Source organism: Pseudomonas sp. HY2-MNA-CIBAN-0224, from assembly GCF_040310285.1.
Classification (GTDB): domain Bacteria; phylum Pseudomonadota; class Gammaproteobacteria; order Pseudomonadales; family Pseudomonadaceae; genus Aquipseudomonas; species Aquipseudomonas helleri.
Map to the genome: position 1 here is coordinate 1 of NZ_JBEOPQ010000050.1, position 43536 is coordinate 43536.

Annotated in this window: 40 protein-coding genes; 13 read left to right on the plus strand and 27 right to left on the minus strand. The window is 58.8% G+C overall.

The window, feature by feature from the left end:
• Nucleotides 1–140: 140 nt before the first annotated feature.
• Entirely contained in the window at nucleotides 141–1682 is a 1542-nt protein-coding gene (katB, locus tag AAEZ03_RS19380; RefSeq protein ID WP_278941556.1) for a catalase KatB, read from the minus strand.
• 268 nt (nucleotides 1683–1950) lie between these two features.
• Between katB and mscL the strand changes: the two genes are divergently transcribed.
• On the plus strand, nucleotides 1951–2364 hold the full coding sequence (gene mscL / locus AAEZ03_RS19385; RefSeq protein WP_123752080.1) for a large-conductance mechanosensitive channel protein MscL: 414 nt from the start codon (nucleotides 1951–1953) through the stop codon (nucleotides 2362–2364).
• 65 nt (nucleotides 2365–2429) lie between these two features.
• On the opposite strand, the gene AAEZ03_RS19390 is transcribed toward mscL, so the two are convergent.
• Nucleotides 2430–3206: a ferredoxin--NADP reductase gene (locus AAEZ03_RS19390; RefSeq protein ID WP_278941554.1), complete on the minus strand. Its 777-nt coding sequence runs from the start codon at nucleotides 3204–3206 to the stop codon at nucleotides 2430–2432.
• A gap of 374 nt (nucleotides 3207–3580) precedes the next feature.
• Here AAEZ03_RS19390 and AAEZ03_RS19395 point away from each other — a divergent pair, with 374 nt between their 5' ends.
• Complete coding sequence (locus AAEZ03_RS19395; protein ID WP_082158116.1) at nucleotides 3581–4294, plus strand: LuxR C-terminal-related transcriptional regulator; 714 nt, start codon at nucleotides 3581–3583, stop codon at nucleotides 4292–4294.
• 165 nt (nucleotides 4295–4459) lie between these two features.
• Nucleotides 4460–5584 carry a methyltransferase gene (locus AAEZ03_RS19400; RefSeq protein WP_350580824.1) on the plus strand — a complete coding sequence of 375 codons (1125 nt, stop codon included), beginning with the start codon at nucleotides 4460–4462 and terminating at the stop codon, nucleotides 5582–5584.
• Between the two features lie 116 nt (nucleotides 5585–5700).
• Here the strand turns inward: AAEZ03_RS19400 and AAEZ03_RS19405 are convergent, their stop codons facing one another.
• From AAEZ03_RS19405 to AAEZ03_RS19415, 3 genes are read right to left on the minus strand one after another with little or no spacing between them, the layout of a single operon-like run.
• Complete coding sequence (locus AAEZ03_RS19405; RefSeq protein ID WP_048367442.1) at nucleotides 5701–5868, minus strand: DUF2474 domain-containing protein; 168 nt, start codon at nucleotides 5866–5868, stop codon at nucleotides 5701–5703.
• 57 nt (nucleotides 5869–5925) lie between these two features.
• On the minus strand, nucleotides 5926–6933 hold the full coding sequence (cydB, locus tag AAEZ03_RS19410) for a cytochrome d ubiquinol oxidase subunit II (RefSeq protein WP_048389485.1): 1008 nt from the start codon (nucleotides 6931–6933) through the stop codon (nucleotides 5926–5928).
• 3 nt (nucleotides 6934–6936) lie between these two features.
• On the minus strand, nucleotides 6937–8376 hold the full coding sequence (locus tag AAEZ03_RS19415; RefSeq protein WP_350580828.1) for a cytochrome ubiquinol oxidase subunit I: 1440 nt from the start codon (nucleotides 8374–8376) through the stop codon (nucleotides 6937–6939).
• 403 nt (nucleotides 8377–8779) lie between these two features.
• Here AAEZ03_RS19415 and AAEZ03_RS19420 point away from each other — a divergent pair, with 403 nt between their 5' ends.
• A complete protein-coding gene (locus AAEZ03_RS19420; protein WP_048367447.1) occupies nucleotides 8780–9997 on the plus strand; it encodes an MFS transporter in 1218 nt (405 codons plus the stop codon).
• 117 nt (nucleotides 9998–10114) lie between these two features.
• Here AAEZ03_RS19420 and AAEZ03_RS19425 read toward each other — a convergent pair whose 3' ends face one another.
• Complete coding sequence (locus AAEZ03_RS19425; RefSeq protein ID WP_350580831.1) at nucleotides 10115–10552, minus strand: DUF4879 domain-containing protein; 438 nt, start codon at nucleotides 10550–10552, stop codon at nucleotides 10115–10117.
• Nucleotides 10553–10762: 210 nt separating this feature from the next.
• Between AAEZ03_RS19425 and AAEZ03_RS19430 the strand changes: the two genes are divergently transcribed.
• Complete coding sequence (locus AAEZ03_RS19430) at nucleotides 10763–12058, plus strand: NCS2 family permease (protein ID WP_048389482.1); 1296 nt, start codon at nucleotides 10763–10765, stop codon at nucleotides 12056–12058.
• Nucleotides 12055–13143 carry a tRNA (uridine(54)-C5)-methyltransferase TrmA gene (gene trmA, locus AAEZ03_RS19435; protein ID WP_350580834.1) on the plus strand — a complete coding sequence of 363 codons (1089 nt, stop codon included), beginning with the start codon at nucleotides 12055–12057 and terminating at the stop codon, nucleotides 13141–13143. Before AAEZ03_RS19430 ends, trmA begins: the two co-directional genes overlap by 4 nt.
• A 72-nt stretch (nucleotides 13144–13215) precedes the next feature.
• Here the strand turns inward: trmA and AAEZ03_RS19440 are convergent, their stop codons facing one another.
• The 7 genes from AAEZ03_RS19440 to AAEZ03_RS19470 form a co-directional block, all read right to left on the minus strand.
• On the minus strand, nucleotides 13216–14550 hold the full coding sequence (locus tag AAEZ03_RS19440; RefSeq protein WP_048367451.1) for a TolC family outer membrane protein: 1335 nt from the start codon (nucleotides 14548–14550) through the stop codon (nucleotides 13216–13218).
• A complete protein-coding gene (locus AAEZ03_RS19445; protein WP_350580837.1) occupies nucleotides 14547–15875 on the minus strand; it encodes an HlyD family type I secretion periplasmic adaptor subunit in 1329 nt (442 codons plus the stop codon). Before AAEZ03_RS19445 ends, AAEZ03_RS19440 begins: the two co-directional genes overlap by 4 nt.
• Nucleotides 15872–17617: a type I secretion system permease/ATPase gene (locus AAEZ03_RS19450; protein ID WP_350580840.1), complete on the minus strand. Its 1746-nt coding sequence runs from the start codon at nucleotides 17615–17617 to the stop codon at nucleotides 15872–15874. Before AAEZ03_RS19450 ends, AAEZ03_RS19445 begins: the two co-directional genes overlap by 4 nt.
• 113 nt (nucleotides 17618–17730) lie before the next feature.
• The gene (locus AAEZ03_RS19455; protein ID WP_123752072.1) at nucleotides 17731–18360 is read right to left on the minus strand and encodes a heme acquisition protein HasA; all 630 of its coding nucleotides are present in this window, start codon (nucleotides 18358–18360) and stop codon (nucleotides 17731–17733) included.
• A 97-nt stretch (nucleotides 18361–18457) separates the two neighbouring features.
• Nucleotides 18458–21232: a TonB-dependent receptor gene (locus AAEZ03_RS19460; RefSeq protein WP_123752071.1), complete on the minus strand. Its 2775-nt coding sequence runs from the start codon at nucleotides 21230–21232 to the stop codon at nucleotides 18458–18460.
• Between the two features lie 206 nt (nucleotides 21233–21438).
• A complete protein-coding gene (locus AAEZ03_RS19465; protein WP_350580844.1) occupies nucleotides 21439–22449 on the minus strand; it encodes a FecR family protein in 1011 nt (336 codons plus the stop codon).
• A gap of 86 nt (nucleotides 22450–22535) precedes the next feature.
• Entirely contained in the window at nucleotides 22536–23042 is a 507-nt protein-coding gene (locus AAEZ03_RS19470) for an RNA polymerase sigma factor (RefSeq protein ID WP_048390629.1), read from the minus strand.
• Between the two features lie 234 nt (nucleotides 23043–23276).
• On the opposite strand from AAEZ03_RS19470, the gene aroQ reads away from it, so the two are divergent.
• Together aroQ and AAEZ03_RS19480 are read left to right on the plus strand one after the other, a co-directional pair.
• Nucleotides 23277–23717 (plus strand): type II 3-dehydroquinate dehydratase, encoded by a 441-nt coding sequence (gene aroQ, locus AAEZ03_RS19475; protein ID WP_048367462.1) that lies wholly within the window; start codon nucleotides 23277–23279, stop codon nucleotides 23715–23717.
• 4 nt (nucleotides 23718–23721) lie between these two features.
• Nucleotides 23722–24582, plus strand: a complete 861-nt coding sequence (locus tag AAEZ03_RS19480) for a shikimate dehydrogenase (protein WP_350580849.1) — start codon at nucleotides 23722–23724, stop codon at nucleotides 24580–24582.
• Between the two features lie 13 nt (nucleotides 24583–24595).
• Here the strand turns inward: AAEZ03_RS19480 and AAEZ03_RS19485 are convergent, their stop codons facing one another.
• On the minus strand, nucleotides 24596–25273 hold the full coding sequence (locus tag AAEZ03_RS19485) for a TetR/AcrR family transcriptional regulator (RefSeq protein WP_048367465.1): 678 nt from the start codon (nucleotides 25271–25273) through the stop codon (nucleotides 24596–24598).
• Between the two features lie 87 nt (nucleotides 25274–25360).
• Nucleotides 25361–27271: a 3-dehydroshikimate dehydratase QuiC gene (quiC, locus tag AAEZ03_RS19490; protein WP_278939319.1), complete on the minus strand. Its 1911-nt coding sequence runs from the start codon at nucleotides 27269–27271 to the stop codon at nucleotides 25361–25363.
• A 328-nt stretch (nucleotides 27272–27599) separates the two neighbouring features.
• Between quiC and AAEZ03_RS19495 the strand changes: the two genes are divergently transcribed.
• Entirely contained in the window at nucleotides 27600–28931 is a 1332-nt protein-coding gene (locus AAEZ03_RS19495) for an MFS transporter (RefSeq protein ID WP_048367467.1), read from the plus strand.
• Between the two features lie 102 nt (nucleotides 28932–29033).
• Here AAEZ03_RS19495 and AAEZ03_RS19500 read toward each other — a convergent pair whose 3' ends face one another.
• The 4 genes from AAEZ03_RS19500 to AAEZ03_RS19515 form a co-directional block, all read right to left on the minus strand.
• The gene (locus tag AAEZ03_RS19500) at nucleotides 29034–29921 is read right to left on the minus strand and encodes a DMT family transporter (RefSeq protein ID WP_153336343.1); all 888 of its coding nucleotides are present in this window, start codon (nucleotides 29919–29921) and stop codon (nucleotides 29034–29036) included.
• Between the two features lie 64 nt (nucleotides 29922–29985).
• Nucleotides 29986–30801, minus strand: coding sequence for a sugar phosphate isomerase/epimerase family protein (locus AAEZ03_RS19505; protein ID WP_350580854.1), 816 nt, complete (start codon nucleotides 30799–30801; stop codon nucleotides 29986–29988).
• An 11-nt stretch (nucleotides 30802–30812) separates the two neighbouring features.
• Nucleotides 30813–31868, minus strand: a complete 1056-nt coding sequence (locus AAEZ03_RS19510; RefSeq protein WP_153375495.1) for a Gfo/Idh/MocA family protein — start codon at nucleotides 31866–31868, stop codon at nucleotides 30813–30815.
• 107 nt (nucleotides 31869–31975) lie between these two features.
• The gene (locus AAEZ03_RS19515) at nucleotides 31976–32755 is read right to left on the minus strand and encodes an IclR family transcriptional regulator (RefSeq protein WP_048367474.1); all 780 of its coding nucleotides are present in this window, start codon (nucleotides 32753–32755) and stop codon (nucleotides 31976–31978) included.
• 151 nt (nucleotides 32756–32906) lie between these two features.
• Here AAEZ03_RS19515 and AAEZ03_RS19520 point away from each other — a divergent pair, with 151 nt between their 5' ends.
• Nucleotides 32907–34625, plus strand: coding sequence for an FAD-dependent oxidoreductase (locus tag AAEZ03_RS19520; RefSeq protein ID WP_350580858.1), 1719 nt, complete (start codon nucleotides 32907–32909; stop codon nucleotides 34623–34625).
• Nucleotides 34626–34674: 49 nt separating this feature from the next.
• Here the strand turns inward: AAEZ03_RS19520 and pcaG are convergent, their stop codons facing one another.
• The 4 genes from pcaG to AAEZ03_RS19540 all read right to left on the minus strand — a co-directional run bounded on the left by pcaG (nucleotide 34675) and on the right by AAEZ03_RS19540 (nucleotide 38101).
• Nucleotides 34675–35280, minus strand: a complete 606-nt coding sequence (gene pcaG / locus AAEZ03_RS19525; protein WP_048367476.1) for a protocatechuate 3,4-dioxygenase subunit alpha — start codon at nucleotides 35278–35280, stop codon at nucleotides 34675–34677.
• Nucleotides 35281–35291: 11 nt separating this feature from the next.
• Nucleotides 35292–36011 (minus strand): protocatechuate 3,4-dioxygenase subunit beta, encoded by a 720-nt coding sequence (gene pcaH / locus AAEZ03_RS19530; RefSeq protein WP_048367478.1) that lies wholly within the window; start codon nucleotides 36009–36011, stop codon nucleotides 35292–35294.
• A 98-nt stretch (nucleotides 36012–36109) separates the two neighbouring features.
• Nucleotides 36110–37039 carry a pca operon transcription factor PcaQ gene (pcaQ, locus tag AAEZ03_RS19535; RefSeq protein ID WP_350580860.1) on the minus strand — a complete coding sequence of 310 codons (930 nt, stop codon included), beginning with the start codon at nucleotides 37037–37039 and terminating at the stop codon, nucleotides 36110–36112.
• Nucleotides 37040–37072: 33 nt separating this feature from the next.
• The gene (locus AAEZ03_RS19540; protein WP_048390633.1) at nucleotides 37073–38101 is read right to left on the minus strand and encodes a PDDEXK nuclease domain-containing protein; all 1029 of its coding nucleotides are present in this window, start codon (nucleotides 38099–38101) and stop codon (nucleotides 37073–37075) included.
• Nucleotides 38102–38330: 229 nt separating this feature from the next.
• On the opposite strand from AAEZ03_RS19540, the gene ypfJ reads away from it, so the two are divergent.
• Together ypfJ and AAEZ03_RS19550 are read left to right on the plus strand one after the other, a co-directional pair.
• Entirely contained in the window at nucleotides 38331–39224 is an 894-nt protein-coding gene (gene ypfJ, locus AAEZ03_RS19545) for a KPN_02809 family neutral zinc metallopeptidase (protein WP_048367481.1), read from the plus strand.
• Entirely contained in the window at nucleotides 39225–40208 is a 984-nt protein-coding gene (locus AAEZ03_RS19550) for an alpha/beta hydrolase (RefSeq protein WP_350580865.1), read from the plus strand.
• A 24-nt stretch (nucleotides 40209–40232) separates the two neighbouring features.
• Here the strand turns inward: AAEZ03_RS19550 and AAEZ03_RS19555 are convergent, their stop codons facing one another.
• The 3 genes from AAEZ03_RS19555 to AAEZ03_RS19565 form a co-directional block, all read right to left on the minus strand.
• On the minus strand, nucleotides 40233–40823 hold the full coding sequence (locus tag AAEZ03_RS19555; protein ID WP_048390604.1) for an HAD family hydrolase: 591 nt from the start codon (nucleotides 40821–40823) through the stop codon (nucleotides 40233–40235).
• Nucleotides 40820–41689, minus strand: a complete 870-nt coding sequence (tesB, locus tag AAEZ03_RS19560) for an acyl-CoA thioesterase II (RefSeq protein ID WP_123752060.1) — start codon at nucleotides 41687–41689, stop codon at nucleotides 40820–40822. The genes AAEZ03_RS19555 and tesB overlap by 4 nt, the downstream gene beginning before the upstream one ends.
• A gap of 84 nt (nucleotides 41690–41773) precedes the next feature.
• Nucleotides 41774–42343 carry a GNAT family N-acetyltransferase gene (locus AAEZ03_RS19565; RefSeq protein ID WP_350580868.1) on the minus strand — a complete coding sequence of 190 codons (570 nt, stop codon included), beginning with the start codon at nucleotides 42341–42343 and terminating at the stop codon, nucleotides 41774–41776.
• Nucleotides 42344–42433: 90 nt separating this feature from the next.
• On the opposite strand from AAEZ03_RS19565, the gene AAEZ03_RS19570 reads away from it, so the two are divergent.
• Nucleotides 42434–43354 (plus strand): histone deacetylase family protein, encoded by a 921-nt coding sequence (locus tag AAEZ03_RS19570; protein ID WP_350580871.1) that lies wholly within the window; start codon nucleotides 42434–42436, stop codon nucleotides 43352–43354.
• Here AAEZ03_RS19570 and AAEZ03_RS19575 read toward each other — a convergent pair.
• Nucleotides 43351–43536 (minus strand): hypothetical protein (locus AAEZ03_RS19575; protein ID WP_350580874.1); only part of this gene is annotated, 186 nt, incomplete at its 5' end. The genes AAEZ03_RS19570 and AAEZ03_RS19575 overlap by 4 nt on opposite strands.

Genomic DNA, 43536 nt, shown 5'->3' on the forward strand with positions numbered 1-43536 from the left:
GCACCGCGAGCTAGCAGCTTGCCGTCCACCCCTCTCACCTAACACCTTAACTCCAACGAAGACACAAGCGAGCTTGCTCGCGATCTTTTGATCTTTAAAAGATCGCGAGGCGAGCTCGCTCCTACAACGACCGGCGAAGGTTAATCCACCAGCTTGGCCGCCAATGCCTTGACCCGTGCCAGGTCGCCTTTGGCCACTTTGGTCACGCCGGTGCCGTACTCCGGGTCGGCCTTATAAAGGAACGACAGGATGATGTGCTTGCTGACGTCATCGGTGGTGGCCAACGAGCCGCCGAAGTTTTCAATCAGGTCCTGACGCTCTTTCTTGCTGTATGAACGGTAAAGATCGCCTGCCTGTTTGAAGTTCTGCTCACGCTGAATCTTCGCCTGCTGGGTCGTACCCGACAGCGGCATTTCGCTGTAACGCGCGGTTTGTGGCTCTTCACGCGGCTCCAGTCGGCTTGGCTGGTAGTTCACGCCCGAGGTGCTATGACCGGTGTTCATGGCGCCGTCCTGATTGCCGTTGTTGACCGTCACCCGTGGGGCGTTGATCGGCAATTGCAGGGCGTTGGCGCCCAAACGGTACATCTGCGTATCGGCGTAGGAGAACACCCGACCTTGCAGCAAACGGTCTTCAGACGGTTCGATGCCTGGCACCAGGTTGGCCGGCGCCATGGCCACTTGCTCGGTCTCCTGGAAGACGTTGGCCGGGTTACGGTTCAGCACCATTTGGCCGACTTTGCGCTCTGGCACGTTCGGCCAGATTTTGGTCGCGTCCAGCGGGTCAAAGTCGAACGACTTCAAGTCTTCAGGATTGAGCACTTGCACGTACAGATCCCACTTGGGGAAGTCGCCCTGGTTGATATGTGTCACCAGGTCGTGGGTCATGTGGCTGTAGTCACGGCCCTGCACCTGGGTGACTTCTTTAGGGTCGAGGTTGTGAATGCCTTGCAGGCTCTTCCAGTGGAACTTCACGTAGTGCACTTCGCCCTTGGCATTCACCAGTTTGTAGGCGTGCACACCATTACCGTCCATTTCGCGATAGCTGGCCGGGGTGCCCGAGTCGGAGTACAGCTCGGTCAGGGTGCGCGTGGCTTCAGGCACATGAGAGAAGAAATCAAAGCGCCGCGAGTCATCGTCAAGGTTGGTGCGCGGGTCGGGCTTAAACGCGTGCACCATGTCCGGGAACTTGATCGCATCACGAATAAAGAACGTCGGGAAGTTGTTGCCCACCAGGTCCCAGTTGCCGTCTGCGGTATAGAACTTGGTGGCAAAGCCACGCGGGTCACGCAGGGTTTCCGGGGAGTGGTTGCCATGAACCACCGCCGAGAAGCGCACAAACACAGGCGTGGTTTCGCCGGCTGCAAACACCCGGGCTTTGGTCAGGTCACTGAGGTCGTTGGTCACGGTGAAGCTGCCGTGGGCGCCGGTGCCGCGGGCATGCACCACACGTTCAGGGATACGCTCGCGGTCAAAGCGCTGCAGCTTTTGCAGCAGTTGTACGTCTTGCAGCAACACGGGGCCATTGGCGCCGGCCGTTTGTGAGTTTTGGTTATCACCCACCGCCGCGCCGTTATCGCGGGTCAAGGTAGCGGCGTGAACGGAAACCGATAGCAGGCTGATGCTCAACGCACTAAGCAGGCGTCGTTGGGTACGGGGCCCAAGGCCGAAAGGGGTGGTCATGCACGTGTCCTCTGGTTATTAGCTACGTAGTCACTACGTTGCGCAAAGGTTAGAGGCGCGGGTGGGGTTCTCTAAATTGAAAGGCCTGAACTGCCCCATTAAGAAAAAAGGCTGGCTTGAAGACGCTAAAGGCGTTAAGCGCTGAAACGTTTAAACTTATACGCCGCCTGCGGGTCAACCCATGAGATTGCAAGTGGCCTGGCAGGCGAGATGCGCAAGGCTGATTTACACTGCATCTACCAACCTCATCTGTAACAAGGAATAACCAATGAGCGTCTTAAGTGAGTTCAAGGCCTTCGCGGTCAAAGGGAACGTGGTCGATATGGCCGTGGGCATCATCATCGGCGCTGCGTTCGGCAAAATCGTTTCATCCTTCGTCGGCGATGTGGTCATGCCGCCTTTGGGGCTGTTGATTGGCGGCGTGGACTTCTCGGACCTGGCCATTACGCTCAAAGCGGCGGCCGGTGACGCCCCAGCGGTGGTATTGGCTTATGGAAAATTCATTCAGACCGTCATCGACTTTCTGATTGTGGCGTTTGCTATCTTTTTGGGTGTTAAGGCGATCAACCGCCTGCGCCGTCAAGAAGAAGTCGCCCCAAGCACCCCGCCACTGCCTTCTAAAGAAGAAGAACTGCTGGGTGAGATCCGCGACCTGCTCAAAGAACAAAAGAACCGGCCATAGAGGCCCGGGCTTAAACAACGGCGCTTAGAGGCGCCGTTGTTTATTAAAGACCTTGTTTAGTTGACCTACCAATAGTTCTCTACCGCAACTTGCCCGGGACGACGCGAAAGGCTTAGTTGCAGATTGCGTGCTTTCAATAACTTACGCGTGTCATCAATCATTTGTGGATTACCGCACAACATCACCCGCGAGTGCTCGGGTGTTAGTTCAATGCCCGCCGCACGCTCAAGCTCACCGTTTTCAATCAGCGTTGTTATACGCCCGTTTAACGCACCCGCCATTTGTTCACGGGTCACTATCGGTATGTAGGTCAGTTTGTGTGCGTATTCGACGAGATAATCACGCTTTCCCAGTTCAGCGATTAAATCCTGATACGCCAGTTCACGTGCTTCCCGGGCGCTGTAAACCAATACGATGCGTTCAAATTTTTCCCATACTTCAAAGTCTTGCAGGATCGAGACGAACGGTGCGATACCGGTTCCTGTTGCCAGCAACCACAGGTCCCGGCCATCGACAAAACGGTCCAGAGTCAGGTAACCAAAGGCCTGGCGGTCTACCAGCAAGGTATCGCCCACCTGTAAGCGGCTCAGCTCGCTGGTGAACTCCCCCCCCGGCACCACGATTGAAAAGAACTCCAAAAACTCGTCATACGGGGAAGACACCATGGAGTAGGCGCGCCACACCGTACTGCCGTCGGCCTTGGTCACGCCCAGCCTTGCAAACTGCCCTGCGCGAAAGCGAAACCCTTGGTCGCGGGTGGTGCGCAAGGTAAACAGGTTGGGGGTGAGGGGTTTAACATCGAGCAGCGTCTGGCGGGTGAATTTTTCTGCGCTGGCGGTCATGATGCGCTCCATTGGGCTGATGGCCCTAGTGTCGCGCAAACACGCAGGGAGGAACACCGACTGTTTGTGATGGCTTTGAATTCATAGGAGAAACAGGGAGGGTTTCGCACTCGTACAGAAATGTGTAACGAGTTGTTAATGATGTTTAGCACTGTCAACTTTAAACATTGCTTGCAACACTAAGCCTCAACCAAAAAATGGCGCCAAAAAGACAAATCGATAACAAGCGTAAAAAAAACGTTAAATCCTCAGAGACTTAAAACACTAGAGCAATTACTCTTAAAATAGATCGAGAAAATTCCTACATATTCTTGAGAATTATGAACTACTATTAAATTCCACATTGGATCCACCTTCTGGGAGCCCCACGCATTATGGGCACTGCCAATCGTTTTTATACAAAACAAGAACTTACCCAAAAGGGTGAATCCACTTTACTCACTTATGCACGCAATCGAATTGAACTATGCGGATTTGATAGCTTTTTGTTCAGAATGGCCCCACAACAAAGAAGCCTTCAAATAGATAGAAAAATACTGACTAATCACCCAACCGAATTTATAGATACTTTTGACGCGTGCTGTATTACCCATAAAAACCCAATTGAAAACCACTTCAAAAAGTCCATTGATCCACTGGTATGGGACCAGCATTTATTCAGTGAAACACCTGAACTCAAGGACGTATCGCAGTCATATGGGCTCAATTATGGTTGGTCGCTGTCGGCTCACGACGCCAAAGGGACGGTGAGCATTCTGAGCCTGACCCGACGGCACTCGCCTGTTTCAACCCAGGAGTTCGATGAAAAAGTGGGCGACTTGCTATGGCTATGCCACCAGTTGCACACCGCGATGTACGAAAAATTCTTTTTGAACATGCGCCTAAATGATCCCGGCAATCATCTGTCTACGCGCGAGTCAGAGATCCTGAAATGGACCGCCCAAGGCAAAACGGCGTCTGACATTGCCATGATCCTGAATCTGACGCCGCGAACCGTAAATTTTCACATCAGCAGCGCGATGCGAAAAATGGGCGCCACCAACAAGACGTCTGCCGTGGTGATCGCGGCCAAATGCGGTCTTCTTTGATGCACCGTCACACCTGAGCAACCGGCACCCCGACCAAAAGCGTCGGGCAATCTCCGGTAAAAAAACGTAAAATCGCCAGCACCTGAAAATGCCACGGCCTCCATGGCTGCTTGAATGCCTTTGAGCTCAATTCAAGCCGTTGTCGATGCCCCAGAGTTTGTATAGATGCCTGCGCTCGAAAGTCCTTTCGCCCAACTCCACTTGATCCGTCAGCCTGAACAACAGAATGAGCCACTTCAGGCCTTCGATGCTGCGGATGAGTATTTGCTCAACCACGTGGCCGAATTGGCGCTGCCGGCCAACAGCCGGATATTGGTGCTCAACGACAGTTTTGGGGCCTTGGCCGTCAGCCTGGTCAGTACGATGCAGGTTACCAGCAGCAGTGACTCGTTCCTGGCCATTCAAGGCCTGGAAAAGAATCTGGTGCGCAACGGCCACGCATTTGATGCGGTCTCGATCATCCCCGCCAGCCAGCCACTGGCAGGCCCCTTCGACTGCGTACTGGTGCGGGTGCCAAAAACCCTGGCGTTGCTGGAAGAACAACTGATTCGCCTGCAAGGCCAGTTGGCTCCAGGCGCACAGGTGATTGCCGGTGCGATGATCAAACACTTGCCACGTGCGGCAGGGGATCTGCTGGAGCGCTATATCGGCCCGGTGCAGGCCTCGCTGGCGGTCAAAAAAGCCCGCTTGCTGGTGGCGACGGCACAGGGCCTGGGGCCGTTTACCTCGCCCTACCCTTCACGTTACGCGCTGGACAAGCCTGCTATCGAGTTGCTCAACCACGCCAACGTGTTCTGCCGTGAAGGGCTGGATATTGGCACGCGAGCGTTTTTGCCACACCTGCCGACCAACCTGGGCTCGGCCCGTGTGGCCGACTTGGGCTGCGGGAATGGCGTGCTGGCCATCGCCAGCGCCCTGAGCAACCCACAGGCGCACTACACGCTGGTCGATGAATCGTTTATGGCGGTGCAATCGGCACAGGAGAACTGGCAGGCGGCGCTGGGCGATCGTGACGTGACGGTACGTGCAGGCGACGGCCTGGCGGGGCAGGCGCCGAACTCATTGGACGTGGTGTTGTGCAATCCGCCGTTTCACCAGCAACAAGTGGTCGGCGACTTTTTGGCCTGGCGCATGTTCCAGCAAGCCCGTGAGGCGCTGGTGGTCGGTGGCGCGCTGTACATCGTGGGCAATCGCCACTTGGGCTATCACAGCAAGCTGGCCAAGTTGTTTCGAGGGGTTGAGCAAGTGGCTGCCACGCCTAAATTCGTCATCCTCAAGGCGCGTAAATAACTGTAAACCTCCTGTAGCCGCTGCCGCAGGCTGCGAAGGGTTGCGCAGCGACCCACGCTTTTTGAAGGCCCTGCGGGCCTTATCGCAGCCTGCGGCAGCGGCTACAGATTTGGACGTCAATGGCTTTTCATGCCCGCTGCGGTCATGAACAGGCGGATCAGCATGGCAAATACGGCCAAGCTGGCCACGCTGGCGGTCCAGATCAACACCAACCAACCAATGCGTTGCCACAGCGGCTTTTTCTCACACGCTTGCACGTCGTTTAAATAATCTTTGCCAGCCATGTTCAGGCACTCCTCTGAGAAAAGGCTGCGCCCGGTGGGGCGCAGCGGCACTTGCAACTAGTGGTAACCGTCTTCGTGAGTGACTTTGCCGCGGAACACGTAGTAGCTCCAGTAGGTGTAACCCAGGATAAACGGCAGGATGAACAAGGTGCCCACCAGCATAAAGCCCTGGCTTTGCGGCGGTGCAGCGGCCTCCCAGATCGAAATCGACGGCGGGATGATGTTCGGCCACAAGCTGATGCCCAAACCGCTGTAACCCAGAAAGATCAGCAGCAGGGTCAGCAGGAACGGCGTGTAGTGGGCATTGCGCGCAATCGCCTTAAACAGCCCGTACATGGTCACCAGCACCAGAATCGGCACCGGCAAGAACCAGAACAGGTTCGGCAAGGTGAACCAGCGCGCGGCAATGTCTGTGTGCGCCAGCGGCGTCCACAGGCTGACAACGCCCATCACCACCAGCAGGGCAATTGCCAATGGCCGCCCCAGGTTGTGCATGCGCTCTTGCAGCGGGCCTTCGGTTTTCATGATCAACCAGGTGCAGCCGAGCAAGGCGTAGGCCACGATCAAGCCGAGGCCGCAGAACAGGCTGAACGGTGACAACCAGTCCAGCCCGCCACCGGCGTATTCACGGTTGACCACCGGGATCCCTTCAATAAAGGCCCCCAGCGCCACGCCCTGGAAGAAGGTCGCGATGATCGAACCCCAAATGAACGCCTTGTCCCAGATGTGGCGCTTGTCAGCCGTGGCCTTGAAGCGAAACTCAAAGGCCACACCGCGGAAGATCAAGCCGACCAGCATCAGGATCAGTGGCAGGTACAGCGCCGACAGCACCACCGAGTAAGCCAGCGGGAAGGCGCCAAACAGCGCCGCACCGCCCAGTACCAGCCAGGTTTCGTTACCGTCCCAGACGGGGGCAACGGTGTTCATCATCACATCACGGTCTTTCTCGCCTTTGATAAAGGGGAAGAGGATGCCGATCCCGAGATCGAAGCCATCCATGACCACGTACATCATGACGCCAAAGATGATGATGATTGCCCAGATAAGTGGCAGATCAATACCCATGACTCAGTTCCCCTTCTTCAGGCTGTCGCTGTAACCTTCTTCGGTGCCTTCAACGGCAGCCGACAAAGGACGGGCAGGCGTGCGTTGCTGACCTGGGCCACCTGAAGGCTGACCATCACCCTCGTGGGCAATCGGGCCTTTACGCACCAGACGCATCATGTAGCCAATACCGACGCCGAACAGCGAGAAGTACACCAGCACAAACATGATCAGGGTGATGCTCATTTGCGTCACGCTGTGGTTGGACGACGCATCGGCGGTGCGCATCAACCCGTAGACCACCCACGGCTGACGGCCGACTTCGGTGGTGAACCAACCTGCAAGGATGGCGATCAGACCCGACGGCCCCATCCACAGCACCAGCTTCAAGAACCAGCGGTTTTCATACAGCGTGCCGCGTTTGCGCAGCCACACGCTCCACAGGCCGATGACGATCATCAGCATGCCCAGCGCCACCATGATGCGGAACGTGAAGAACACGATGGTGGAGTTAGGACGGTCAGCCGCCGGGAAGTCCTTCATCGCCGGGATTTGTTTGTCCAGGCTATGGGTCAGGATCAAACTGCCCAGGTACGGCACTTCGATCTTGTAGTCGGTGGTTTCGGTTTTCATGTTCGGGATGCCGAACAGGATCAGCGGCGTAGGTTCACCGGGCTTGTTTTCCCAGTGCCCTTCGATCGCAGCGATTTTTACCGGCTGATATTTCAGCGTGTTCAACCCGTGGGCATCACCGATAAACGCCTGAATGGGGGCAACCACCAGGGCCATCCACATCGCCATCGAGAACATGCGGCGAATGGCCGGCGTACTACGCCCGCGCAACAGGTGCCAGGCAGCCGAGGCGCCGACAAAGAAGGCGGTGGCCACAAAGGCGGCCGTGGCCATGTGCGCCAGGCGGTAAGGGAACGACGGGTTGAAGATCACCGCCAGCCAATCCACCGGGATCACCCGGCCATCAATGATTTCGAAACCCTGCGGGGTTTGCATCCAGCTGTTGGAGGCCAGGATCCAGAAGGTCGAAATCAGCGTGCCGACCGCCACCATGATGGTGGAGAAGAAGTGCATGCCGCGACCCACGCGGTTCCAGCCAAACAGCATGACGCCCAGAAAACCGGCCTCAAGGAAGAAGGCGGTAAGCACTTCATAGGTCAGCAATGGCCCTGTAACGGCCCCTGCGAAGTCCGAGAACCGCGACCAGTTGGTCCCGAACTGGTACGCCATGACTAGGCCAGACACCACGCCCATGCCAAAGTTGACTGCAAAAATCTTCGACCAAAAGTGGTACAGGTCGCGGTACGTATCGTCACGGGTTTTCAGCCACATGCCTTCGAGCACCATGAGATAACTGGCGAGACCGATGGTGATGGCGGGAAATAGAATGTGGAACGATACGGTGAACGCGAACTGAATTCGGGCGAGATCGAGAGCCTCCAAACCGAACATAAGTCTTCCTCTATCAGGTATCAGGTTGTCAGGGCACCGACAGGACGCCGGTGTCCAACAGCCCCACGAGCAATGGCCTTTGCGAATCTGCGCTCGCACTGCTGACCACCACGCAAGGGAATCTGGCCGTCTGGCCATTCCAGTAAAACCCTTGCGGGCTTTGACCTGGATCAAACATTGCTGAAAGAGTAGTCCATTCTTGGCGTGTGGCTAATGTGGCTGGTTGTCGCGTGACAGGTTGTCCCAGGCCCTGAAATAGACAGTTGCAGGAAGTGCGTGTAATAGCCGCATGCGTTTTTTGGCATGACCGTTGGGCGGTTTTCGCAAAGCATCTGCGCGAGTCATTATTTGTTACAGAAAAATGATAATCTCGACGTCCCCTGCCCTCTGCCACGACCTTTCAATGACCAGCCAGCCGCTTCTGTTACGTCATCACCGGCCTTTTGTGGCCTTTTGGTTTGCCCGCATCTTCACCGCCAGCGCCTTCCAGATGCTGACGGTGGCCATTGGCTGGAACCTCTACCAGTTGACCGGCAATGTGATGGACCTGGGCTGGGTGGGGCTGATCGAGTTCGCGCCTCGCGTGCTGTTTATGTTGCACACCGGGCATGTGGCCGACCGCTATGACCGCCGCCGGGTGGCCGCGCTGTGCCAGTCGCTGCAAGCGATGATTGCCCTGACCCTGGCGATCAGCAGCCTGAGCGGCAGCATCACCCGTGAAATGATCTTTATCCTGGCGTTTTTACTCGGTGCTGCCCGCTCATTTGAGCTGCCCACCACCCAGGCTTTGCTGCCCTCCATTGTCCCCGTGGCATTGTTCCCCCGCGCCGTGGCCGCAGCACAGGCCGCCCAGCAATCGGCGACCATCGTGGCCCCGGCGTTTGGTGGCTTGCTCTATGCGTTTGGCAGCGTGTGGGTGTATGGCCCCAGCGTGGTGCTGTACCTGATTGCCGCACTGTTAATGAGCAACCTGCCGGCCCGCCAAGTGGCGCTGAACAAAGGCAAGGCGACGATGGACTCGCTGCTGGCCGGGATTCGTTTTATTCGCAGCCGCCCGGACATCCTCGGGGCCATCTCGCTGGACCTGTTCGCCGTGTTGCTGGGCGGTGCGACTGCGCTGTTGCCGGTGTTTGCCAAAGACATTCTGCTGACCGGGCCGTGGGGCCTGGGCATGCTGCGTTCGGCCCCGGCGGTGGGCGCCTTGTTGATGTCATTGTGGCTGGCGCGCTTCCCGTTTGAGCGCAAGGTAGGGCGCACCATGTTCACCGCCGTGGGGGTATTCGGGGTCGCGACCATCGCTTTCGGGCTGTCGACCTCGTTCTGGTTCTCGATGGCGGTGCTGGTGGTACTGGGTGCGGCCGACATGATCAGCATGGTTATCCGTGCCTCGTTCGTGCAATTGGAAACCCCGGATGAAATGCGCGGCCGGGTCAGCGCGGTCAACGGCCTGTTTATTGGCGCGTCCAACCAGCTTGGCGAGTTTGAGTCCGGCGCCACCGCCCACTGGCTGGGCACCGTACCGGCCGTGGTGCTGGGCGGCGTGGGCACGCTGTTTATCGCCGGGCTGTGGATAAAACTGTTCCCGGGTCTGGCCAAGCGTGACCGGCTGGTGGAAGACTAAAGCGGTGTAGTCGCTGCCGCAGGCTGCGATAAGGACCGAAGGGCCTTCGCTTTTGGAAAGCACGCCCCCTTCGGGCTCGATCGCAGCCTGCGGCAGCGACTACAGTTTTATAGTGGGTTAGCGAATATACAGCTGCGTTTGCAAGCGCTTGAACGGCGCCACCAGCGACGTGTTACTGAACTGGAACCAGCCGCCCTGGTTGTTACCCAAATCGAAGGTGTAGACGTAACCCACGGTGGTGCCCGCACCGTCGCAGGTCACCAAACCCTCGCCTTTATTGCACACCGGGGTGCGCACGCCATCGATGATCTGGCCGTCAAACGTCACCGTGGGCTGGCCGCCGTAGCCGCGTTCAAGCACGTACACTTTGATGTGCGGCCCACGGTGCTGCATTTTGGTCTGCTCGCGACCATCCGACACATCCTCCACAGCCCCTGATTTAGACGCCACCTTGAGAATTTCTACGGTGCTCAATGGCATCGCCGGCGCGGCGCTCGCCCCGGCGCTTATAAACAGACAACAACCGGCAATTAAAGCGTTGATGGTGTGCTTCATGGATCCCCCCGATAACTGGCACGCAGTATGCCTGTGCACTCGACGTTACAAAACATCGCGCCGTTGAGTCAGCAAAGCAGCCAGACGTCCGTGCTGCTGGTATGATGCGCGGCTTTTTCCGACAGACAGAAAAACCTCAGGCCTCAGGCGTCTGTGCTTTGCTGTTGAAAACGATTTAATCACGGCGCCGGTGGCGCCACGGGGACTGGCATGCTGGAAAGGCTGTTTCAACTCAAAGCACACAACACCACTGTGCGAACCGAGATTCTTGCGGGTATCACCACCTTCCTGGCGATGGCCTACATCCTCTTCGTGAACCCGAGCATCCTCGGCGAAACCGGGATGGACAAAGGCGCGGTGTTTGTCGCGACCTGCCTGGCAGCCGCCATCGGCTCGGCAATCATGGGCATCATCGCCAACTATCCGATCGCGCTGGCACCGGGCATGGGCCTGAACGCCTTCTTCACCTACACCGTGGTCCTGCACATGGGCCACACCTGGCAAGTGGCGCTGGGTGCGGTGTTTATTTCAGCGGTGCTGTTCTTCCTGCTGTCGATCTTCCGCATCCGCGAATGGATCATCAACAGCATCCCGTTGCCGCTGCGCTCGGCCATTGCTGCCGGTATCGGCCTGTTCCTGGCGCTGATCGCCCTGGGTAACGCCGGTATCGTGGTGGCCAACAAGGCTACCCTGGTGGGCATGGGCGACCTGTCTCAGCCAAAAGTGATCCTGGCCTCCCTGGGCTTTGCCCTGATCGTAGCCCTGGAAGCCCTGCGCGTGCGCGGTGCGGTGCTGATCGGCATTCTGGCGGTGACCGTTGCGTCCATCGCCCTCGGCGTGACCGACTTCGGTGGCGTGATGTCGATGCCGCCTTCGCTGGCCCCGACCTTCCTGCAATTGGACATCAAAGGCGCACTGGACATCGGTCTGGTCAGCGTGATTTTCGCCTTCCTGTTCGTTGACCTGTTCGACAACTCCGGCACCCTGATCGGTGTGGCCAAGCGCGCTGGCCTGATGGGCAAAGACGGCCACATGCCAAAAATGGGCCGCGCCCTGATCGCTGACAGCACCGCGGCCATGGCCGGTTCGTTGCTGGGCACCTCGACCACCACCAGCTACATCGAGTCGGCAGCGGGCGTGAGCGCCGGTGGCCGTACCGGCCTGACCGCCATCGTGGTCGGCATCATGTTCTTGCTGGCGCTGTTCTTCTCGCCACTGGCGGCCAGCGTTCCGGCGTTCGCCACCGCACCTGCGCTGATGTTCGTGGCCGTGCTGATGATGAGCGGCCTGGCCGAAATCGACTGGGAAGACGTAACCGTCGCAGCGCCTGTGGTGATCACCGCGCTGGCCATGCCGTTTACCTACTCCATCGCCAGCGGCATCGCCTTCGGCTTTATTTCCTGGACCGTGATCAAGTTGCTGTCGGGCCGCGTTCGCGAGCTGAATGCGCCGCTGATCATTCTGTCGATTCTGTTTGTGGTCAAGCTGGGTTGGTTTAACGCATGAGTGCTTTGCCGTTTGATTCTGCTACCTACGCCCTGGAACTTGAGGCCAAGGCCCAACGACTGCGCGATTTGCTGGCGCCGTTCGATGCGCCTGAGCCGCAGGTGTTTGACTCGCCGTTGAAGCACTTTCGCCTGCGCGCCGAGTTCCGCCTGTGGCGCGAAGGTGGCGAGCGCCATTACGCGATGTTCGCCCAGGATGACAAGCGCACGCCGATCCTGATCGAAGACTTCCCGATTGCCAGCCTGCGCATCAACCAGTTGATGCCGCAGCTCAAGGCCGCGTGGCAAGCCAGCTCGGCGCTGAGCCACAAGCTGTTCCAGGTGGAGTTCCAGACCACCTTGGCCGGTGATGCCATGGTTACCTTGTGCTATCACCGCCCGCTGGACGAGCACTGGCAAAACGCTGCCGAGCAGTTGGCCAAAGACCTCGACGTCAGCGTGATTGGCCGCTCCAAGGGCAAGCGCGTCGTGATTGGTCGTGATTACGTGGTCGAAAAGCTCGACATTGCGGGCCGCACCTTCACTTATCAACAACCCGAAGGCGCGTTCACCCAGCCAAACGGCACGGTTAACCAGAAAATGCTCAATTGGGCATACGAAGCATTGGGCGAGCGTTCCGACGACCTGCTCGAACTGTACTGCGGCAACGGCAACTTCACCCTGCCGCTGGCGACTCGCGTACGCAACGTGCTGGCCACTGAGATCAGCAAGACCTCGGTGAACGCCGCCTTGAACAACCTCTGCGACAACGCTGTGGATAACGTCAAGCTGGTGCGTTTGTCGGCAGAAGAACTCACCGAAGCCCTGAATGAAGTCCGCCCGTTCCGCCGCTTGCAGGGCATTGACCTGAAAAGCTACGAATTCGGCAGCGTCTTCGTCGACCCGCCGCGCGCGGGCATGGACCCGGACACCTGCGAACTGACCCGCCGCTTCGACAACATCCTGTACATCTCGTGCAACCCGCTGACATTGGCCGAGAACATCGCCCAACTGCACGACACGCACCGTATCGAGCGTTGCGCCGTGTTTGACCAGTTCCCGTGGACTCACCACATGGAATCGGGCGTGTTGCTGGTTCGTCGCTAAAGCCTGATCGCGAGCAAGCCCGCTCCCACAAGTTGAACCCCTGTGGGAGCGGGCTTGCCCGCGATGGGCGCGCTACGGTTTCTGAACGTGAAAATACCCCGCCACCTGTAACAAATCCGCGTCATTCAATAAGCCCGCGTAGTACTTGAGTTGCACCCGCGCCAGTAAATACGCGTACTTAGCCTCGGCCAAATCCCGCTTGGCGCTATACAGTTGCTGCTCGGCATCCAGTACATCCAGATTGACCCGCTCCCCGCCACTCACGCTTTTGCGCGTTGCATCGACCAACGCACTGGCTGACTGCACGGCCATTTCGTAGGCCCGCACCTTGGCCGCCGCACTGCTGTTGAGGTTGTACTGCTTGCGCAAGTCCACCAACGTCGCGGCTGTTTGCGCGTCCAGTTCGTACTGCGCCTGCGACAGTTGCCGCGCCGCCTGGCGTGTCGATGCCGACACCGAGCCCCCGGCAAACAACGGCACGCTGAGCTGGATGCCGACGCTGTTGGTGTCGTACTTCTGGTGGTAGGTGCTTTCAGAGTCCGAACTGGTTTGCCGACTGCTCGCGTACACACTGAGCTTGGGCAAATGCCCGGCCCGCTTGCGTTCCACTTCGTACTCGGCCGACGTCAGGGCGTGCTGTTGCGACGCCAGGTCCGGGTTATTGGCCAGGGCCAGTTCGCGCCAGCTTTCAAAGCGCTGCGGCTCCAGCGGCTGAATGCTGAAATGCGGCAATAACGGGTCAAGCTGCTCCACCTGCAACGGTTCACCGAGCATGGCCTCCAGCTCGTGCAAGGCGGCATCCAGCGTGTCTTGGGCTTCGATTTCCTGGGCGACCGCCAGGCTCAGGCGCGCCTGGGTTTCAAGCACATCGGTTCGAGTGCCCTCTCCGCCTTTTAACAGCCGTTGATTGAGTTGCAGGCGTTCGCTGTACGCCCGTTTCTGTGCCCGGCTCAGCTCAATCCGCTCCTGCGCCAACAAGGCCTGGCTATAGGCACTTAAAACCCGCACCGCCAAATACTGGCTTTTACTGCGAAAACGCTCGTCGGCCAGCAAGGCCTGCGCCGCGCCTTGTTTAAAGCGTGCATAGGCCTCGTAGTCCAATAGCGGTTGCTGCAGGGTCAACGTCGCCGCATAGCTGCGGTAATCGCGGTCGGTCTTTGTGTGCGATTGCGTGACTTCAGACTCATTGCGCGAGTTGCTGTAATTCCAGGCCAGCGTCGGCAACAGGGCTGAACGCCCGAGCGCTCGGTTTTCCTGGCCCGCAGCGCGCTCTTCTATCGCCGCCTGAAAGGTCGGATCGTTGCGCACCGCCAAGTCATAGGCTTCAAGCAAACCCAATGCCTGTACCGGGCTGGCCAACACCGCGCCCAGCATCAACACCCCGCGGCACAATCGACGCACACTCATTCCTCCACCAACGCCATGTGCGTGCGGTCCAGTAAGGGTTTAAACAGGTAATTAAGCATCGAGCGCTCGCCGGTGCGCACAAAGGCCTCGACCGGCATGCCGGGGCGAATCTGCAAACCGGCCAGTTGCGCCATGCCCTCGGCGCTGACCTGCGCCCGCAACGTGTAATAGGGTTCATCGGTGCGCTCATCGACCTGACGGTCTGCCGACACCAGTGTCACCTCGCCCTCCACCCGTGGCGTGGTGCTTTGGCTAAAGGCCGAGAACATCAGTTGCACCGGCAAACCGGCGTGAACCTTGTCGGCCAATTCCACAGGCACCCGCGCCTCGACCAGTAAGGGTTCGCCCTGCGGGACGATTTCCATCAGGGCCTGGCCCGGCCGGATCACCCCGCCTTCGGTAAACACATCGAGCCCGACCACAATCCCCGCCACCGGCGCGCGTAACTGGCTGTTGGCCAGTTCAAACTCGGCCGACGCCAAGCGGTTGCGCAAGTCTTCGCTGCGTATGCGGGTGTCCGCCAATTGCGTACGGACTTCTTTCTGATATTCCTCGGTCAGTTGGCGAATTTTCAGGCGCATCTCCTGCACCTGACGCTGCAATTGCCCGATGCGGCCATAGTCTTCGCTGATCGAGCCCAGCACTTGGGCGTACACCCGCTCGCTGTCCAGCAGGCGATTACGCGGGATGTACCCTTCGCGGGCCAGCTCGCGCAGGCCTTGCAGTTGCTCATCCAATGCCGTGCGTTGCAGCACTTTATTGGCTTGCGAGTCACGCACCCCGCGCAATTGCGCCTCGGCTCCGGCGATGCTCTCGCCGATGCCTTGCTGATCGAGCAGCAACGCCTGACGCCGGCTGGCGAACAACTGACGTTGCAACGCCAGGTTCGACGCCACTTCGGGTTCGTTGTGCAGCGCCATCAGCTCGGCAGGAAAACTCACACTTGCAGCGCCCTCAACCTCGGCATTGAGCCGGGCCTCGCTGGCCAACGAGCCATAAAACTGGCTGCGCAGCGACTGCGCCTGGCCCAACAACGGGGTTTCCTTGAGCCGGATCAGTACTTGCCCCGCTTGCACACGGTCGCCATCACGCACGTCGATGCGCTCAACAATCCCGCCACTGGGATGCTGCACCACTTTGCGATTGCCTGACACCATGACCTTGCCCGACACCGCGACGCCTTTGTCCAGTGGCGCCAAAGCAGCCCAGGCGAGAAACCCGAGAAACCCGCCGAGCATCAGCAGCCAACCCAGGCGCGCATGGCGACGGTCGTCCAGTTGCAGCACGTTACCCTCATAGGGCGGTCTGGCGTTTGCGGCACTCATGCTTTGTTCGCCTCTACGGTGCCCAGTCGGTAGCTCACATTCATGGCCGGTTTAGGCGCTGCGGGCTTGGGCGCGGCGAGCACCTTGGCGGTGGGGCCATAGGCCTGTAGCTGACCTTCACGCAGGATCAACAGATGATCCGTGAGGGTCAGTACGTTGGGTTTGTGGGTGATCAGGATCAGCGTGCGCTTGAGCTGTTTGAGTTGGGCAATGGCCTGTAGCAAGGCTTGCTCCCCGGCTTCATCAAGGTTGGCGTTGGGTTCATCGAGCACGATCAGCGCGGGCAAGCCGTACAAGGCACGGGCCAGGCCGATACGTTGCTTCTGCCCGCCCGACAACCCGGCGCCGCCGTCGCCCAGGCGGGTGTCGTAGCCTTCGGGCATTTGCAAAATCAGTGAATGCACACCTGCCATCTGCGCCGCCGCCAACACCTTGTCGGCATCAACTTGGGCAAAGCGGGCGATGTTTTGCGCGATGGTTCCGGCAAACAACTGAATGTCCTGAGGCAAATACCCCAGATGGGGGCCGAGTTGCTGTTTGTCCCATTGCGACAGTTGCGCACCATCCAATCGAACCTTGCCAGCCAGCGGCTGCCAGACCCCAATCAGCAAGCGGGCCAACGTCGACTTGCCGCAGCCTGACGGGCCGATCACACCGAGCACCTGCCCGGCGGGCAGGGTAAAACTCAGGTTGCTCAACGTGGCACGCCGCGTTCCGGGTGCGCTGGCGCTGAGTTGCTCGACCGCCAGCTCGCCCCGTGGAACGGGCAGCGCCATGCGCGGCGGGCGGGCCGGATGCGCCTGCAACAGTGATTCGAGGCGTTGATAGGCCAGCCGCGCTGAAGTCCATTGCTTCCACACACCAATCAACTGATCGATAGGGCTCAGCACCCGGCCCATCAAAATGGAACCGGCGATCATCATCCCGGCGGTGATTTGCCCTTGCACCGCCAGCAATGCGCCCAGCCCCAGCACCAGTGATTGCAGGGCCAGACGTACGCCTTTGGACCAGGCACCGACACTGGCGGTTTTTTCACTGGCCAGGTTCTGCTGCGCCAAAAATGCCGTGTGCTGCGCCAGCCAATGGCCGCGCAAGGTCCCTAGCATGCCCATCGCCTCGATCGCTTCGGCATTGCGCAAATGCGCGCTGGCCTGCTGGGTGGCCTCAACCGATAACTCGCTGGCGGCCTTGAGCGGCCCCTGCGACATCCGCTGATTAAGCCACGCCAGCAACATCAACAGTACCGCACCACCGAGGGCCAGCAGCCCCAACCACGGGCTGAACATAAAGATCACCCACAGGTACACGGGAAACCACGGCGCATCGAAAAACGCGAACAACGCATTGCCGGTCGCGAACTGGCGCAGGCTGGTCAGGTCATTCAACGCCTGCCCGGCCGCCGGGCTGCCGGTGCTTAATTGCGCCTCAAAGGCGGCGTCATAGACCCGCTGATTCAAGCGCATGTCCATTTGCGTGCCGAGGCGGATCACCACCTGGCTGCGCACCCATTCCAACGCGCCCATCAGGCCAAACAGGCCGAGGATCATCAGCGTCAGCATCAACAGGGTCATTTCATTGCCCGACGCCAACACCCGGTCGTACACCTGCAACATGTACAGCGCGGGGGCCAGCATCAGTAGATTGATCACGGCCGAAAACAGACCAATGTTGAAAAAAGCACGTTTGTAGGCCGTCAAGGCAGCCAGCATCTCGTTGGCGACGTGGGCTTTGGGCCGGGTCATGAAGAGGGTTCCGTGGAAAAATCACCGATCAAACTGCGGGAGCTGACTCGCCAGCGAGATCATCGCGAGCAAGCCCGCTCCCACAGGATTGGGTTCAAGCCTGAGAGAGCGTGTTAAGCCGCCAGCGCCCAGTCTTGGGCAGCGTCTTGCACACCGACCAGGCCGATATCAGCCGCAAACGCGGTGTCGGCGTGCGCCAGACCGGCAGCCGCCAGTTGGTCGAAGGTCGAATCGGTGCTCAGATTGAACTCGCTCAGCAGGGTGTTGAGCACGCCTTCCAGGCCCGCCACGTTGCCGCGCATCAGGCCGTAGATCACGTCCTGAACGGCGTTGCCTGCACGGCCAGCATCGCTGGCAGCGGACAGGTCGAGGCCGTTGAAGGAGACAAAGTAATCATCAAGTGTGAATGGACTACCACTGCCGCCGTTCAAATCCGTGCCCAGTTGTACGCTGTCCAACTCACCCCACAGGTAGTGATTCATGTTGTCACCCGGTGAAACAAGCGGGTTATACACATAATGCAAGCCATCAGTCGTATCGCTTCCGGCGATGTAGGCATACTGAGACCCATTGGCACCGTGGGTCGCATATTGCTCGCCATCATACTGACCCGTGCCCGTGTTAAATCCACCTGTATTGCCCGTACCATGGCCGGCCGTTTTGAAACCAGTGGACCAGACGCTGAGCACGTCCTGAATGGAAATATCACCAAATGCAGAGTTATAGGTAATTGAAATAGCCATCTCTTAACCTTTTCCTTGGACAGTTTTAGTGAGCGCACACGAACGTGTGCATTTACCCGACATGGGCAAATTCTTTAATAAGGAATATGTTTTCTACTTAAAACTTATATTCGAGCATACCGCTCAGTGTCCGCCCGCGCGCCAGACTCAAGTTATTAACATCACCCATAGCAACAAAGTAGGCTTCGTCCGTAGCGTTTTCCATCACCAACGAAATATTAAAATCGTCAGTCATCCAGTAACTGGCATACAGGTCATAGACACTGTATTTAGGCCACATGGCCTGTTCGATGGACTTATAGTTATGCGCATTAAGATCTCTGCCGTTGCCAGGGCTGTAGCGCAGGCGAACGCCTGTATCCAAACGCCGCTCCAGGAAGCGCGCACCAATGGTTAATGAGCCTCGATCCGCAGGCATGTACGTCGCATTGCCCATTATCCCGCCACAATCAACCGCGTTATTTTTCACATCATCATCCAGCCACTCTTTTTCGCTGACAGGACGAATGCCTATTTTTCCATCCGGACGTACATAGCGCTCTATATAACTTTTGAGTGTTTTCCCTGTTGTTTTCGCTCCACCCATGTAATAGCGCTTGGAACAAAAGTCATTACTGCCGATCATATGGGTATAACTCAAGTTTGTATAAGCCCGCCCCATGTCGTAATTAAGTTGATATTCAACACCTCGAAAACGTGTATCACTCAGATTATTAACGTACGCCAAGTCACCAAAATTACTCGTCGCGGCCTCCGGCAGGCTAATACCGTACTGCATAAACGAGAAATTCTTGATTCGGTTATCGAAGTACGACACCTTCATCCCGAGCCGGTCATTATCGAAGAACAGCGACTCTTTGAAGATATTGAAACCCACCTCCCAGTCTTTCGACTCTTCAGCCTTGAGGAAAGGATTTGGGAATACCCGCTCAGGTGCTTCGCCCGCATGGGGGCGCCCTGTCATGAACACCTCCGTCACTGCCGGTGGGCGCCAGCCTTTACCGACATGAGAATACAGTTGCAGCCAGTCCACACCGGGCTTGATGGCGATGCCAAAGGTCGGCGAAAAATGACCGCTCTCATTGTCCACGTCGTACATCTTTTCGACGCGCTTACCTGGGTCGAGATTGACCACCGGCACACCATTTTCATAACGAATGATTTGTCGTTCGAAAAGCGTCATGCCTGTTTTACCTTCCAGGCGATAGCGGTCATAGCGCAAACCACCGCTCAGGTTCAACCAACCGTTGTAGTCATACTCCAGATTACTGAACAGACTGGCCATAGTTCGCTTGCCAGAGGGGTTCGCGCCCTCTACATAAGGTAGCGACTGTTCGTTGACGGCGGCCACTTTGTTGGTGCGCGGCGTGAATGTGTCCTGATACATCTCCAGGCCGTAATTCACACTCAACTGACCATAGGTGTCGAAGTTGAACAGTGAGGTGTTTTGCACCAACCCGCCCCAGGTCTCCGTCTGGAAACGGTCTTTATAAGCACCAAAGGCGTTGTCTGCCGTGGCGTTATGCCGGGCATTGGCACGGTCCAGTTGCGTGTCGACGTAATACAGCTTGGCCTTCAGATCGATCAGTTCGTTGTCCGGGTTCCAGCTGTAATCAATCGCGTAGTTGGCGGTGCTCAGGTTGTTTTTGCTGTGCCGAACATAGTCATAACCCGACTGATCAGCCTTGAGGTAGGTCCAGGCATCATTGCTGTCGCTGTCGGTGTTCAGGTAACTCAACTGCACACGCTGGTCGTTCGGCAGGTTGAGACCGAACTTGGCCATTTGCGAGCGGGTCACGCTGCCTGCGTCACCGACTTCACTTTTCAGCCAGCTTTTCCAGGCTTCGGGGCGTACATCCTTGAGCCGCATTTGAGACCCTAAATTGCCCGCATGCTGCCGTCCGCTGCGGTAGTTGCCGAAGTGCCGCTCGCTCACGGCAAACAAGGCATCACCGATATCGTTGCCAAACGCGAACACCCCGCCACCGTTGAAATAGGTGCCGTTGCCCATGTTGCCGATACCGCTGCCCGCACGAATGCGCCCGCCGTATTCTTTGCCGTCTTTCAGGAAGTCACTGGCTTCGAGGGTTCTGAATGTGGCGATCCCCCCGATAACGCCGGCACCGCCCAGGGTGGACTGCGAGCCTTTGTCGATTTCGATGCTGGAGACCATTTCCGGGTCGATCAGCATCACGCCATTGCGGTGCTGGTGGCCGTTGACGTTGAAGTTCTGGCGCATGCCGTCAACGTTCATGTTGACCCGGCCATAGTCCTGAACCCCACGAATATTGATCGACAAACCTGGGTCACGCTGGTCGACAGCCGTGTACACGCCGGGGGTTTCTTCGAGCATGTCGGCGGCATGGCGCGGGGCACGCTTGTTGATTTGCTCGCGGGTTATCACTGACACCGCTTGGGGCGTTTGGTACACCCAGTCTGCGCCGTTGCCGTTCTCACTGGCGGTCACCGAGGTGGTGCCCAGCGCCAGCGCACCTTTGGCCTCACCGCTCACACGGGTCAAGGTCACTTGGCGTTCACCCGTAAAGCGGTATTCCACCGGGTTGCTGCCCAGCAGGCGCGCCAGGCCTTCCTGCACACCGAAGTCACCGTTAAGGGGCTGCGAAGTCAGGCCACGCAGCATCTGGCTGTCGAACAGCACCTGCAAACCGGCTTGCTCGGCAAACACCAGCACCGCTTTGTCCAGCGGCTGCGCCGGGATGTGGAAGGCGATGAATTCTTGCGCAATGGCGCTGCTGACTTTTTCAACGGCGTGCACCGGTGCATGGGCCGCCAATACGGCCAATATTCCCACATGTACAGCAAAGGCCAACCGGCTTGCGGGCTGCTTCCCTTTGCGCTGACTAACGACCATTTTTTGTTATCCCCAGGCTTACGTGTTTTGTCATGAGAATGAATCTCAATAGCAAGACGAACGGGCGGGGAAAAGTCAGTAAAGGTTTTTGCGAATAATTTTCAGAAGCCGGATTTGGTTGATGAAACCCGCGTAGGAACGAGCTTGCCTCGCGATCTTTTGACCTTCAAAGATCGCGAGGCAAGCTCGTTCCTACAGGGATCGGTTTAATAAATCAGGCTGACGCCTGCCAGTTCCACACGTTTGACGTGCAATTCCTGAGTGAGGGTGTGCAAGGCGCTGTCGAGCATTTCGAGGCGGAAGACGCCGCTGACTTGCCGATCGGCCAAGGCACGGTTGGCCAGAACGATTTGCCCGGGGCGGTAACGGTTGAGTTGCTCGATCACGTGGGCCAACGGCTGGCGATCAAAAATCAGCACGCCGCGCCGCCAACTGGTGGCCGCACTCAGGTCATAACCGGGTAAGGGGTGCACGCCATTGCGCGCGCTGTACCGCACACTTTGCCCCTCTTGCAGGGTTTGTCGGACCGCGCCTTGAACCGGCCGGCTTTGCAGGCTCACAGCGACGCTGTGTTGCAACACCCCAACCCAGGCCTGGTCGCTACTCTGCCGCCCGACAACAAATTGTGTGCCCAGGGCTTTGGTTTGCCCGCCTGCGCTTTGCACCACAAAGGGCCGTACTTCTGCCTCGCCCATCGGCGCCACGTCAAACACTGCCGAGCCCGCCAGCAGGCTGATTCGCCGTTCGTAGGTGTCGTAGTCGATGCGGATGGCGCTCGACGCATCCAGCTCCACCGAACTGCCGTCATCAAGCTGCACGGTACGGATTTCTCCTGCACCGGTGCGGTAGTCGGACTGCATATTGATCAGCACCGTCGGGCCGCTGATCCAGCCCACTGCCAAGACCAAGGACAGTACCGCAGCACGCCCGACCCAACGCAGCGGGCGCCTGCGCCGAGTCACCGGCGCAGGGCGCGGCGCTTCCGGGCGCTGACGGCGTGGGGTTGGCCTGGCCATTTCCGGGTCCTGCGCCAAGGCCCCCAAGGCCGCCCAGGTTTGCTTGGCAAACTGCAAGGCAGGCGCGTGGCGCTCATCAGCGGCCAACCATTGTTCGAGTTGCGCCTGCGCCGCCGCGTCCAGGTCACCCGCGTGCAGGCGCACCGCCCACTCGGCGGCCGTCTCAGTGATGATCTGTTGTTCGCGGCCTTGGCTATTCACGTGTGAATCTCAATTTCTCGTTATGTATAAGCAGTGACGTCTGGCCTGCCGATATTCAGTAAGCCGTTTATCGAAACTCAGGTAGGTTATTTCTCAGCTGCTTGTAGTCGTTGCATGACATACGCCAGCGCTTTGGACAGATGCTTTTGCACGGAGCTGTCAGAAATATCAAGTTGGCGCGCCACTTCTGCATGGGTCATGCCTTCGATACGGTTGAGGCGGAAGATTTCCTGGGTGCGCTCGGGCAGCTCTGACAGTGCCTGCTTGAGCGCCATGCGCTGTTGTTCAGCCATTGCCTGAGCCTCCAGCTCTGCCATTTCGTCCTCAATGTCAGCCAAGGCCTCGTGCGTCACCGAGTCGGTCTTGCGCCGGGTTTCCTGGCGGATGTGATCGACCAGCAGGTTGCCCGCCACGCGGTAGAGGTAACCGGGGGAGTTGTCGATCTGTTCCTTGCGCCCGCGCTCGGCCAGGCGCAGGAAGCTCTCCTGCACCAGATCGGCGGCCAACTGCGGGTCTCGCACCTTGCGCGCCAGGTACCCGCGCAGGGTACTGGCATGCTTGAGGAACAAGCCCTTGAGGTCCATATCCGACAAACCGACTCCCTGACGCATGAGGAAAAGGGGCGGCTATCTTACTTTTTGTCGAGAATGATTTTCAATTGATATTAGCGGGACTCGCGCATTGTTCGATAAACGCCCACTTAATGGCACAAAGCGGCGTCGGCATTTATCACCCAATTGACCTTATTAACCGGCTGGTACAATTTAAGCCAACCGCTTGAGCAGCGCTCAGGCGACCCTATAAAAACAAAGTAGAGTTGGCTTGCTATGTCCCCTATCGTCCTGGTGCTTAACGGCCCCAACCTGAACTTGCTTGGCACCCGCGAACCCGGTATTTACGGCCACGAAACGCTGGCAGACATTGCCAATTTGTGCGGCCAGACGGCCCGCGAAGAAGGCTTGAACGTTGAGTTTCGCCAAACCAACCACGAAGGCGAACTGCTCGACTGGATCCATGGCGCTCGCCAGCGCTGCGCCGCGATTGTGATCAACCCGGCCGCCTGGACCCACACCTCGGTGGCCATTCGCGATGCCTTGGTCGCCAGTGAACTGCCGGTGATCGAAGTGCACCTGTCCAACGTCCATACCCGCGAAGCCTTCCGCCATCACTCCTTCGTCTCGGGCATTGCCCAAGCCGTGTTGTGCGGGTTTGGCAGCAACGGTTATCGCTTGGCCTTGCAACACCTCAGCCGCCAATTGAAGGGCTAAGCGCATGTCGACCCACACCCCCAAGTCAGTGTTGGCAGGGCTGATCGGCGCCGGTATCCAGGCCTCCCGCACGCCGGCAATGCACGAGCGCGAAGGCGAGGCGCAAGGGCTGCGTTACGTGTACCAGTTGATCGATCTGGACGTGTTGCAGCTCGATAACAACGCCCTGCCCGACCTGCTGACCGCCGCTGAGCGTATGGGCTTCAGCGGCTTGAACATTACCTACCCGTGCAAGCAGGCGATTATGCCGTGGCTGGACGAGTTATCTGATCAAGCCCGCGGTATTGGAGCCGTAAACACGGTGATTTTCCGGGACGGCAAACGCATAGGGCACAACACCGACTGTTCGGGGTTTGCCGAAGGTTTTCGTCGCGGCTTGAGCGGCGTTGCCGTGCAGCACGTGGTGCAAATGGGCGCGGGTGGCGCAGGCTCTGCGGTGGCCTACGCATTGCTCAGCGAAGGCGTACACCGGCTGGATATTTTTGACGTCGACCAAGCCCGCGCACAGAGCCTGGCAGACAACTTGAATCAACACTTTGCCGGTTCACGGGCCAGGGCGGGCACTGACCTTGAGGCCTCGCTGAGCAAGGCCGACGGGCTGGTCAACACCACGCCCATGGGCATGGCCAAGCTGCCGGGCATGCCCGTGCCCGCACAATGGTTGCGCTCAGAACTGTGGGTGGCCGAGATTGTGTACTTCCCGCTGCAAACCGAGTTGCTGCGCCATGCCCGCGCGCTGGGTTGCCGCACGCTGGATGGCGGCAACATGGCGGTGTTTCAGGCGGTCAAGGCGTTTGAACTGATCAGCGGCGCCAGCGCTGACGCCTCACGCCTACTCGCGCACTTCCAGGAAATGAACGGCTAAGGCCTTGTCTCACTCACACCTGTAGATAGCGCAGCACCGAGTCGCAGATCATCTCGCGCTGACGCTGTTTAACCTGCGGGTCGGACAAGTCGATCTGAAAAATCTCACCGACTGTGTAGCGGTTGGACACGCGGTAAAAACAGAACGAACTGACCAGCAGGTGCACGTCCAGCGGATTTAAACCTGGGCGGAACACCTGCTGCTCAACGCCTCGGCGCAGGATCTCTTCGAGGGCATGAACAATCGTGTCGTTCATGGCCTTGATGCCTTCCGAACGCTTGATGTACTCGCCCTTGTGGATATTTTCAACGCTGACCATGCGCACAAAATCGGCGTTCAGGTCGTGGTGATCAAAGGTAAATTCAACCAGCTTTTTAATCGCCTGCCGGGGTTCCATTTCATCCAGGTGCAGCAGGTTTTCGGTGCTGCGGATCTCGCCGTAGAGCTTCTCCAGCACTTCGACGTAGAGCTGCTCTTTGCTGGTGAAGTAGTAATAGATCATGCGTTTGGACGTGCGGGTACGCTCCGCGATGGCATCCACGCGTGCGCCCGCCAGCCCTTGTTCGACGAACTCGGCCAGGGCTTCCTGAAGGATGTTTTCGCGGGTCTTTTCCGGGTTGTTTTTCCGGCTCTTGCGCGGTTCGACTGCGGGCGCCGTGGCATCGGTGTCGACTTCTGTTATCTGGGTCATTACAGGCTCACGGCCATCGGAAGATGGCCGCGATTATGGCCCGAGAGGTTCATCGAAGGAAGTCGACAAACGTATTCGCGCAACGTCCTACAGCTTGGCCTGACGCACCGCCCCGGTGCGCGACTTGGCCATCGCCGCCAAACGTACCGCCACGTTGGCCGCGCCATAGCCGGCATAGCCGTTTTTGCGCTGCAACAACTCAAAGAAGAAGCGCCCGGCAAACGGCTCGGTGTACACATGAAACAACTCACCGCCCTGAGCGTCGCGGTCGTACAAGACGTTGAAGTAGGCCAGTTCGCTCAAGAACTCATCGTCAAAATCAAAGCGCGCCGCCAGGTCGTCGTAGTAGTTCAACGGGATATCCAGCAGCGGCACGCCTGCGGCTTTGGCGCGGCTGACTTCAGCAAACAGGTCGTCGCACTCAAACGCAATGTGATGCACACCGGAGCCGCGATAACTCGACAACGCATGTGAGATGGCGGTGTTTTTGTTCTCGGAAATGTTCAGCGGCAAACGAATCGTGCTGCAACGGCTACGCAATGCGCGGCTTTTGACCAACCCGTACGGGTCGGGCAGCACCACTTCGTCATCCGCTTCAAAGTCCAGCAGGCTCTTGTAGAACAGCACCCAGCTGTCGAGGCTGTCGGCTGGCAGCGCCATGGCCATGTGGTCAATGCGCTTGAGCCCGCCTTGGCCGGTGTGGGCGGTCGCAAGGTTGAAGTCCGATTCGTACAACGGGTTACCCGCTTCGTCCTGATCGACCAGATAAATCAGGCTGCCATCCGGCGCACGAACCGCCGCCAGTTCCAGCTCATTGGGGCCGACCAGGCCTCGATAGGGCTGGCCTTTATAGGCCACGGCACGGGCCAGCGCGCTGGCGCTGTCTTGCACGCGAATGGCGGTGGCGCACAGCGACGGGCCGTGCGCCTCAAAAAAGTTATGCCCAAACGAATAAGGCTCGGCGTTGAGCACCAGGTTGATGTCGCCCTGACGCAGCAAGCTGACATTTTTGGAGCGGTGCTGACCGGCTTTGCTGAAGCCCAAACGCTCAAGCCAGTGGGTCAGTTGCGCGCCCTGATTGTCATCGACGGCGAACTCCAGAAACTCGATGCCCTTGTAGTCACTGGCCTTGGGCGGCGCGAACAACGGCTCAAGGCTGGCGGCAGGCGCGGCCTCCTGGACCAGCCGCTCGCGGGTTTTCTCTTCGAGGTACAGCAATGAACGCAGGCCATCTGCCGCATTGGCGCGGGTAGGCGCTGCGCGGAAGCCGTCATTAAAGATCTCCAGCGACAGAGGCCCGGTGTAGCCGCTCTGAATGATCGGCGCCAGAAAGCCCGGCAAGTCGAACTCGCCCTGCCCCGGGAAGCAACGGAAGTGGCGGCTCCACTCCAGCACGTCCATCGCCAAAATGGGCGCGTCGGCCATTTGCACAAAGAAGATCTTGTCGCCGGGAATCTGCGCAATGCCGCTCGGGTCGCCTTTGAGCGACAAGGTGTGGAAGCTGTCGAGCAGCACCCCAAGGCTCGGATGGTCGATCTCGCGCACCAGATCCCAGACCTGTTGCCAGGTGTTGACGTGCCGCCCCCAGGCCAGGGCTTCGTAGCCGATGCGCAGGTTCCGCGCCCCGGCGCGCTCGGCCAGCAGGCTCAAGTCGTCCAGCAGGATTTGCCGGTCACCCACCGAGTCGGCGGCGGCATTGCTGCACACCAATACCAGGTCGGTACCGAGTTCCTGCATCAAGTCGAATTTGCGCTCGGCGCGGTCGAGGTTGCGCGCCAGACGGTCGCGGCGGCAGCCTTCAAAGTCACGGAACGGTTGGAACAGGCTGATTTCCAGGCCGAGGTCTGCGCAGATCTGGCGCACTTCGCGAGGGCTGCCGTCGTAGTACAGCAGGTCATTTTCAAAGATCTCAACCCCGTCAAAACCCGCTGCGGCAATGGCGTCGAGCTTTTCCGGCAAGGTGCCGCTCAAGGAAACAGTGGCGATTGAACGCTTCATTTAACACTCCCATGATTGCCACCGCCTGCAACCGACGGCATTTCTAATAGCCTGATTATTAAGGGCACCCTATCATTGAGCAACCAGTCTGTACCAACCGGTTAGTTTTGCGTGCGATTATCGAACACTATGCCCTTTGTTGAATTGACGACTTTTTGTCCAATCGCCACCATCCAACCCGTACCTTTTGCAATAAATGCTGCACAACACCACATAACAATTCCAAAAAAAACGGGTAACCACTCATGCTTGCTCTTATTGATATGACGCTCTGCTTTGCTCTGCCGCCGGCGTGGTACCCGACCTTTCAACGGACGGGTAAATAGCCATGACCCCTTCTCAATCGACACACGTCAACTCTGCCCAAAGCACCCCGCACGCCGGTATTGGCGACAAGATCCGCGGCGCCATGGCCATTGGTAAAACCCGCTGGGGCATGCTCGCCCTGGTGTTTTTCGCGACCACGCTGAACTACATCGACCGCGCCGCACTGGGCGTGATGCAACCGATTCTGGCCAAGGAAATGAGCTGGACGGCGATGGACTACGCCAACATCAACTTCTGGTTTCAGGTGGGCTACGCCATTGGCTTCGTCCTGCAAGGTCGCCTGATCGACCGGATCGGGGTCAAACGCGTGTTCTTCTGCGCCGTGTTGCTGTGGAGCCTGGCGACCGGCGCCCACGGCCTGGCCACCTCGGCCGTCGGCTTTATGATGTGCCGCTTTATTCTCGGCCTGACCGAAGCCGCCAACTACCCTGCCTGCGTGAAAACCACGCGCCTGTGGTTCCCCGCCGGTGAGCGCGCAGTGGCCAGCGGTATCTTCAACGCCGGGACCAACGTCGGCGCCATGTTCACCCCGATGCTGTTGCCTCTGGTGCTGCATGTGTGGGGCTGGCAAGCCGCGTTTCTGTGCATGGCGGCGTTGGGCGGTATCTGGCTGATCTTCTGGGGGCTGAAGTACTACAACCCTGAAGAGCACCCAACGGTGAGCAAACAGGAACTGGACTACATCCAGAGCGAAAAAGAACCGGAGCAACAGAAAGTCAGTTTCGGCACGATCCTGAAAATGCGCGGGACTTGGGCCTTTGCGTTGTCTTACTCGCTGACCGCACCGGTGTTCTGGTTCTACCTGTACTGGCTGCCGCCGTTCTTGAACCAGCAATACAACCTGGGCATCAACGTGACGCAGATGGGCATCCCGTTGATCATCATCTACATCACGGCCGACTTCGGCAGCGTCGGTGGCGGGATTTTGTCTTCGATGCTGATCAGTCGCGGCATGGCGGCGGTCAAGGCACGGCTGGTGTCGATGTTCCTGTGTGCGATATGCATCATCGGCGTGGTCATGGCCGCTGGCTCCAGCCAACTGTGGGTTGCCGTGGGCGCCATCGCATTGGCCCTGGGCGCGCACCAGGCCTGGACCGCCAACGTGTGGAGCATGGTGATGGACTACACGCCTAAACACATGATGGGCACGGTGTTCGGCTTTGGCGGCATGTGCGCGGCCATCGGCGGCATGTTCATGACGCAAATCGTGGGTTATGTACTGACTGTCACCAACAACAACTACACCGTGTTGTTCACCATGATTCCGGCGATGTACTTCATTGCGCTGACGTGGATGTACTTCATGGCCCCGCGAAAAATCCCGCAGGTTTGAGTTCGATCCGAAGCGTTCAAACAGCCCTTCTCCTTCGGGAGAGGGGTTTTTTTTCAGGTCAAAAGATCGCGAGGCAAGCTCGCTTCTACAGGGAGTTGAGGGTTAAACCGCCCTTTTCTTGCGCTGTTGCCAAGCCGCCGCTAACCCGCTGATGCAGACAATCGCGATGCCGATCCGTGAGGTCAGGTCCGGCGTGTGGTTGAACAGCAGCCAGCCCAGCAACCCGGAAAACACAATCTGGCAGTAACTAAAAGGCGCCAGCAATGCCGGTGCGGCGAGGCGGAACGACTGTGTCAGGAGCAAGTGCGCAGTCATGCCCAACGAACCAAGTGCGAGCATTTCGAGGCCATGCACCAAGGTCGGCGTCTGCCAAAAGAACGGCACCATCGCACTCAGCACCAGCGCGTTAAACAACCCGGCAAAAAAGTTACTGGTGGTCGGTGTGTCGTACAGGCTGAGTTTGCGCGTGAGGATCTGGTAGCAACTGAAACACAGCGCTGCCGACATCGGCAGCAGCACCGCCGGGGTGAACAAGTCGCCCCCCGGATGGATGATCACCACCACGCCGATAAACCCGCAGCTCACTGCAATCCATTGCCCCCGGGTGACTTTTTCGCCCAGCAACGGCCCGGACAGGGCCGCCACCAATAACGGTGCCAAAAAGTTAACCGCAGTGTTTTCCGCCAACGGGATGTACAGCAGCCCGAAGGTGAAGAACAGCCCGGACCCCAGCAAACAGATCGCCCGGTACACCTGTAGCAACGGGCGCTTGCTGCGCAGCACCCGTAGCCCCGACTGAGGCAAGAAGTAACTGGCCATCAGCAAGGTGTGCACCATATAGCGCGCCCACACCACCATCACTACGGGGTACAAACCGCTCAAGTACTTGGAGAGCGCGTCGTGACTGGAGAACAACGCCGTCGCGATCACGATCAGCAGAATGCCCTTGAGTGGCTGGTTAACGCCTGAGAGTGGCGTAGGCAATGTCATCGAACACCTCAATGTGGAGCAATGGACTCACAGCACTCAGCCACCCGCACCCGGGCGCTACGCACTACAGCTGTTGCAAAAGCACCCGGGTTTTATCAATCGCCCATTGCGCCCGTTGTTCGGCGCTGACGCCTTGTGCCTGAAGTTCTACGCAGGGGATTTCAAGGCTCAGCGGTATGTCTTTGGGCAGTAATCTCAGCAAGCCGAGCAAATCGCAGTCACCGTCGCCGGGAAAACGCCGCTCATTACGCGCCTGGCGCAAAATTTCCTGCATGTCATCGGGCGTTGGCCCCGCCACGTCGCACAACTGCATATAGCGCATGCGCGACGGCTCTACCCGGCTCAGGTCTTCAAGGCTTGAGCCAGAGCGGTTGAAATGGAAGGCATCGACCAATACGCAGCCATTGACGCGGCCCGCCTGCTCAACCACCCGCACCGCCTGCTGCAGGTTCTTGGCATCGGTCCACGGCATGAACTCAAGATGAGGATAGATCCCGTAAGGGCGACTCAAGTCACACAATTGCGCAAAGTTATCGGTCATGCGTTGTTCATCGGGGTCATTGCCGGCCACCAGCAACTCGGTGGCGCCGAATTCAGCGCCCACAGCCAGGATCTTGTCGAAATCTGACACGCAGGTCTGCGGCTTCAAGCGAAGAATCTCGATATCGAGCACTTTGATACCGGTGTCGTGCAGGCGCTTGAGGGTTTGCCTGCGTAAAGCCGGGTCATTGACCAGCGGGAAGTGATACTCCTCTGGCGTGGCAGGTTCGAGGCGCAGACCGACATGGCTGTAGCCGGTGCGGGCGGCAATGTCGATCATGTCGACCGGCGAGACTTCCAGCACGGTCAGGGCAGCAAGGGACAAAGGGCGAGAATTCATAGTGGGCTCTTTCAGGCGTCGATAGGGGCTGGGGCGCAGGCCCGGCCAGTGGCAGCGGCTTCACGAATGGCTTCAATCAGCGCCAGGGTGCGGGCGGCATCCGCCGCGCTCACCAACGGCGCAACCTCGCGTCGAATCACCCGAACAAAATGTTCCAGTTGCAAACGCAGGGCTTCATCGGGCTTGAAGGCTTCTTGCTCGACCAGCAACGGCTGGTGCCAGCCCGCGCCGTCCTCGGCGTAATGCCAGCGTTTGAGCTGCGGGATGCTTAACGCCCCACCGGTGCCTGCCAGCAAATAGCAGGGTTGATCGCTCTGGCGCGGATACACCGGGTTTTCCCCCGAGTCCAGTTCCCAGCTCCAGGGCGCGGCCACGGCATCAGAGCCGGTCAATGTGCCGAGCGCACCGTTTTCAAATTGCAGCAAGACCGCCGCACAGTCCTCATTGCCATAGCCGCGCACGGCATTGCTGGTGATGGCCTGCACCTGCCGCACTTCGCCACACAAATGGCGCAGCAGATCCAGGTCGTGGATCAGGTTGGTCAGCAGCATCCCCGCCCCGGCCTCACGCCGCCACGGGATATCGAAATAGCTCTCGGGCTTTTGCAGTTGCCACAACGCGGTCACCGTACTCAGACGCCCCAGCGCCCCGCTGTGCACCAGCTCATGCGCCCGCACTATCAGCGGGTTGTGGCGTCGATGATGGCCCACCAACACCGGCACGCCGCTGTCCCGGGACGCCGCCACCAGCGTACGCACTTCTGCCAGATCCACGCCTACGGGTTTCTCCAGCAGCACCGGCACACCCGCTGCCAGGCAGGTCAGCGCCGTGCTCACGTGCAAGGTGTTGGGGTTTGCGATGATCACGCCATCGGGCTTTGCGGCCGCCAACATCTGCGCCGTGTCAGCAAACCATTCGACCCCGCATTGCGCCGCAAACCCGGCCGACTGCGGCGCAGGGTCTGCGACCGCGCAGAGCACAGCGCTGTCGAGGCCTTTTAGATGATGAAGGTGCTGGCGGCCCATGATGCCGGCGCCCACCAAAGCGATACGCAGTGGAGCGTTCAAAATGCTGATCCTCTTGTAAGAATTATGGAATCACAGAATTCCGATTAATTTAGAATCTGGTTCCACTTTCTTGCAAGATAAATTAACTACTCCGTTCAATTTAGCCGTCAGGCATCGAACAGTTCAGATGCCTGGCAGGCCACTGACAACTCCTCGGTGAACTGCAGCAGCAATGGCGCCAGCTCGTGCAAGCGGGCCTGAGGCAGGCGTGCACTGGGGCCTGCCACACTCAACACGCCGACCACATGCTTGCCCAGCGGGCTGCGCACCACGGCGGCAATGGCGCTGGTGCCAATCGCCGAGCTTTCTTCTACGCAGGCATAGCCCTGCTCACGGGCGATACGCAGACGCTCGAGCAACTCCACATTGGAGTGCGGCGCATTCGGCCCCACGCCTTCGGGGGGCGTAATGCCCTGGCGTTCAACCTGTGCCAAAGCCATGGCATCGCTCATGCTGGCCAGCCAGGCATGCCCAGACGCGGTGTAATACAGCGGCGCATCGCGGCCCATATCCGGGTCATAGCGCAAGCCTGAGCGGGCGCCCTGGGACTTGGCGATCCAGGTCAGGCGCTCACCGTCCACCACCCCTAAACGCACCAGTTCGCCGGTTTCCTGAGCGAGCCGATCAAGGATCGGCTGCACAATGTCGGCCCCGCTGCTGGCCAGGTATTGAAAGCCCATGGCGACCAGCTTGGTCGACAAATGGTAACGGCTGTTCTCGCTGTTTTGCCGCACATAGCCCAACCGCACCAACTCGGTGAGCAAGCGGTGGGTCGCACTTTTAGGGATGCCCAATTGCTCGGCGAGCGTTTGCATCGGCACGCCGCGAGGCTCCTGCGTGAGACTCTCAAGCACACTGAACACCCGTTCGATCTGACTGCCAGCCATACAAAGCCCTCGCAAATGAAAGGATTCTAAAAGGTAAACCCGCAAACGCAAAAGCTGGAACTGAACAAACGCACTCGGGGTTGTTGTTTTTAGAGCAAATCTTTATATTTTGGAACTTAATTCCAAAAATGATTCAATCCGGAGCCCCACCATGACCGCAGCCCCTCAACCTGACGTTATCGACTGTGATGTGCTGATTGTCGGCTCCGGTGCGGCCGGTTTGTCCGCAGCCGTCACGGCCGCCTGGCACGGGCAAAAAGTTATCGTGGTCGAAAAGGATGCTGTCTTCGGCGGTGCCACGGCCTGGTCCGGCGGCTGGGCCTGGGTGCCGTGCAACCCGCTGGCTAAACGCGCCGGGATCATTGAAGACGTAGAATTGCCGCGCACCTACCTCAAGCATGAATTGGGCGAGCGTTACGACCCGGCCATGATTGACGCGTTTCTGGAGGCTGGCCCGCGAATGGTGGCGTTCTTCGAGCGCCATACCCGCTTGCAGTTTGCCGATGGCAACGCCATTGCCGACATCCACGGCGACACCCCTGGCGCCGGGACTGGCGGGCGCTCGGTGATCGCCGCGCCCTATAACGGCCGCGAGGTCGGCAAGCTGCTCAAGCGGCTGCGCAAAACCATGCGCGAAACCAGTTTTATGGGCATGCCGATCATGGCCGGGCCAGACCTTGCGGCCTTCCTCAACCTGACACGCTCGCTGCCGGCCGCCTGGCACGTGACCAAGCGCTTTGGCCGCCACCTGATTGACCTCGCCCTGCATGGCCGCGCCTTGCAATTGGTCAACGGCGTGGCGCTGGTGGCGCGACTGGCCAAGTCGGCTGAAGACTTGGGCGTATTGCTGTGGGAATCCGCACCGGTCACATCACTCACTCAGGACGAGGCAGGCGTTACTGGCGCAGTGGTCAAGACAGCACGCGGGGACATCCGCATTCGCGCCCGCAAAGCGGTGGTGCTGGCCGCCGGGGGCTTCGCCAATGATATTGAGCGGCGCAAGGCGCTGTTTCCGCGCACACCGACCGGCCACGAACACTTGGCCCTGCCGCCGCTGGGCGTCAATGGCGATGGTCTGACCCTCGGTGAAAGCGCTGGCGGTCAGATCAACAGCGACTTGCAGTCCACGGTCGCCTGGGCTCCGGTGTCCCGCGTCCCGCACAGCGACGGCAGTATCGGGCACTTCCCGCACATCATTGAACGCGCCAAGCCTGGGATCATTGGCGTATTGAGCAACGGCCAGCGCTTCGTCAACGAAGCCAATGGCTATTACGATTACGTCACCGCCATGGTGGAACAAGCCCCAGCCGATGAGCCGGTGGCATCGTGGCTGATCTGCACTCGTGACTTCCAGCGCCGTTACGGGCTCGGTATCTCGCGGCCGTTTCCCATCCCCGTGGGGCCGTTTATCCAGTCCGGCTACCTGAAAAGCGCCTACACCCTGGAAGGCCTGGCCCGCGTGTGCGGCATTGACGCCAAGGGCTTGCAAACCACCGTGGACGACTACAACCGCCACGCGCAAACAGGCCAGGATCCACAGTTTGGGCGCGGCTCAACCCCGTACAACCGCAAGCAAGGCGACCCGCTGCATAAGCCCAACCCTTGCGTAGCACCGATCAGCAAAGGGCCGTTTTACGCAGTCAAGGTTGAACCCGGCTGCTTTGGCACCTTTGCCGGGCTCAAAACCAACGAACACGCCCAAGTGCTGAACGCAGACGGTCAGGCGATAAAAGGTTTGTATGCAGCGGGCACGGACATGGCCAGCATCATGGGCGGGTACTACCCGGCGGGTGGGATAAATCTTGGGCCGGCCCTGACGTTTGGTTACATCGCCGGGCGGCATATGGCAGGGGTGACGCAGTACGAGTGAGTCATTGATGCGGGAGTCAGGCGGATTAGCCTGCTCCCACATGCAGCCCTTAAAAATCGAAGAACACCGTTTCGTTCGGGCCTTGAATATAGATATCAAAACGGTACGCCGGTTTGCCGTTCACTTCGCAGCGATGGGCAATCAGGGTTTCACGTCGCTGCGGTTGCTCGATCAGGTTGAGCACCGGGCATTTGCCGTTGGCCTCCGGCTCGTCGCTGAAGTACAGGCGGGTCTGCAAATGGATGTTGATCCCGCGGGCAAACAGCGACACGTTGATGTGCGGCGCCATGGGCACACCTGCGGCGTTTTTGACCACGCCCGGCTTGATCGTGTTGAGCGTCCACTCCCCGGCATCAAAGGTTGTGGCCGTACGGCCGAAGCTGTTGAAAGGCTTTTCGGCGTCGAAATGTTCGTCGTAAACGCCTTCGTGGTTGGCTTGCCAGAACTCCAGAAAAGAGTCGCGGACCAAATGGCCATTGCCGTCATGGACGTTGCCGACCAGCACAATGTGCTCGCCCGGCGCGTCAGGCTTGGCCATGTCGTTCCAGATTTCTTCCGGGCGTGACGGGTTACCGGCAGCGGCCAGCGCCAGGCCGATATGCACGTAAGGGCCAGCCGTTTGCGATGGCGTTTCGGGTAGCAGTTCGATAGGCATGACGAGGCTCCTCAGCAGTTTTCGAAGTGAGTCTTGCGCTGACCGCGCAGCACGATGTCAAAGCGATAGGCCAGGCAATCCATCGGATTGGCGGCGCCCATGTCCAGGCGCGCAATCAGGCTTTGCACCGCCTCAGGGTTGGCAATCGACTTGACGATCGGGCACATAGGGATCAGCGGATCGCCTTCGAAATACAACTGGGTAATCAAGCGCGTGGCAATCGACGGGCCACTGATCGACACGTGAATATGCGCCGGGCGCCAGTCATTGGGGCCGTTGCGCCACGGGTAAGGGCCGGGCTTGACGGTACGGAAGCTGTAATAGCCCTGGCTGTCCGTGAGCGTGCGGCCCACGCCACCAAAGTTCGGGTCCAGCGGGGCCAGATAGCGGTCGTTTTTGTGACGATAACGGCCACCGGCGTTGGCTTGCCAGATCTCTACCAGGGTGTGCGGGATCGGCTTGCCGTATTGGTCGCAGACACGACCCGAGAGCAAAATCCGTTCACCGACCGGCAAACCGCCATTGTTGAAGTTCAACAGCAGGTCGTTGTCGAACTTGCCGAATTTGAGATGAGAAAAATCAGGGCCACTGGTTTCGCTCACCGATTGCGGGATGCTCACCAGCGCCTGGCGCGGGGAACGGGCAATCGAGGTTTTGTAGTCAGGGGTCAGGGCTTTGGGGTGCCAGTTGCGGTCACGGATGATAAAGCGCCGGCTGTCTGCATCAGACATGTCGATCTCCTGTTGTTTTTATAAAGGCCAGGCGCCAGTTTTAAACAACAGAGGTTCAAGCACTATTGAAAAGGCCAACCCATAACATAACCAAATGGTTATGGATAAACACCTTCGGCATAGGCCTGCCCCAGCTCACGCAGTACCTCGACACAGCCTTGGGCCGCCACCGACATGGGCACATGGGCGTTACTGCAAATGCCGATCGAACCGCCCGGCTCACGCTGGCCGAGGTCAATTTCATGCAGTTCGCCGCTGGCCAGGTCCAGGCGCACGGCATCCAGCGGGGCTATCCACACTGCATCGTTACGCAGCACGTAGCGGCGGCTCAACGTGACTGACAGGGTTTCCAGACGCTGGCGCGACTGGCTGATGCCGCACTGCACAAACAGGCTGTCGGCAAAGGTGCGGATGGTGGTGTTGGCCAGTGGCAACACCAGCGGGTAGCGCTCCAGCTGGCTACGGTCCAGCGGGCCCTGCAGCAACGGATGGCCCGGCCGCACCACCAGGGTCATCGATTCGCTGTACAGGTGTTCAAAGTTCATGCCCTGAATTTCCGGGCTGTCGGTCATACGCCCAATCACCAAATCAACATCGCCGACACGCAACTGCGACAACAGATACGCACTCGGCCCGGTCACGATACTCACCACCAGCGCCGAATGGCGGGCATGCAGGCGGCTCACCAACTCAGGCACCAGCAGGCTCTCAACGGTGGACAACACCCCCAGCCGCACCGTCCCCCCGGAGTATTCGCCCCCGCGCAAGGCGCTCACCCCTTCGCGCAAAGCCTGCACCGACGGCGTCGCATAACGCAGGAAAGCCACCCCGGCCTCGGTCAGACGGATACCGCTTTTGCTGCGCACAAACAGACTCACCGTCAGCAGCTCTTCAAGCTCCTTGAGGGTTTTGGACATGGCCGGCTGGCTAACCGCCAACACATCCGCCGCCCGCGCCAAACTGCCTTGGCGTGCCATCTCCAGAAAGCACACCAGATGACGGTATTTGATGCGGGTATCGATGTTCACAGGGGTAAAAACTCCGAGCAGGGCTGGACGCGGTCACGCATCGTCGACAGGAACGTTTTGCAGATAAAACTCGTGGAGCTTGGCTTGCAACAGCCTCTTGTCCGGCAAATGCGTCTGATATTCGGCGATCAATGCCGGGGACAATGAGCGGTTCAGCGCGTATTCAACCACTTCATCCTCTTTACTGGCACACAATAAAACCCCAATCGCCGGATTCTCGTGTGGCCTGCGATGATCCCGGTCCAGGGCTTCAAGGTAGAAATTGAGTTTGCCGAGATGCTCGGGTTCGAAGCGCCCGACCTTTAATTCAATCGCGACCAGACAATTCAAACCTCGGTGAAACAGCACCAGATCTACCACAAAGTCACGAGCGCCAACCTGCAATGGGTACTGCGAACCAACAAAACAGAAGTCATGCCCCAACTCGGTCAGAAATGCTTTTAGATGCCCAAGCAAACCCTGATGCAAACCTGACTCACTGTGCCCCTTGGGTAATTGGAGAAACTCCAGAACATAAGCGTCTTTAAAAATGCTCGTAACGTCCTCTATACGCTCTTTTAAGGCAGGCGAAAGCTTTGCAGGCTGAATGATCGTTCTCTCGAATAATGCGCTTTGCAGTTGGCGCCCCAACTCACGACTCGACCACTTTTGAGCGATTGCCGTACGCATATAGAACGCTCGCTGCTGTGCCATTGAGCATTGGCTCAGCAGCATTAAATGATGCGTCCAGGGCATTTGTGTCAGCAGCGCTGACACTAAATGTTCCTCTGCCTTGTACGCTTCATAAAATTGACGCATGCGAAATAAATTTCGACGGGTAAAGCCTCTAAGGCCAGGCTGAGTGTGGGCAATATGGGCCGCCAGTTGCTCGACAACAGAATCGCCCCATTCAGCGTGTTCAAGTTTTTGACTGATAAAAGCACCGACTTGCCAATAAAGCTCAATCAGATGCGCATTCACAGCCATGGCGGCGCTTTGCTGAGCACTTTTGATCATTTTCACCACGTGCGCAAAGCCATTCGTCTCGGCCGGCCCTGGAAAATCGTGATTATTCTTTTGCATGGGAACCTCGGGCATGACGAAAAATGTCACGCCCACCCTACGTTCCGCCCTCCCTTTAGTCAGTCAGCCCAAACCTACAAGCAGTCGACTCGGCATGTAGCCAACTCTGTGAAGTCATCCGACCAACGTCCATACTTATCCACCGCTCAACAAACGTCTGACAGCCGGGCTGGCGCTGTGCCTGCCGAGCAGCAACACTCAATAAACAGATTTATCAGAGGATTCCTCCATGCAATGGAAAAAAGGCCGCCGTAGCGACAACGTTGAAGACGTGCGCGATCAACGTACCGGTGGCGGTGGAGGAATGCGCATCGGCGGCGGTAAAGGCTTGAGCCTGATGGCGGTGGTGGTGATTGTCGGGATTGGCCTGCTCACCGGTCAGGACCCTTTGCAGATTCTCGGCCAGCTCAGCGGCCAATTAACGGAGCAGTCGTCACCTCAGGTAACGCAGCAAGCAGGCCATGCGCCGCCTGCCAATGATCAGCAAGCAGACTTTGTGCGGGCGATTCTGGGCGACACCGAAGACACTTGGCGCCAGGTGTTTCAACAGTCAGGTCGCACTTATAAAGACCCGACGCTGGTGCTCTTTCGCGGCCAGGTCAGTTCGGCCTGCGGCTTTGCCACGGCGGCCAGCGGGCCTTTTTATTGCCCGGCTGACCAGAAGGTTTATCTGGACATGAGTTTCTTCCAGGAAATGGCCCAACGCTTCAAGGCCGCCGGGGATTTTGCCCAGGCGTATGTGATCGCCCATGAAGTGGGGCATCACGTGCAAACGCTGTTGGGGGTTTCGTCAAAAATGCAGATGGCCCGCCAGCAAGGCAAACGCATGGAGGGTGACGGCGGTTTATTGGTGCGTCAGGAACTGCAAGCTGACTGCCTGGCCGGGGTGTGGGCCAACCTTGCGCAAAAACGTCACGACTGGCTGGAACCCGGCGACATTGAGTCCGCTCTCAATGCCGCCACCGCCATTGGTGATGACCGTTTACAACAGCAGTCACAAGGGCGCGTAATGCCCGACTCATTCACCCATGGCACTTCTGCGCAACGCGTGAGGTGGTTCAAGACCGGTTTTGCCAACGGTGATATTAATCAGTGCGACACCTTTTCGGCAGCGAGGCTTTAAATGGCAAAACGGTTGATGGCAGTCGTCGGTCTGGTGCTCGCGTGTTCTTCGGCGATGGCCGCAGAACACGGGGTCAAAGTGTTAAGCCCCGATCAGATGAAGATCGGCGCGAGCGAGCTGAATATCGGGCTCAGTCAAAACTGGAATCAACCGTTGCCCGCTGTGCAGCGGGCGCTGATTGTGATCCATGGCCGCTTGCGCAATGCGCAAACCTATCTGGAGAGTGGCGAAAAAGCCGCGACGCAAGCCGGACAGTTATCCACAACCCTGGTGATTGCGCCGCAGTTTCTCAACGAAAGCGATGGCACCCGCCACACGTTGCCCAACGATGTGCTGCGCTGGCACGCCAATGACTGGATGGCCGGCGAGCCCGCGATCAGTCCGACCCCCTTGAGTTCGTACGCAGCCATAGACCAGATCCTGCAACGCTTGGGTGACCGCAAGTTGTTCCCCCATTTGCGTGAAGTGGTCATCGCCGGGCATTCGGGCGGTGCACAAGTGGCGCAGCGCTATGCCCTGACCACCCAGGCGGACAAAGCCCTGGAGGCCGAAGGCATCAAGGTGCGTTACGTGATTGCCAACCCGTCGTCCTACGCTTATTTCGACAAGCAGCGCCCGGTGCCTACCTTTGATCCGGCCAACTGCCCCGGTTTCAATACCTGGAAATACGGACTGAAAGACTTGCCCCCCTACGTGGCCGGGCAAAAGCACCACACGCTTGAGCAAAACTATGTGAGCCGCGACATTACCTATTTGCTCGGGGCCAAAGACACCGACCCCAACCATCCGGCGCTGGATAAAAGCTGCGAAGCCGAAGCCCAGGGCGCGTATCGCTTGATACGCGGGCACAACTACTTTGACTACCTGACCCAGCGCCATCCGCAGGGGCTCAACCAACGCTTGATTGAAGTGCCGGGGGTTGGCCACAACGGCGATGAAATGTTCACCTCGCCAGAAGGGCAAAAGGCGCTGTTCGCGAGGTAAGCTCGCTCCTACAGAGGTGGGGAGTCAATTCAGCAGTTGATGGAGTTCGGCGCAGTCTTTGGCGTGCCAGTCGGTCAGTTCGGGCCACGGGTTGTCCGGGACATTGACCAACACCGTTTTGCTCCCGGCCGCACGGCCGCATGCTAGGTCAAAGCGGTAGTCGCCCACCATCACCATGTTCGACGGCGCGACAGCCCAGGCTTGTGCCAACTGCAGCAGGCCATCGGGGTCGGGTTTGTGCGCGGCGTTCTCGCGCCCCAATACGTCCTGCGGCGCAAAGCACTGATCCAGACCAATCGCCTTGAGCGTGATGTGCGCCAGCTCTTGAGCGTTACGCGTCAGCACGCCCAGGCGGTAACCACGGGCAGCCAGGTCGCGCACCAGCTCGATTGCGCCCGGCGCTGGCGTGGAAGCCAATGCCAGTTCGCGCTCATGCTCCAGCAACCAGGCATGCTTGGCAGCCGCTTCGTCAGCGGGCAAGCCGTTGAGGTGGGTCAGGATGTCGTCTTCGGGCGGGATGCCCAATGCCTGACGAATCGCCGCAAAGTCATGCACGGCGAGGGTCAAGGTGCCGTCCATGTCGAACACCCAATGCTTGATGTCCTTGAGTGTCATGCCCAGTCCTTGCGGTGGCGTATCAGGCCTTCCTGCGTCACCGAGGCGACCAGTTTGCCCGCGCGGTTGTAGACACTGCCGCGCGAGAACCCGCGCGAGTTACCGGCCCACGGGCTGTCCATGGCGTAGAGCAGCCAGTCATCCATGCGCAGCTCGCCGTGGAACCACAACGCGTGGTCGAGACTGGCCACTTGCATGTCGCGTTGCCACACACCTTTGCCATGGGGCAGCAGCGAGGTGGTCAGCAAGCCGAAGTCCGAGGCGTAGGCCAGCAGGTATTTGTGCAGGGCCAGGTTGTCGGGCAAGGTGCCGTCGGCGCGAAACCACACGTATTTGATCGGATCGCTGACCTGGGGGTTGAACGGGTCTTCACCCACCACCGGGCGGAACTCGATGGGCTTGGCACACAGCAGTTTTTCACGCATTGATTCAGGGATCAGGTCCGCGCGCTGGCGAATCATCTCAAGCTCGGATGGCAGGTTTTCAGGCCCCACCACGTCGGGCATCGGGTTTTGATGCTCAAAGCCGTTCTCATCGTATTGAAACGACGCGCTGCTGGTGAAAATCGGTTGGCCCTTCTGGATCGCGGTTACCCGGCGGGTGCTGAAACTGCCACCGTCACGCACCCGGTCAACCTGGTACACCACCGGCAAGCTGGCATCGCCGGGGCGCAAAAAATAGCCGTGCAATGAGTGCACGTGCCGAGCGTCTTCTACGGTCTGGCTCATGGCCGACAACGATTGCCCCAGCACCTGACCGCCGAACAGCTGGCGAAAGCCCAAGTCCTGGCTGCTACCGCGAAAGAGGTTCTCTTCAATCGGTTCCAGGGTCAACAAGTTGACCAGATCATCCAATACTTGGCTCATTCAGACTCTCCTCACACAGAGCAATACCGTCGTAATCTTCGCTACGTCGGCCAACAAAAAATTTCGGCTCAGGCCTCAGCCCGTTTAACCGTGCAACGTTTCCAGCCACTGTGCCCGTGAAATGCGATACAGCACATGCGGCCTTAGTGGATGACCTTCAACCAGCTTGGGATGTTCAAAGTCGCCGTCTAGGTCACGCTGCATGCCGATGGCCTGCATGACCTTTTGCGATGGCAGGTTGGGTTCGCTGGTGAACGACACCACTTGATCCAGCGCCAGCCGATCAAAGGCGCAGCGCAACACCGCCCAGGCCGCCTCACTGGCGTAGCCCAACCCCCAATGTTCAGGCGCCAGTCGCCAGCCTATTTCAACGGCCGGGGTGAATGCAGCGGCAAAACTGACATTTAACAGCCCGGTACAGCCAATAAAGGCGCCGGTGTCTTTACGCTCCAATGCCCACATACCGTAGCCGTATTCGGCAAAGTGACCGCGAAAACGGCCAATCAGGGCTGCGCTTTCGAGGCGACTCAGGGCCGCCGGGAAGTACCGCATCACCTGCGGGTCAGCGCACAGGGCAGCGAACTCTGGCAAGTCGGTGTCACGCCAGGGGCGCAGGCGCAAACGCGGACTTTCCAGCTTTTTGATCTGCTCCATCAGGCCTCTCCAGTGGTTACCGGGCTTTGCACATGCCCAGCAGTGTACAGCGCTGTTAATATCCAGCGCTCGTTCCGACGTGAAATCCTTATGCCCGTACCGCTGATCTACCACGAAGACTACAGCCCCCAGTTCCCTGCGGAGCATCGCTTCCCGATGGACAAGTTCCGCCTGCTGCACGATCACCTGATCGACACCGGGCTGACCCGCGATGCCGATTTGCTGCGCCCCGAGCTGTGCCCTGTGGATATCCTCGCGCTGGCCCATGACCGCGCCTATATCGAGCGCTACATGGCCGGCGAACTGGCCCGTGAAGATCAACGCCGCCTGGGCTTGCCCTGGAGCGAAGCCCTGGCGCGGCGAACCATTCGCGCCGTGGGCGGCTCACTGCTGGCCGCCGAACAGGCCCTTGAACACGGGCTGGCCTGCCACTTGGCCGGAGGCACCCACCACGCCCACTACGATCACCCGGCGGGCTTTTGCATCTTCAATGACCTGGCGGTGATTAGCCATTATTTGCTGGAAAGCGGCCGGGTCAACCGCGTGCTGATCTTCGACTGTGACGTGCATCAGGGCGATGGCACGGCGCGGATTCTTGAACATACGCCGGAGGCCATTACCGTTTCCCTGCACTGTGAAAAGAATTTTCCGGCTCGCAAGGCGCAAAGCGACTGGGACATCAGCCTGCCCATGGGCATGGGCGACACCGAGTATTTGCAGGTGGTCGACGAGGCGCTCAATTACCTGTTGCCGCTTTATCAGCCGGATCTGGTGTTGTACGACGCAGGCGTGGATGTGCATAAAGACGATGCCTTGGGCTATTTGAAGCTGACCGATGAGGGCGTCGCGGCACGGGATGAAAGCGTGATGCGCCATTGTCTGGGCCGGGATATTCCGGTGGTGGGCGTGATTGGCGGCGGCTACAGCAAAGACCGCAAGGCGCTGGCGCGGCGCCACGGGATCTTGCACCACAGCGCGCAAAAGGTCTGGTTGTCATTAGGCGGTCATTAAGCTGTGAGTCTTTTACCCACAATGCCTGTGGAACTGCCTGTGGATAACCTGAGTGAAAGCCCTTGCAGGCCACGGTGCGTATGGCCTGCAGAAAGCTGTACGTTTTTCGTACAGCCCTTGCCTGTGTAGGAGCGAGCTTGCCTCGCGATCTTTAAAAAGATCAAAAGATCGCGAGGCAAGCT

Bases quoted from the DNA above. Each gene is read 5' to 3' on its own strand.
- AAEZ03_RS19500 (WP_153336343.1), bottom strand. From the start codon at position 29,921: ATGACATTGCCTACGCCACTCTCAGGCGTTAACCAGCCACTCAAGGGC.
- AAEZ03_RS19445 (WP_350580837.1), bottom strand. From the start codon at position 15,875: ATGAGTGCCGCAAACGCCAGACCGCCCTATGAGGGTAACGTGCTGCAA.
- AAEZ03_RS19460 (WP_123752071.1), bottom strand. From the start codon at position 21,232: ATGGTCGTTAGTCAGCGCAAAGGGAAGCAGCCCGCAAGCCGGTTGGCC.
- quiC (WP_278939319.1), bottom strand. From the start codon at position 27,271: ATGAAGCGTTCAATCGCCACTGTTTCCTTGAGCGGCACCTTGCCGGAA.
- AAEZ03_RS19390 (WP_278941554.1), bottom strand. From the start codon at position 3,206: ATGACCGCCAGCGCAGAAAAATTCACCCGCCAGACGCTGCTCGATGTT.
- AAEZ03_RS19540 (WP_048390633.1), bottom strand. From the start codon at position 38,101: ATGCAAAAGAATAATCACGATTTTCCAGGGCCGGCCGAGACGAATGGC.
- AAEZ03_RS19430 (WP_048389482.1), top strand. From the start codon at position 10,763: ATGCTGGAAAGGCTGTTTCAACTCAAAGCACACAACACCACTGTGCGA.
- AAEZ03_RS19550 (WP_350580865.1), top strand. From the start codon at position 39,225: ATGGCAAAACGGTTGATGGCAGTCGTCGGTCTGGTGCTCGCGTGTTCT.
- AAEZ03_RS19415 (WP_350580828.1), bottom strand. From the start codon at position 8,376: ATGTTCGGTTTGGAGGCTCTCGATCTCGCCCGAATTCAGTTCGCGTTC.
- trmA (WP_350580834.1), top strand. From the start codon at position 12,055: ATGAGTGCTTTGCCGTTTGATTCTGCTACCTACGCCCTGGAACTTGAG.
- AAEZ03_RS19405 (WP_048367442.1), bottom strand. From the start codon at position 5,868: ATGGCTGGCAAAGATTATTTAAACGACGTGCAAGCGTGTGAGAAAAAG.
- AAEZ03_RS19450 (WP_350580840.1), bottom strand. From the start codon at position 17,617: ATGACCCGGCCCAAAGCCCACGTCGCCAACGAGATGCTGGCTGCCTTG.
- AAEZ03_RS19520 (WP_350580858.1), top strand. From the start codon at position 32,907: ATGACCGCAGCCCCTCAACCTGACGTTATCGACTGTGATGTGCTGATT.
- AAEZ03_RS19455 (WP_123752072.1), bottom strand. From the start codon at position 18,360: ATGGCTATTTCAATTACCTATAACTCTGCATTTGGTGATATTTCCATT.
- AAEZ03_RS19425 (WP_350580831.1), bottom strand. From the start codon at position 10,552: ATGAAGCACACCATCAACGCTTTAATTGCCGGTTGTTGTCTGTTTATA.
- AAEZ03_RS19395 (WP_082158116.1), top strand. From the start codon at position 3,581: ATGGGCACTGCCAATCGTTTTTATACAAAACAAGAACTTACCCAAAAG.
- AAEZ03_RS19400 (WP_350580824.1), top strand. From the start codon at position 4,460: ATGCCTGCGCTCGAAAGTCCTTTCGCCCAACTCCACTTGATCCGTCAG.
- tesB (WP_123752060.1), bottom strand. From the start codon at position 41,689: ATGAGCCAAGTATTGGATGATCTGGTCAACTTGTTGACCCTGGAACCG.
- AAEZ03_RS19440 (WP_048367451.1), bottom strand. From the start codon at position 14,550: ATGAGTGTGCGTCGATTGTGCCGCGGGGTGTTGATGCTGGGCGCGGTG.
- AAEZ03_RS19480 (WP_350580849.1), top strand. From the start codon at position 23,722: ATGTCGACCCACACCCCCAAGTCAGTGTTGGCAGGGCTGATCGGCGCC.
- AAEZ03_RS19495 (WP_048367467.1), top strand. From the start codon at position 27,600: ATGACCCCTTCTCAATCGACACACGTCAACTCTGCCCAAAGCACCCCG.
- AAEZ03_RS19420 (WP_048367447.1), top strand. From the start codon at position 8,780: ATGACCAGCCAGCCGCTTCTGTTACGTCATCACCGGCCTTTTGTGGCC.
- AAEZ03_RS19515 (WP_048367474.1), bottom strand. From the start codon at position 32,755: ATGGCTGGCAGTCAGATCGAACGGGTGTTCAGTGTGCTTGAGAGTCTC.
- ypfJ (WP_048367481.1), top strand. From the start codon at position 38,331: ATGCAATGGAAAAAAGGCCGCCGTAGCGACAACGTTGAAGACGTGCGC.
- AAEZ03_RS19555 (WP_048390604.1), bottom strand. From the start codon at position 40,823: ATGACACTCAAGGACATCAAGCATTGGGTGTTCGACATGGACGGCACC.
- katB (WP_278941556.1), bottom strand. From the start codon at position 1,682: ATGACCACCCCTTTCGGCCTTGGGCCCCGTACCCAACGACGCCTGCTT.
- cydB (WP_048389485.1), bottom strand. From the start codon at position 6,933: ATGGGTATTGATCTGCCACTTATCTGGGCAATCATCATCATCTTTGGC.
- AAEZ03_RS19485 (WP_048367465.1), bottom strand. From the start codon at position 25,273: ATGACCCAGATAACAGAAGTCGACACCGATGCCACGGCGCCCGCAGTC.
- AAEZ03_RS19505 (WP_350580854.1), bottom strand. From the start codon at position 30,801: ATGAATTCTCGCCCTTTGTCCCTTGCTGCCCTGACCGTGCTGGAAGTC.
- pcaG (WP_048367476.1), bottom strand. From the start codon at position 35,280: ATGCCTATCGAACTGCTACCCGAAACGCCATCGCAAACGGCTGGCCCT.
- mscL (WP_123752080.1), top strand. From the start codon at position 1,951: ATGAGCGTCTTAAGTGAGTTCAAGGCCTTCGCGGTCAAAGGGAACGTG.
- aroQ (WP_048367462.1), top strand. From the start codon at position 23,277: ATGTCCCCTATCGTCCTGGTGCTTAACGGCCCCAACCTGAACTTGCTT.
- pcaH (WP_048367478.1), bottom strand. From the start codon at position 36,011: ATGTCTGATGCAGACAGCCGGCGCTTTATCATCCGTGACCGCAACTGG.
- AAEZ03_RS19570 (WP_350580871.1), top strand. From the start codon at position 42,434: ATGCCCGTACCGCTGATCTACCACGAAGACTACAGCCCCCAGTTCCCT.
- AAEZ03_RS19565 (WP_350580868.1), bottom strand. From the start codon at position 42,343: ATGGAGCAGATCAAAAAGCTGGAAAGTCCGCGTTTGCGCCTGCGCCCC.